At 45.1% G+C, this 57,671-nt stretch carries 40 protein-coding genes and 1 riboswitch (1 of these 41 only partly in view); of the genes, 3 read left to right on the top strand and 37 right to left on the bottom strand.

The genetic code is table 11. The annotated features are described in order from the left end of the window. Positions 1-128, top strand: the 3' end of a protein-coding gene (locus DWX61_RS19365; protein ID WP_244791639.1) for a transposase. The gene continues 190 nt to the left of window position 1, outside the view; 128 of the gene's 318 nt are visible here — the last part of the coding sequence; its start codon lies beyond the left edge, outside the window; its stop codon occupies positions 126-128. 154 nt (positions 129-282) lie between these two features. Here DWX61_RS19365 and DWX61_RS13425 read toward each other — a convergent pair whose 3' ends face one another. Further along, positions 283-1,215, bottom strand: coding sequence for a serine hydrolase domain-containing protein (locus tag DWX61_RS13425; RefSeq protein WP_182434006.1), 933 nt, complete (start codon positions 1,213-1,215; stop codon positions 283-285). Positions 1,216-1,220: 5 nt separating this feature from the next. Continuing rightward, a complete protein-coding gene (locus tag DWX61_RS13420; RefSeq protein ID WP_118515994.1) occupies positions 1,221-2,567 on the bottom strand; it encodes an APC family permease in 1,347 nt (448 codons plus the stop codon). Between the two features lie 261 nt (positions 2,568-2,828). On the opposite strand from DWX61_RS13420, the gene DWX61_RS13415 reads away from it, so the two are divergent. Both DWX61_RS13415 and DWX61_RS13410 read left to right on the top strand, forming a co-directional pair. Continuing rightward, entirely contained in the window at positions 2,829-3,662 is an 834-nt protein-coding gene (locus DWX61_RS13415; protein WP_118625769.1) for a MurR/RpiR family transcriptional regulator, read from the top strand. A gap of 22 nt (positions 3,663-3,684) precedes the next feature. Further along, positions 3,685-4,632 (top strand): serine hydrolase domain-containing protein, encoded by a 948-nt coding sequence (locus tag DWX61_RS13410; RefSeq protein ID WP_118515996.1) that lies wholly within the window; start codon positions 3,685-3,687, stop codon positions 4,630-4,632. A gap of 155 nt (positions 4,633-4,787) precedes the next feature. Here the strand turns inward: DWX61_RS13410 and DWX61_RS13405 are convergent, their stop codons facing one another. The 35 genes from DWX61_RS13405 to DWX61_RS13230 form a co-directional block, all read right to left on the bottom strand. Then, positions 4,788-5,846, bottom strand: a complete 1,059-nt coding sequence (locus DWX61_RS13405; protein WP_118625765.1) for a sulfate/molybdate ABC transporter ATP-binding protein — start codon at positions 5,844-5,846, stop codon at positions 4,788-4,790. Continuing rightward, positions 5,836-6,672 (bottom strand): sulfate ABC transporter permease subunit CysW, encoded by an 837-nt coding sequence (cysW, locus tag DWX61_RS13400; protein WP_118625763.1) that lies wholly within the window; start codon positions 6,670-6,672, stop codon positions 5,836-5,838. Before cysW ends, DWX61_RS13405 begins: the two co-directional genes overlap by 11 nt. Then, positions 6,672-7,511 (bottom strand): sulfate ABC transporter permease subunit CysT, encoded by an 840-nt coding sequence (gene cysT, locus DWX61_RS13395; protein WP_118625761.1) that lies wholly within the window; start codon positions 7,509-7,511, stop codon positions 6,672-6,674. Before cysT ends, cysW begins: the two co-directional genes overlap by 1 nt. A 128-nt stretch (positions 7,512-7,639) precedes the next feature. Continuing rightward, the gene (locus DWX61_RS13390) at positions 7,640-8,665 is read right to left on the bottom strand and encodes a sulfate ABC transporter substrate-binding protein (protein WP_243101221.1); all 1,026 of its coding nucleotides are present in this window, start codon (positions 8,663-8,665) and stop codon (positions 7,640-7,642) included. 258 nt (positions 8,666-8,923) lie between these two features. Then, entirely contained in the window at positions 8,924-10,000 is a 1,077-nt protein-coding gene (locus DWX61_RS13385) for a LacI family DNA-binding transcriptional regulator (RefSeq protein ID WP_118625759.1), read from the bottom strand. A 332-nt stretch (positions 10,001-10,332) separates the two neighbouring features. Beyond that, complete coding sequence (locus DWX61_RS13380) at positions 10,333-13,878, bottom strand: leucine-rich repeat protein (protein WP_118625757.1); 3,546 nt, start codon at positions 13,876-13,878, stop codon at positions 10,333-10,335. Positions 13,879-14,130: 252 nt separating this feature from the next. Continuing rightward, a complete protein-coding gene (locus DWX61_RS13375) occupies positions 14,131-15,429 on the bottom strand; it encodes a leucine-rich repeat protein (RefSeq protein WP_182434005.1) in 1,299 nt (432 codons plus the stop codon). A 95-nt stretch (positions 15,430-15,524) separates the two neighbouring features. Next, positions 15,525-16,847, bottom strand: a complete 1,323-nt coding sequence (locus DWX61_RS13370; protein WP_118368789.1) for an alpha-L-fucosidase — start codon at positions 16,845-16,847, stop codon at positions 15,525-15,527. A gap of 67 nt (positions 16,848-16,914) precedes the next feature. Beyond that, entirely contained in the window at positions 16,915-18,381 is a 1,467-nt protein-coding gene (locus DWX61_RS13365; RefSeq protein ID WP_118625753.1) for an alpha-L-fucosidase, read from the bottom strand. A gap of 193 nt (positions 18,382-18,574) precedes the next feature. Continuing rightward, a complete protein-coding gene (locus tag DWX61_RS13360) occupies positions 18,575-19,285 on the bottom strand; it encodes a lysophospholipid acyltransferase family protein (protein ID WP_118625751.1) in 711 nt (236 codons plus the stop codon). A 23-nt stretch (positions 19,286-19,308) separates the two neighbouring features. Next, a complete protein-coding gene (locus DWX61_RS13355) occupies positions 19,309-19,938 on the bottom strand; it encodes a hypothetical protein (RefSeq protein ID WP_243101222.1) in 630 nt (209 codons plus the stop codon). A gap of 15 nt (positions 19,939-19,953) precedes the next feature. After that, positions 19,954-22,506, bottom strand: a complete 2,553-nt coding sequence (gene gyrA / locus DWX61_RS13350) for a DNA gyrase subunit A (protein ID WP_118625749.1) — start codon at positions 22,504-22,506, stop codon at positions 19,954-19,956. Between the two features lie 14 nt (positions 22,507-22,520). Continuing rightward, positions 22,521-24,446 carry a DNA topoisomerase (ATP-hydrolyzing) subunit B gene (gyrB, locus tag DWX61_RS13345; RefSeq protein ID WP_118625747.1) on the bottom strand — a complete coding sequence of 642 codons (1,926 nt, stop codon included), beginning with the start codon at positions 24,444-24,446 and terminating at the stop codon, positions 22,521-22,523. A 350-nt stretch (positions 24,447-24,796) separates the two neighbouring features. After that, positions 24,797-25,786, bottom strand: coding sequence for a 3-isopropylmalate dehydrogenase (locus DWX61_RS13340; RefSeq protein WP_118625801.1), 990 nt, complete (start codon positions 25,784-25,786; stop codon positions 24,797-24,799). Between the two features lie 440 nt (positions 25,787-26,226). Further along, the gene (rsmI, locus tag DWX61_RS13335) at positions 26,227-27,090 is read right to left on the bottom strand and encodes a 16S rRNA (cytidine(1402)-2'-O)-methyltransferase (protein ID WP_044962018.1); all 864 of its coding nucleotides are present in this window, start codon (positions 27,088-27,090) and stop codon (positions 26,227-26,229) included. An 819-nt stretch (positions 27,091-27,909) separates the two neighbouring features. Next, the gene (locus DWX61_RS13330) at positions 27,910-28,650 is read right to left on the bottom strand and encodes a tRNA1(Val) (adenine(37)-N6)-methyltransferase (RefSeq protein ID WP_118625745.1); all 741 of its coding nucleotides are present in this window, start codon (positions 28,648-28,650) and stop codon (positions 27,910-27,912) included. Further along, positions 28,640-29,539 carry a PSP1 domain-containing protein gene (locus DWX61_RS13325; RefSeq protein WP_118516007.1) on the bottom strand — a complete coding sequence of 300 codons (900 nt, stop codon included), beginning with the start codon at positions 29,537-29,539 and terminating at the stop codon, positions 28,640-28,642. The genes DWX61_RS13330 and DWX61_RS13325 overlap by 11 nt, the downstream gene beginning before the upstream one ends. Position 29,540: 1 nt before the next feature. Then, positions 29,541-30,530, bottom strand: a complete 990-nt coding sequence (holB, locus tag DWX61_RS13320; protein ID WP_118625743.1) for a DNA polymerase III subunit delta' — start codon at positions 30,528-30,530, stop codon at positions 29,541-29,543. A 101-nt stretch (positions 30,531-30,631) separates the two neighbouring features. Next, positions 30,632-31,219 carry a nucleoside/nucleotide kinase family protein gene (locus DWX61_RS13315; RefSeq protein WP_118625741.1) on the bottom strand — a complete coding sequence of 196 codons (588 nt, stop codon included), beginning with the start codon at positions 31,217-31,219 and terminating at the stop codon, positions 30,632-30,634. Between the two features lie 76 nt (positions 31,220-31,295). After that, positions 31,296-32,732 carry an aminotransferase class I/II-fold pyridoxal phosphate-dependent enzyme gene (locus DWX61_RS13310; protein WP_118625739.1) on the bottom strand — a complete coding sequence of 479 codons (1,437 nt, stop codon included), beginning with the start codon at positions 32,730-32,732 and terminating at the stop codon, positions 31,296-31,298. A gap of 77 nt (positions 32,733-32,809) precedes the next feature. Continuing rightward, on the bottom strand, positions 32,810-33,499 hold the full coding sequence (locus DWX61_RS13305) for a response regulator transcription factor (RefSeq protein WP_015526575.1): 690 nt from the start codon (positions 33,497-33,499) through the stop codon (positions 32,810-32,812). Beyond that, entirely contained in the window at positions 33,492-34,649 is a 1,158-nt protein-coding gene (locus tag DWX61_RS13300) for a sensor histidine kinase (protein WP_118625737.1), read from the bottom strand. The genes DWX61_RS13305 and DWX61_RS13300 overlap by 8 nt, the downstream gene beginning before the upstream one ends. 259 nt (positions 34,650-34,908) lie before the next feature. Then, positions 34,909-36,096: a methionine adenosyltransferase gene (metK, locus tag DWX61_RS13295; protein WP_118625735.1), complete on the bottom strand. Its 1,188-nt coding sequence runs from the start codon at positions 36,094-36,096 to the stop codon at positions 34,909-34,911. A gap of 86 nt (positions 36,097-36,182) precedes the next feature. Then, positions 36,183-36,284: riboswitch (SAM riboswitch) on the bottom strand. Positions 36,285-36,472: 188 nt separating this feature from the next. Next, on the bottom strand, positions 36,473-38,053 hold the full coding sequence (locus tag DWX61_RS13290; RefSeq protein ID WP_118625733.1) for a pilin N-terminal domain-containing protein: 1,581 nt from the start codon (positions 38,051-38,053) through the stop codon (positions 36,473-36,475). Beyond that, positions 38,043-38,963 carry a class C sortase gene (locus tag DWX61_RS13285; protein WP_118625731.1) on the bottom strand — a complete coding sequence of 307 codons (921 nt, stop codon included), beginning with the start codon at positions 38,961-38,963 and terminating at the stop codon, positions 38,043-38,045. Before DWX61_RS13285 ends, DWX61_RS13290 begins: the two co-directional genes overlap by 11 nt. Positions 38,964-38,966: 3 nt before the next feature. Further along, a complete protein-coding gene (locus DWX61_RS13280; protein WP_227752307.1) occupies positions 38,967-39,827 on the bottom strand; it encodes a class C sortase in 861 nt (286 codons plus the stop codon). A 158-nt stretch (positions 39,828-39,985) separates the two neighbouring features. Then, positions 39,986-41,386, bottom strand: a complete 1,401-nt coding sequence (locus DWX61_RS13275) for a SpaH/EbpB family LPXTG-anchored major pilin (protein ID WP_182434004.1) — start codon at positions 41,384-41,386, stop codon at positions 39,986-39,988. 68 nt (positions 41,387-41,454) lie between these two features. Then, complete coding sequence (locus DWX61_RS13270; RefSeq protein WP_182434003.1) at positions 41,455-47,496, bottom strand: SpaA isopeptide-forming pilin-related protein; 6,042 nt, start codon at positions 47,494-47,496, stop codon at positions 41,455-41,457. Positions 47,497-47,859: 363 nt separating this feature from the next. Next, entirely contained in the window at positions 47,860-48,777 is a 918-nt protein-coding gene (locus DWX61_RS13265; RefSeq protein ID WP_286188083.1) for a helix-turn-helix domain-containing protein, read from the bottom strand. A gap of 1,446 nt (positions 48,778-50,223) precedes the next feature. Beyond that, positions 50,224-51,087: an Rpn family recombination-promoting nuclease/putative transposase gene (locus tag DWX61_RS13255; RefSeq protein WP_118625721.1), complete on the bottom strand. Its 864-nt coding sequence runs from the start codon at positions 51,085-51,087 to the stop codon at positions 50,224-50,226. Between the two features lie 899 nt (positions 51,088-51,986). Next, positions 51,987-53,279, bottom strand: coding sequence for a UDP-N-acetylglucosamine 1-carboxyvinyltransferase (murA, locus tag DWX61_RS13250; RefSeq protein ID WP_021651440.1), 1,293 nt, complete (start codon positions 53,277-53,279; stop codon positions 51,987-51,989). A gap of 199 nt (positions 53,280-53,478) precedes the next feature. Next, the gene (locus DWX61_RS13245) at positions 53,479-53,991 is read right to left on the bottom strand and encodes a shikimate kinase (RefSeq protein ID WP_044961515.1); all 513 of its coding nucleotides are present in this window, start codon (positions 53,989-53,991) and stop codon (positions 53,479-53,481) included. 65 nt (positions 53,992-54,056) lie between these two features. Next, positions 54,057-54,872, bottom strand: coding sequence for a flavin reductase family protein (locus DWX61_RS13240; protein WP_118625719.1), 816 nt, complete (start codon positions 54,870-54,872; stop codon positions 54,057-54,059). A gap of 13 nt (positions 54,873-54,885) precedes the next feature. Next, positions 54,886-56,556 carry a putative manganese-dependent inorganic diphosphatase gene (locus DWX61_RS13235; protein WP_118625717.1) on the bottom strand — a complete coding sequence of 557 codons (1,671 nt, stop codon included), beginning with the start codon at positions 56,554-56,556 and terminating at the stop codon, positions 54,886-54,888. Positions 56,557-56,585: 29 nt separating this feature from the next. Further along, complete coding sequence (locus DWX61_RS13230) at positions 56,586-57,488, bottom strand: 30S ribosomal protein S1 (RefSeq protein ID WP_118625715.1); 903 nt, start codon at positions 57,486-57,488, stop codon at positions 56,586-56,588. Positions 57,489-57,671 lie beyond the last annotated feature (183 nt).

The following is a 57,671-nucleotide window of genomic DNA, read 5'->3' as shown; positions in this document are numbered from 1 at the left end:
ACCGGTGGTACAAAAGAATGAAAGTAAAAACAGCCGCACAATTTCAAAAACAACCGAATTTATGGGGAGAGGGGAAAGTATGCTCTGAATCTCTCCTCAATTCTACGATTTGTCCTAAAAGAGCATAAAAAGGAGCGTGCTCCAAAATGATTTCTCATTTTTTCACACGCCCTTTTTTCAGTGCCCTTGTAAAATCAAGGGTTTCTGCCACTTTATTTTTATTTAACTGTCGAAGATGGGATTAGCTTATGCTTTCCCCACGGATTTGTCAACCAGAATATATTACAATTCCGGAACCACTGTAGTCCATAGATGATTTCCTATTTTCTGGAAATCCCCCTCCAGAGACATTACAGTTACTACTGCATCCTTGTCAGGAAACGCCAGACAGAACTGACCATAATTTCCATCGGATCGATAGGAACCGGCTTCCGGATTCATTACAAACTGATATCCATATCCAAAACCGGAATATAGATTTCCCGAACTTCCTGCCGCTGAATTGTCTACAAGATTGGAAGTCGCAACTTTCATATATTCTTCCGGCACCAACTGTTTTCCATTATATTTTCCTTTATGAAGAATCATCTGTCCATATCTGGTGAACTCATCAATATTTACATAAAGACCATTCGCCGCATGTACATGACCTTTCGGGCACAAAGTCCAGTCCGGATTTCCAATTCCCAATGGTTCAAAAAATCGATTTCTCAGATATTCCAGAAGATTGACACCCGCACGTTTCTCAATAGCACAGCTGATCATATAGGTATTGAAATTACTGTACAGCCACTGAGTTCCTGGTTTATTTACAACCTTCGCATTTTCAAAGAAATATCTGATCCAGTCCGGCGTTGTATAACGTTCCGGCCAGTCACAGAAAAATAGCGAGCTTTCCAGACCGGTAGTCATTGTCAGCATATTTTCCAGAGTCACATCACCAAGATATCCTTCTGCTTTCTCCGGAGCATATTCCGGAAAAATATCAACGATCTTCTCATCCAGATGAATCAATCCCTCATCCAGTGCAATTCCCACTGCACAGGATACCACGCCTTTGCATGCAGACCAGGTATTCAAACGGGTTTTCACCGGCATTCTCTTATATTCTGCCGTTAACTGTCCTTCACGCCATATCTGCGCATACATAACATTGAGATTTTCTTTTAAAGTTTTGATAGCAAATTCATTGATCAGGTTTTGGTCTTTATTCATAAACATTAATCCTCCCACACACTTGTTTCCATCTTTACATCAGGACTTGCACTTCTAAACCATCCGTAAGCCATGCATACTACAATGGCTATCAGGCTGATGATTACTACCGGAAGTTTCAGGCTTCTGCAGGAATTGATAAAAATGCAGATATATGCGAGCAGGCTCAAACAGCAGAGGAAATAATATTTTCCGTTAGAAATATGCATTGGTGATTTTTCCCAAGCTTCCGCATGTTTCTTTGGGAGCTGAAAATATGCGTAAATCTGTAAAAATGCCAGAGCAGATGCCAGAAGCATAATATTATTTACAACATCACTGATAGAAAAATCCAGTAATACCGGTAAAATTCCCATGAGATAAGTAAATGTCATCAGTTTCCAGTAAGCACCGCGTCCATTTTGTGCTGCCCAAGATTTCGGAAGCCATCCATCTTTACAGGACTGAGCAACCGGAATACAGTTATTGGAAATTGTAGAGTTAATAGAAGATGAAAGTGCAAGCACCGGACCACCGATCATAAATACTGTAAAAAGAGCCGGATTTAAAATATTTTTAGCTACCAGAGTAAGTGGCTGTCCTGCCACCTGATCCAATGGAAGCACACCACTGGCTACAAGTGCAACACCACCATATACAACCATTAGTGTCGGTACGCAGTACAGAAGTGCCTTTGGAATATCCTTATGTGCATCCTTCGCCTGTTTACCATAATTCATGATACAGGAGTAACCGTTTGTTGAATATACATATAGCAGGATTGCTGAGAAAAATCCAGATGGTCCGTTTGAAAAAAAGTCTGGTGCTGTAAAGTCAAATACCGGATTTTTCAGCTGCAGAACACCAAGAATAATAAACAGCCCCAGTGCGACAAACAGTAAAATAACCAGGATTTTCTGAACTTTCGCCATTACATCCACGCCGCAGAGATTAATTACAAAGAATACACTCAATGCCGCGATACCAAACCATTTCGCATTGATTTGCGGCCAAAGGGAATTGGCATACATACCGATGGCAACACCATAAGTCGCAAGGTTAATCGTCTGTGGTAAAAATCCAACCGCATACATACCGGCTACTCGTTTGCCGGCCATATCTCCTACCAGAGAATAAAAGCCCCCTCCAAGTTTCAGTGTGGATGTGATCCACGGGATCGGTGCGATCATCATAAATCCCCAGATACATGCAGCTACATACGCCAGCCACGCTGACTGTCCTGTCAGCAAAATCGCCGGACCGATTAATGTCAGAACTCCCGAACCAATTGCCTGTCCTACACCAATCGTATAAAGATCACTTCGTTTCAGATAACCTGTTTTTTCTTTTACTTCCTTTGCTGTTGATAACATAAAAGCCCCCCTTTTCATATAAGTTCCAATGTCGATAGTGTATTTAATTCTTTTTCTGACGTCATGCGAATTATTTAATGCTATATTATCATTTAAAATTCAGAATTTCTATTGACAATATCATTAAAAATCCGCCTTTTTAATTGTGCATTATTTACATTTTATTTTGTTTTAGAAGAATTTTTTGCTCCATTATATTGTAATTAAACTTCGCACCTGTTATAATTCATTATACAAACTACACAAAACAGGAGGTTTTTCATGAAAGTAGAACAGTTGATCCGTGAAAAAATATCTTCTCTTTCTGCCGGTCAGAAGAAAGTTGCCGAATATATATTACAACACCTTGATTCTTTCAGTTATTCCACCCTTGCGAAACTCAGCAAGGAAATTTCCGTAAGCGAAACCACTATCATACGCCTTGCTTATTCTCTGGGTTTTGAAAGTTTTTCTGAAATGCAGAGAACTGTACAGAATGACATCCTTTCCATTCCCACAACTACATCAGATGACACACTGGATAACGGAAATTTCTATCAGACCATCATTGCAAAAGAGCTCCATTCCATGGAAAACTGGGCTTCCCACCTGAATCGGGAAGATATGGATCAGATCGTTACTCATCTGACCAATGCGAAAAAACGTCTGATTGTCGGTGCCCGTTCCTCTTACAGTGCAGCACTCTGGATGGGAACTCTGCTGAATCAGCTTCTTGGAAATACCAAGGTGGTTCACGAATTTTACGATTCCAATTTCGAATATCTCACAGAAGCATCCGAGGATACAGTTGTTCTTCTGATCTCTTTTGCCCGCTATACCAAATGGTCTCTGAAATATGCACAGGTTGCCAAAAGCCATGGTGCAAAGATACTCGCCGTCACAGACAGCATTTCATCACCGGCATGGGCGCTGGCAGACCACGCTATCATTACAGAGATCAATCTCAATGAAATGGGATTTAACTCCTTCTCATGCCTCTATTGTCTGTTTGACAGTATTGTTGCAAAAATCCGAAAAACCAGGTGCAAATCCATCAGTACACGACTTCATGACCTGGAAGAACTTTATTCAGACTTTGATCTTTTTTACGAATAATAATTTCAGGGGGGGGATTATCATGCATGAAATTTTAGATATTTTCTTGGAAAAATCGAAACAGCATCATTCCAATATTATCTATGCCCAGATATACAAAAATGACGTTTTAAAAGAAGAATTCAGACTTTTTCCGGTAAAAACCCGATTAAATATATGGTCTGTCAGCAAGCCCTTTGTTGCAATGGCTGCAGGTATCGCAGAACGTGAAGGACTGATCACACTTGATGAATATATTTATCCTTGGTTTGAAAAATATTTTCCGTCAAATCCTTCCGAAAATCTTTACAAAATAAAGATCCGTGATCTTCTTACCATGTCATCCGGTCAGAACGATCCTCTCTTTTTCTGCGATGGACCGGAACGATACAGAGAAAAGGACTGGGTAAGATATTTCTTTCAGAATGATTCTTTTCCCTATACACCCGGTACTCATTTTGTGTACAGCAATTTCTGTTCCTATATTTTGTCTGTTCTTCTGGAAGAGAAATCCGGAACGGGTCTGCTGAATTATCTGCGATATCGTTTCTTTGAACCGGTTGGTATTCCGAATCCTGACTGGACCCTTTGCCCTCAAGGACATTGCATGGCAGCTAACGGACTGTATCTAACAATTGATGAACTGGCTCGTTTTGGACATCTGCTTCTGCATGAGGGTTCCCTGAACGGAAAACAGATCGTCCCAAAAAAATTCGTTATTGATGCCTGTCAGAAACACATTGATTCTTACAATCCACTGACGGAACATCCAGATTACCAGAGCTATGGTTATGGATATTTCATATATATGGGACCTATGGAAGATACTCTGATCCTGTCCGGCAATTACGGCCAATACTGCATCATTGACAAAAAACATCAGATGGTATCCTGTGTCATGTCCCTGGATGGCAATGACCACAAAAAAATCCGTGATGACTTGGTAGATTCTCTTGCAGAATATTACGGTGTGAAAATTTCACATATATAAAAAAATGCCGCTCCCGCGGCCATGTCATATGATATTCGCAATCCGCTTCGCTACTTGCTCATAAAAAAATGCCGCTCCCGCGGCCGCATCATATGATATTCGCAATCCGCTAACGCTACTTGCTCATAAAAAAATGCCGCTCCCGCGGCATTTTTTTATATCACAAGCCAATCCTCAACCATAGCTGTATTATGTAGCAGCACTGCCTCATTTCCCTTCGTTACAAAAATCCTCTGCACAAACACATCCACAACTTCACCTTCCAGGACAGGTTCTTCGTCAAGGCTTCTTCTGGCGCTGAGTATGGTGTTTCCTACACGGACTTTCAATTCCAGGCTGCTGCCGCGGAATGATACTCGTTCTACGACGCCCTCTGTTGCGGAGCTTTTATATTTCTGTTCCTCGTTCTTCTTTGTCACTTTTACAAACTCCGGACGGACGATGGCTTTTTCGCCTCCCGGAACTTCCTCGAAATGATTGAACACCTGGTAATCATCGATCACGGAAGTCTGCCCAAAAAATCCCGCCGTAAACGCAGTATCCGGATTCTGGTAAACCTCCAGTGGAGTTCCCTTCTGTTCAATGCGACCACGATTGGTGATGATGATCTCATCTGCCACCTCAATAGCCTCATCCTGATCATGGGTAACAAAAATGCTGGTGATCCCCAGCTTCTCGATCATATCCTTCAGCCAGCTTCGAAGCTCCGTACGGATCTTCGCATCAATAGCCGCAAAAGGCTCATCCAAAAGAAGCAGCTGTGGATTGGGAGCCAGCGCCCGGGCAAAAGCAACTCGCTGTCTCTGACCGCCGGACAGCTGACTTGGATATCTTTTTTCCAGACCTTTCAGCCCGATCAGCTCTACCAGTTCCATAACTCTCTGTCTGATATACTTCTTATCCGCCTTCTGTACCTTCAGGCCAAATGCAATATTATCATACACCGTCATATACCGGAAAAGAGCGTAATTCTGGAAAACAAATCCAATGCCTCGCTCGCTGGCAGGCTCATCATTGACCACTCTTCCATCGATTATGATCTCTCCGCTGTCCGGCTGCTCCAGACCGGCGATCATACGGAGAATCGTAGTCTTTCCGCTTCCACTGGGACCCAGAAGACCGATCAGCTTTCCCTTTTCGATACCAAAGCTTACATTATCAGATGCCTTGTAATCCCCATATGTTTTATTGATATTTTTTAACTCAACGTACATCGCCTTTTTCCCCCTTTCCCTTATGCTCCAGAACATTTCTTGCGATCAGAAGGATCACCGCCAGAATCACCAGGATCGAAGAAACCGCAAATGCCGGAACATACTGGAATTCGTTATAAAGAATTTCCACATGAAGCGGAAGTGTATTTGTTTTTCCACGGAGATGTCCGGACAGTACAGACACGGCTCCAAACTCTCCCATAGCTCTGGCTGTACACAGCACAACGCCATAGAGGAATGCCCACTTGATATGCGGAAATGTCACTCTGGTAAAAATCGTCCAGCCTTTTGCTCCCATCAGTGCTGCCGCCTCTTCCTCATCGGACCCTATGGATTCCAGAACCGGTATGATCTCTCTGGACACAAATGGAAACGTGACAAAAATCGTTGCCAGGATAATTCCCGGAACTGCAAATACAATCTGGATTCCTGCACTTTCAAGAACAGAATAAAGAAGACTCTGCTTTCCAAAAACCAGGATATAGATAAGACCTGCGATAACCGGTGATACTGTAACCGGAACATCGATCAAAGTGGTAAGAAGCTTTTTTCCCCGAAAATGAAATCTGGTCATTGCCCATGCCGCACACAGACCAAAGATCGTGTTGCATACAACAGCCGCAGCCGTCGCCCCAATGGTCAGCTTCAGCGCTTTCAGCGTGTACTCATCTGTCAACGCCTGCACGTAGCACTGCCAGCCCTTGCTCAGCGCCTGGGTTACAACGACCACCAGAGGCAGTACCAGTATCACAAAAAGAAAGATCACGGAAATCCCGATAAGGATCCATTTCACCGGCCCGGAAGCCTGCTTCTTTTTTTCATCCATTATGCATCCCTCCCTCTGATACGTTTCGTATTTCTTGCCTGCACCAGATTCACACCAAACAGGATCAGGAATGATACTGCCAGTGTAACCAGTGCGATAGCTGTTGCGCTTTCATAGTCAAACTCCTGAAGCTTTGACATGATGATCAGCGGCGTGATCTCTGTATAATAAGGCTTGTTTCCTGCGATAAAAACAACGCTTCCGTATTCTCCCAGGCAGCGTCCGAAGGCAAGTCCCGCCCCGGAAAGCATTGCCGGCAGAAGCTCCGGAAGAATAACTCTGCGAAAAACGGTGAATGGCTTTGCACCCATGACACGGGCCGCCTCCTCATAAGAACCGTCCAGCTTCTCCAGAACCGGCTGAATAGCCCTGACTACAAAAGGGATTCCCACAAAGATCAATGCCACCGTGATACCGATCCTGGTATACGCGATCTTAATGCCGAACTTTGCAAAAAAGCTTCCCACCAGACCTTTATCGGAAGTCAGTGAGGTCAGCGAGATACCGGCAACCGCTGTGGGCAGCGCAAAAGGCAGCTCGATCATTCCATCCATGATCCTTTTTCCCGGAAAATCATATCTTACCAGCACCCACGCAAGGACCAGTCCCATAATGGCATTGACCACTGTGGCAGCAAATGCGGTAATAAAGCTTACATAGAATCCCGACAGGACCCTCGGCCGTGTGATCACCTCAATAAATTCCCGAAAACCCAGCCGCGCCGAGTATACTGCCAAAGACGCAAGAGGGATCAGAACTACGATACTCAGCATCGCCAAAGTTACTCCCATTGTCAGTCCAAAGCCCGGTATCACACGTTTACTCTGTTGTTTCTTCATTTCTGTCTCCCCTCTTTTCTAAGTCTCTGATCTGCTGCAAATCTCTGACTCTTCTGCAAATCTCTGATCTGTTACAAAACCTCAGACTCTTCTACAAATCTCTGAGCTGCTGCAAATCTCTGACTCTTCTACTCTTCATAGATCTCATCAAACACTCCGCCGTCTGCGAAATGCTTTTTCTGAACTGCATCCCAGCCGCCGAAATCTTTGATCGTGGTCAGCTTCACTTTCAGGTTAAAAGTATCTGCATGCTTTTTCAGGATCGTCTGATCAACCGGTCTGTAGTAATTCTCAGCGATCAGCTCCTGAGCTTCATCGGAATACAGATATTTCAGATATGCTTTCGCAGCTTCTGCATTATCATGCTTTTTCACATTTTCATCTACAACAGCAACGGATGGCTGTGCCAGGATACTGATGCCCGGCGTTACGATCTCGTAATCATCCGGATTATCCCTTACAGAAAGAAACGCTTCATTTTCCCAGGCGATCAGCACATCACCCTGCCCGTTTTCCACGAAAGAGGTTGTGGCCCCTCTTGCTCCGGAATCCAGAACCAGGACATTTTTGTAAAGCTTCTTGATAAAGGCTTTCATCTCTGTCTCATTGCCGTTATATTTCTCATTGGCATAAGCCCATGCTGCCATGTAATTCCAGCGGGCGCCACCGGATGTTTTCGGATTGGGAGTGATCACCCCCACACCATCCTTTGTCAGATCATCCCAGTCTTGGATATTCTTCGGATTTCCCTTCCGAACAAGAAATACAATGGTGGAAGTATAAGGAGCACTGTCATCCGGATATTCATCAATCCATCCCTTGTCGATCAGACCGGCATTCCGGATCGCATCGATATCATATTCCAGCGCAAGTGTCGCCACATCTGCAGGAAGTCCATTGGAAATCTCTAGAGCCTGCTTTCCGGAACCGCCATGAGACTGGATCACATCCACACTCTGACCTGTTTTCTCTTTCCAATATTTTGAAAAAATCTTATTATATGCTTCATAAAATTCTCTGGTCGGATCATAGGATACATTGATGATCTCCACGTGATTTTTATCCTTTGTATTGTTTCCCGATACTGCAAAAGTTCCTGCCAGTACCACTGCTGCCAGTGTGATGCAGACACCTGCGATGCGTTTTCTTTTCATGATCTGTGTACTCCTTTACAACCACATTTTTATTTAGAAATCTTTTTCCCAACAATGTAAATGCTTCATTTCACTGTCAAATCATACCTGTTCTTTCCGTTTACTGTGGTTCTGTAATTTTTTTATTTGAATTGAATACATTAAACCATATTATTCCCATTAATTAAATATGAATATTTGAAAACGTTTTCACAGAAAATATTCTGGCCATAGCGCAACCGCATCCTGTCTGTCATTATATCTGCGTATCCGCAATCCTCATATACAATAATCGCTCCACATACTGTCCTCCACACTGCTGCAGCTGTTCCGTATCATCAGTCTGCCTTCCAGCTCCATTCGCACAATACCGGAATGCCCGCCCTTCAGCCGGTCCAGCAGCAGGTATAATGCAAATTTTCCCATATCTTTCTTAGGCAGGCTCATCGTTGTCAGCATCGGCCTGGTAAACTGTGCCTCCTGGATATCATCACTGGATATGATCGAAGGCATATAATACCGGTTCCGAAATTTATTCAGGCACTTCAGCATTCCGATCGCCGAAATATCATTGGCACAGTAAATTCCGGTCGGCATGTCGTCCGACTGAAAAAACTTTTCCATAGCTTCATAACCCTCGGCCTCAGTCTGCTTTGTTTCGATAACATATTCAGGTATCACATCCAGATCATGCTTTTTCAGTGTTTCCAGATATCCGTTATACCGGTCTTCGCTGTGGCACTGGCCAACATATCCGATATTTTTGTGACCCAGGGAGATCAGATATTCCACCGCCGCTGCTGCGATCTTTTTCCCATCACAAAGGACCTCATCCACTTCATAATTGGTAGAATTCCGGTTCACCGATACCACACTCTTATACTTCTTATTCAGCTTCTTCAAAGCCTCTTTATTACATCTGCCGATAATGATCAGACCATCCCTTTTCTCGTCCACCTCGTCATACATTCCGTCGATCAACCGGTCCAGATTCTCTCTTCGGCACTTCCGGTCATCGGAAAACACAGACATATACCATACTTTGGAAAGAATGCAGTTTTTATCATGGATCTCACTTTCGATCACCCGAAGCAGCTCTGCAAAAAACGGATCGGTCGTGGAAGAATCGGTTCTTGTCATCAGGATATTGATGTACCAGGTTTTCTCCTGCTTTGCGGAAACGCCTTTTTTCAGATTCCGGGCCGCCTCGTTGGGCACATAATTCATCTCGATAGCTGTTTTCCATATCTTATCCCTGAGTCCGGAAACAGAACATTTATAATTGGGATTATTCAAAACTCTGGAAACCGTCGCCGGTGAAACCCCTGCCTTTTCTGCGATCTTCTTGATGGACATGTACCCGTCCCCTCCCTCTGAAAAAAAATTTGCCCGCTGCCAGTCCTGTAAGCTGCTCAACGTCATCTGTGTAACTCAGCATCATCAGTGTAACAGAACTTTTTATCATTCCTTATTTCATAGTAATTAAATATGCTTTATATGATAATGAGAGTTTTGAAAAAAGTCAATCTTATTTTGTGAAAACGTGTTCTTTTTTTGCCTGCAATATATAAAAACAGACTGAGAACCTGATATATATTCTTATCAAGTTCCAGTCTGTTTTGCGTGCTCAAACATATAAGATGTAACTATGAGTAAATAACAAATGCTGATTACTAATATCCTTTGAATTATTTAACCGTTACCTTACAGGTCAGTTTTTTGGAACCACTCTGAACGGTAATGGTTGCAGTTCCTTTTTTGATGCCTTTTACAACACCTTTGGATGTGACCGTTGCGATCTTTCTGTTAGATGATCTGTAAGTGACCTTCTCATCGGTATTTCTTGGTGTTGCAACGGCTTTGATGGTGAAGGTTTTTCCTCTGTTCACGGTCTTTGTTTTTGGTACACCGGTGAGTTTTGTTGTTTTGACTTTTGGCATTACCTTGATGGTAACAACTGATTTTTTGCTTCCGGCTTTTACTGTGATCTTGGCAGTGCCTACCTGTTTTCCTGTGACAACACCTTTGGAATTTACAGTTGCGATGTTCTTGTTGGAAGTGCTGTATGTAACCTTATCCTGACTTGTGATCGGGTCAAGAACTGGTTTCAGAGTTACTGTTTTTCCTTTGTAGATGCGGGTGGATTTCAGGTTGGTGATGTAGCGGGTAGATACCTTGCCTTTCTGAACGGTTATCATTACAGCAACTGATACTCCACTTTTTAAATTAATATCCACATACGTTTTTCCGGATTTGTTTTTTGCAGTAAGTTTGAATGTACCATTTTTGCTGACATTGGACACTGTTACAAGATTCTTATTTCTTGCTGTTACACTCTTTACATAATCTCCTTTTGTAAAACCGGAAGCACGGACTGCAGTTGTGGACTGGCCATATTTCAGGGTAATCTGATCTACATTAACATGGACCGTATAAGTCAGAATTTCTCCAAATTCTATCTGTCCGCACCGCTTACAAGTTCTCTCATTCTGATAAGCCTCTGATGCATCTATCGGGTAGCTTTTTCCAATCTGGTATCCATGAGCACCTGTTGCAATCTCCCGCAATTTCCATTCTGACCATTCATGCCCCAGTATAGGAGTAATCAACTCATCATTCGGATCAAAAATCTCCTTTTTTGCCTCTTTGTCCAGAAAACACTTTCCGCATTTCATGCACTGATAGTATTCACGTCTGCCTGAGTTCCAGCAATTGGCAGCTAATCCCGGAACTAATTCCAGTTCATGGCCTGTTGCAGGATATACTACAGATTCTAATTCATTACCATCGTATGGATCATCATAATTTTTTCCACAAGATTCACAGTGCCAGTACTCCCTGTTTCCATCTTCGGTACAGGTTGCTTCTTTCCAGTCAACCCAGGTAAATTTATGTTCAAGCTTCTCGATTTTGGTCTCACCGGAAACTACAGTTCCTGCCTCATTACTGAAATCTTTTCCACATACATTACAATGCCAGTATTCGATATTTCCCTCGTTTATACAGGTTGGCTCAACACTTGCATAATGTGTTAACGGATCTGCAACATTATGGAAGGCAAAGCTTTCTCCTGCTGCATAGGTTTCGGCTGTGGAACCTTTATGGCCTATGATCACAAGTGTACTGTTCTTCTCAGTATCTGAATTGTAGCCGATCGCACGTTTCTCGATTTTTACAGAATTTCCTGGAATGTAAACACTTCTGAGCGCCTGGCAGCCTTTAAATGCATCGGTGTCAATCTTGGTTACATTTTCTGGGATGGTGATGTCTTTAAGTTTACTGCAGTCTACAAATGTACCATATACAACACTTGTCAGTCCTTTTGATAAATGAATTGCTTCGAGACCATAACAGATTGAAAATGCATATTCCCCAATTTCTGTTACACTATCTGGAAGTTCTAGACTCTTAATGCTACGACACCAGGTAAATGCATGCTCTCCAATTGTTTTCAGATTCTTCGGGAATTTTATGCTTTCAAGATTGTCATCATCATCAAATGTACCGTCTTTGATTTCGGTGATACTGTCCGGAAGTTCAACTGTTTTTAAATTGTCATTACTTGCAAATGCATATTTTCCTATATCTGTTACGGATCCCGGAACTATCATCGTACTGTATTGACCACTTGAAAATGCACTGTCTCCGATTGTTTTCAGACCATTTGGTAATTTGAACTCTGTTACCCCAGTGTTCCTAAATGCGCCAGCTTCAATCGTTGTCATTCCAGCTGGCAGATTAATTTCCGTCAGTCTTCCACAGCCTGAAAAAGCCGCTTCTCCAATTTCTGTGACACCGTCTGGAATTACAATACTGTTCAATCTTCCGCACCCTGAAAACATAGAATTATTTATACGTTTAAGTCCGTATGGAAGTTTAACACTTCTCAAATCTGAACAACCGGAAAATACTCCTGTTCCTATATCTGTCAGATTATCCGGAATTTCAATAGCTGTTAGGCTACTGCAATTATAAAAAGTATTCGCTTCTATACTTTTCAGATTTTTGGAAAGTGTTACATTGCTGAGCTTCTCACAATTTCCAAATGCGTTCTCTCCTAAAGTTGTCAGGCTATCCGGCAAAACAATATTGCTTAAGCTGCTGCAGTTCTCAAACGCAGCCTTTCCAATTGATGTCACACTGTTGGGAATATTAATACTGCTCAGACTATTGCAATTATAGAACATACTTTCTTCAATAGTTGTAAGTCCCTCCGGTAATACAATATTATTCAGCTTTCCACATTGGCTAAATGCTCTCTGTTTTATTGATGTTACACTTTTAGGAATATTAATATTGCTCAGACTGCTGCAATACTGAAATGCACCTTCACCTATAGTCGTTACTCCATCCTTTAATACAACATCTTTCAGATTGCTGCATCCATAAAATGTCTCTCTTTCTATTGTTGACACACTCTTAGGAATATTAATACTGCTTAAACTATCGCAATTGCTGAATGCGCATTCTCCAATACTTGTCAGGTTTTCCGACAATATAATTGTACTTAAATTACTACAACCTGAAAATGTATAATTTCCCAAACTTGTTAAACTTTTTGGTAATGTAACACTGGTTAAATTCTTACAATCCTGAAATATACCATCCCATGACCCACAATTAAGAGAAGTAATTCCTTCTCCAATTTCTATGCTTTTAATCCTTTCATCATTTCTAAACTGCCAGGAAAATGCCACACCACTACCTTCAATCACAAGCCGTCCATCCCCATACAGCTTATAAGTAGCATTACTTCCACAGCTTCCACTGTCAACAACTTCCGAACTGTCGCCCGCACCAGCTATCACAGCTTCTCCATCTGAAAAACCATTTTCCACTTCTGCTTCCAGTTCTACATTCTCAGAGCTGTCTGCTTCTGTCTCTACATTCAGTTCCTCTGCACTGTCGTCAAACATCTCCAGATTACTGGTATCGTCAGCCTGCGCATTCTCATCGGATACTTCACTTTCAATTTCTTCCTCGCCTTCTGCGTCTGACGCTGCAGCGACAGTTTCCTCACTTTCATCCGCTCCTGCAGTTTCATTTTCCGCTGCATCTACTGCAATTTCCGCTGTTGTCTCTGTCGCTGTATCTCCGTTTTCTGTTCCTGCTACTTCTGTTTCATCTGCCTGAAATTCCTCAGCCGCATACACAGACACTGTCTCCACCGGAGCCGCCGCTGTTGTCAGGATCATAGCCGCAGACAGCAGCCATGCAATATTCTTTTTCTTCATAGATTTCCCCCATTTTCAAATTCACATTTATAATAAAATTATAAATTTCCCATCACATTTAATCAAGCTTTGTTTAGAATATTTTTGTCATATTTTGTCTGTTTACAGACATTTTTTAACATTTTTTCTACTATAAAAACCCGGCAGCTGCACATGTGAAAAATCTCCATGTTTCATCTGCCGGGCTTCTGTTTTTATTTTCTTTTGTATTCTTTCACTGTTATGGCGATTTTACGTACGCCTGCTTCATCGTTACTTCACCGTTACCTTACAGTTCAGTTTTTTCGCTCCGCTCTGCACGGTGATCACGGCCGTCCCTTTTCGGATTCCCTTTACAACACCTTTGGAATTTACCGTAGCGATCCTGCGATCCGAGGAACGGAAAAGAATCTTCTCGTCGCTGTAATACGGCACGGTCACTGCCTGGATCGTGTATGTTTTTCCACGAAGTATGGTTTTTGTTTTGGGCACGCCGGTCATCTTTGCGGTCCTTACTGCGGCAGTATTGTTCAAAAAACGGAACCCATTTTTCTTTGCATAAGTCTGAGCAGTAGAACTCTTTTTTCCGGCAATGACAAAAGTTTTATTTTTTCCACTATTGAAATTATAGCCGATCGCTTCTTTTTCTATCACTGTTTTACTGTTGAGGATCGTAATCTTTTTCATAGCCAGGCAATCATAAAAAGCATGGCTTCTGATCTTTTTCACACTGGCAGGTACTGTAATATTCCCCAGTTTTCGACAATTATTAAATGCACCGTTCCCGATCTCTGTAAGCTTCTTCGGCAACGACACCTTTCTGAGATCTGCACAAAAAGAAAACGCACCTTCACCAATAACCGTGACACTGTCCGGAAAACTTACTCCTGTCAAACCGCAATGCCGAAAGGCCGCTCTTTCTATCCTGGAAACACCCGGTCCAAGCGTAACCTTTTTCAGCTTCATATCCGCCTCAAATAACGATTCCGGTAATATTTTCACACTTCCCGGAATGCTGACAGATTCCAGACTGTTACAGTAACTGAAAGCATATTCATCAATTTTTGTTACAGTTTTCGGTACATCCAGACTCGTAAGCTTACTCTGGTAAAAAGCATATGCACCAATGCTTTTCAGTCCATCAGGAAGCTTGATCCTGGTGATCGCAGTATCTCCAAATGCTCTTACCCCAATACTCCGCAAAGTTCCCGGCAACGAAATCCTCTTCATATTTCTGCAGCCTGAAAAGGTTCTGTCACCGATTCCCGTGATCCCAGATGCAACGGTTACTGTTTTTATCATTGCTGATCTGTATGAAAAATTATCGGTAACCTTAACCTCCCCTTTTCCCTGTATCTGCAGGTTTCCATTGGAGTACAACCGGTAAACAGCTTTACTTCCGCAGGAGCCCTTCGCAACAAGCTTTGCAGTGCTCTGCACGCCTGCTGCCGATGCTTCCTGTGCATATTCAGCCGCATAACCGGTCTGTGCATGTACAGCCACAGAAGATACACAGGACCCTGTCAGGATCATTGCCGTTGATAACAGTATTGCGATTTTTTTCCCAAACATAAAAGCTCCCTCCCTGAGAATCGATCGGATATCCACGATCTTCTCCCATGCAGCAACAAAAGGACCAGCATACATCCGGTCCTCATGTTCATCATTTAGAATCTGTTGGTTAATCCAACCACATACATATCTTCTTTATATTCCGGGATTTTCACAAGAAGTCCCTCTGCAGTATCTTCAGTTTCTACCTTCACTGCCGGATCAAATGGTCTCAGCGCTCCGTGGTAGCCTTTGATCAGGAATTCATTTGCGCCTTCCTTAAGATGATCTGCAAACACATTCAGATTTCCGTCTTTCTGTGTATAATGAAGCTCGATTCCATTCTCAAGCAGCTCAGATTCACGGTCACTGCAGCGTGTTCCGTAAATACCGTCATGGTTTACCTTCAGCCATGCACCCAGGATCTTCAGTCTTCTTACCTGCTCCTCCGGGATAGTTCCGTCTGCCTTCGGTCCGATGTTCAGGAGAAGATTTCCGTTATTTGCCACTGTTCCGACAAGAAGTGAGATCAGATCCGGAACAGAGATCAGCTTGTCATCGCCTTCGTTGGCATTATAACCGAAGGATAAGCCCATTCCACGGCACATCTCCCATTTCTCATTTCTGTTTACAGAACCGGATTTATATTCCTTAGTAAGGAAATCGTGATAACGTCCGTTGAAACGGTCATTTACCACACCTTCCGGAACCTTATTGTAATAATGTGCTAAGAAATACGGCATCATCTCTTCACTCTGTGTCGGCCATCCGATATCATTCCAGAACACACTCGGTGCATAATCATCTACAAGCTCTTTCATCTGATTATAGGAATAATCTGCATATGCAAATGTCGGGCTGGCTGTTCCAAACAGATCATCATCCTCAAAAATAGGATCGTTTGCATACTGCCAGTCGATCAGTCCGGAATAATACAGGCCCATACGGATTCCTGCGTCACGGACAGCTTCTGTCAGCTCACCGGTGATATTTCTCTTCGGTCCCATTTCTACGGAATTGAAATGTGTATATTTACTTGGGAACAGGCAGAATCCGTCATGATGCTTGGTTGTCAGAACAACATACTCCGCACCTGCTTCTTTGAAGATCTCTGCCCACTGCTTTGGATCCCAGTTTTCAGCTTTCCACATAGGAATAAAATCTTCATATTTGAAATCTTTTCCGTATTTTTCTATATGATGCTTATATGTAGGGCCTTTTCCAATGTTCAGAGAATTGTAATACCATTCTGCATACGGATTATCCGCAAACCATTCCTTGGAATCAACCTCTCCCAGTTCCCATGTATGCGGTGCAAAAGCCGGCACGGAATAAATTCCCCAGTGGATAAAAATTCCAAATTTACAATCATCATACCATTTTGGAACTGTGTGTGCATTTACAGAGTTCCAGTTTCCTGTGAATCTTACATCTCCCATAATTTAAATACCTTATCCTTTCTGTCCTTTAAAAAGGACATTATAATTTACTTGCTTCCCCCAACAGCTATTCTACTGTGATCTTCAATACCACTGGCATATCACCCGCCTCAATAACCCCTCTTCCGCAGGAAATATCCAGTTCTTTATTTCTCGCAAATGCCGGATGCAGATCTGTTCCGAGGATCTCAATATCCCGGATCGTGGATTTCAAAAGCTTCATATCATTGCCAAGAGCTTTGATATGGATTTCTCCATCCTCCGGCCAGTGCAGAACAGTCGCATAAATATGATTGCTCTTACTTGTAAAACGGATATCCTCAGAAGTAAAGTTCTTATCATAGGTATCCGTGAAATGTCCCTCCGGAACTACCGTCGGTCCCTCTCCGAATATCTTCCAGTATCTGGTTCCGTATATTGCCTCTCCGTTTACCTTCAGCCATTTTCCCATTTCTCTCAGGATATATGCATCCTCTTCCGGAATTGTTCCATCCGGCTTCGGTCCGATATTAAGAAGAAGTGCACCATTTTTGCTGACTACATCGATCAGATCCAGCACTACATCGGAAGGCTTCTTATAATCATTTCCAATGGTATAACCCCAGGAATTCTTGGCTACAGAAGTATCATTCTGCCACAGATCCGGTGTGATATGGTCTAACTGCCCTCTTTCCAGATCATTGACTGCGCTGCCGTAAACATATGCGTCAAATTTGGCATCAATGGCTGTTTCTTTTCCCCACTGTGCAGAACGGTTGTAATAATATGCTGCAAATTTACGAAGATACGGTTTCCATGCATACTGCTGTATCCACCAGTCAAAATATACGATGGATGGCTGATATTTATCTACGATCTCGCAGGTGCGGACAAGCCAATCCTGCATATGCTCCTCCGTCGGGGGATTGTCATAAATATCAGTCATATCTCTGGTAATTCCTGCTGCCGGCCCATAAAGATCCGCATATTCCGGATCATTGACATCAGCCTCCGGAATCTGACGACCTCCGTTAAAGAACCAGTAATGCTCTGCTCTGTGAGAAGAAGCACCGAGAACCATTCCCTCTTTCTCAACCTCTGTCTTCAGTTCTCCGAGAATATCTCTCTTTGGTCCCATCTCAGCGGCGTTCCAGCGACAAAGGTCACTGGCATACATCTGAAATCCATCGTGATGCTCCGCTACCGGAACTACGAACTTCGCCCCCGCCTCTTTAAATAATGCCGCCCATTCCTTCGGATCAAACTTCTCAGCCTTAAACTGAGGAATAAAATCCTTGTAGCCGAATTTATCCAGAGTTCCGTATTTCTCTGTATGATGCAGGTTCTCCTTAGAGCCTTTCACATACATATTTCTGGGATACCATTCGTTTCCGAATGCCGGAACACTGTAAACACCCCAGTGGATAAAAATTCCGAATTTATCTCTTGCATACCACTTCGGTACAGGATGCTCACAAAGAGAATCCCAGGTATCCGTGTATGGTCCCTGTGCGATCACCTCATCGATCAGAGAAAGGTATTCTTCTTTTTTCATTTTGTAGTCCTCTTTTATATTTTTTGGTCATTTTCAACAGATGCTTATATGTTACCATCAAACTTTTCGGTTGTATACGTTTGACAATTCACAAATAAAGCGTTTCGTTTTTGTGCAATATATACATTTCAAAAGTAAAAAATACTCCGATGATGTTTTTATTTGAACATCATCGGAGTATTTTCTGTTTTTATCAGATATTCTCTTCGATCACCTTTTCGATCCGTCTCTTCACTTCTTCTGCGATCTCTGTGGTATGCATATCTTTGTATTCCTCATAATACATCGGAGGAAGGATATGCACCTGTACGGTGATCCTCTCTGTAGAACCTGTATCAAAAGCCTTAAAGGAATCGATCAGTGCAACCGGAACGATCGGGCATTTCGTCTTGGTAGCAGTCTTGAAGCTGCCGCCCTTAAACGGTCCCGGATGATTTCCGTTTTTACTTCTGGTTCCCTCCGGAAAGATCAGATAATTACGACCAGCCTTCACTTCCCGTATTACATTGACAATAACCTGCATGGACTGCTTCAGGTCTTCCCTGTCAATGATAAAGGCCTTCATACAGGCAAAAACCTGCTTCAGAAAAGGAATCTCTCCAACTTCCTTCTTTGCAACTACCGAAAAAGGAACCGGGCAGGCCCGGATGATCGCCAGCACATCAAACAGACCCTGGTGATTCGGAAAAAACATAAACCCCTTTTCTCTTGGGATATTTTCAGCTCCATGCACATCAATATGGATATTTCCGCCTTCAATGGCACGCTCATCTACCTGTCTCAGGAATGCGTATTTCTTCTCTTCCGGATAATCATCTGTATGCGCTGCATACCAGCAAAGTTTGATCCACCAGTAAGGAACAAAGACTATATTTCTGAGCACCATCAGTAAAATCCGCTTCATTCTTACATCCTCCCGCCTCTGCTTTATCCGTTCAGTTTCCCTGCGATCTTATCCTCGTATCCCGGATTCTTTTTCAGAAAAACCTCATAAGCTTTTGTATAATCTGTATAGGTTTTCGTAGTCATAAATTTCTGATAGTCTTGGGCAGCCTGTTGGCTGATCTTATCTGAAATCTCAGAAGGCGCATACAGATAATACTTTTTGTCCTGGACCTTTACAAGATAGGTACTGATACATGGATATTCCTGCTCGTTCTCCAGAACAAGATTATAGCGGATATAAACATAAGAATAATTTTTGTTTTCAGAAATGGAGCCACAGCTGTCGATATTTACATCCTTTACTCCATGGGCCTGGAAATATTTTATCGTGGAGGAAATCTCTGTTTTCGCCTCATCCGATAGCTTATCCGCACTGTAACAGCTCTGCATCTTTTTATTCTTGCCTGCTGCTGCCGCTTTGATGTAGCCTTCCACAACTCCCTCCGGAGTTCTGTGGCTGATCTTTCCGCAGCCCCTGGCCGCCAGAACGATCACCAGCAGGATCAAAATGATCCCCGCCAGTGTCGCAATGTGGACAAAATTCAGTTTTTTATTAGAGTATTTCAGCTTCTTTACAGATTTTTTTCTGCGTTTTTTCTTTGTCGTCGTCATGACTTATCCTCGACCTTATTCTTCTTCACTGCCTGTGACAGCTTCCTCTGCAGAGCCTTCTTCGTTATCGCCGGTTTCTCCGTCAGCTTTTTCGGCATTTGTATCTGCTTCCGGATCTTTATCTCTTACCTTGGCGATACTTGCAACGGTTACACCCTCTGTAAGATTGATCATCTTCACACCGGAGGTGATCCTTCCAAGGACAGAGATATCCGCACACTGCAGACGGATAATGATACCCTCTGTAGTGATCATCATAATCTCGTTCTCTTCGTTGACAGCCTTGGCGCCGACAACATTTCCGGTCTTCTCGGTGATCTTGTAGCACTTCACACCCTTACCGCCACGGTTCTGGACAGCAAACTCACTCATGGCTGTACGTTTGCCCATTCCGTTCTCAGAAGCTACAAGCAGATAATCTCCCTGGGTGTTCAGCTGCATGGCAACAACTTCATCACCGTCAGTAAGATTCATACCTCTTACTCCCATGGACGCACGGCCTGTGCTGCGGACATCCGTTTCCTTAAAGCGGATACACTGTCCGTCCCTGGTCACAAGAATAATATCCTTGTTATTATCAGTAGCCTTAACCTCTATCAGCTCGTCATCATCACGGAGAACGATTGCTGTAAGACCTGTCTTACGGACATTCTCGTAATCCTTGATCGGAGTTTTCTTCACAAGACCTTTCTTGGTGGCCATCATCAGATAGTGACCCTCTTCATATTTACGAAGCGGGATCACAGCTGTGATCTTTTCTCCCGGTGCAAGCTGCAGAAGATTGATGATTGCAGTTCCTCTGGCTGTACGACCGGCCTCCGGGATCTCATATGCCTTCAGTCTGTATACACGTCCTGTATTAGTAAAGAACATGAGGTAATGGTGCGTTGTCGTCATCAGAAGCTCTTCGATATAGTCATCCTCAATAGTCTGCATACCCTTGATTCCTCTGCCGCCACGGTTCTGGCTGCGGAAGTTGTCAACGGTCATACGCTTGATATAACCAAGCTTTGTCATTGCGATCACTGTATTTTCTCTCGGAATCAGATCCTCTGTAGAGATATCATATACATCGTATCCGATGGAAGTCTTTCTGTCATCGCCGTATTTCTCTGCAATGGCAAGAATCTCCTCACGAATCACCCTGAGAAGGAGCTTGCGGTCAGCAAGGATTGCCTGGAACTTGCGGATCTTCTCCATAAGCTCTGCATACTCAGCCTCCAGCTTCTCTCTTTCCAGACCTGTCAGTGCACGGAGACGCATATCCACGATTGCCTGTGCCTGCACATCTGTCAGCTCAAAACGGTCGATCAGCTCCTGCTTGGCGATCTGTACGTTGCGGGAACCGCGGATGATGCGGATCACTTCGTCAATATTATCAAGTGCCTTCAGAAGACCCTCCAAAATATGGGCTCTCTCCTGTGCCTTATTAAGATCATACTGTGTTCTTCTGCGAACTACATTCTCCTGATGCTCCAGATAGTACTCCAGCATCTCTTTCAGATTCAGAACCTTCGGTTCCATGCTTCCATGATTCGGAACAAGAGAAAGCATGATCACACCAAAAGTATCCTGCAGCTGTGTATGCTTGTAGAGCAGATTCAGGATCACGTTGGCATTGGCATCCTTGCGAAGATCAATACAGATTCGCATACCCTCACGGCTGGAATGGTCGTTCAGGTCTGTGATCCCATCGATCTTTTTATCACGGACAAGCTCTGCGATCTTCTCGATCAGACGTGCCTTGTTTACAAGGTACGGAAGCTCGGTAACTACGATACGAGATTTACCGTTTGGCAAAGTTTCGATATTTGTCACCGCACGGACACGGATCTTGCCACGTCCGGTACGGTAAGCTTCCTCGATGCCTCTCGTTCCGAGGATGGTCGCTCCTGTAGGGAAGTCTGGTCCCTTTACGATCTCAAGAAGCTCCTCCATAGCTGTTTCTCTGTCTTCTTCCACAATGTTGTCAATGATCTTAACAACTGCATTGATAGTTTCACGAAGGTTATGCGGCGGAATATTGGTTGCCATACCTACCGCAATACCTGTAGTACCGTTTACCAAAAGGTTCGGAAAACGTGCCGGAAGCACAACCGGTTCACGCTCTGTCTCATCAAAGTTCGGCTGAAAATCAACCGTATCCTTGTTGATGTCAGCAAGCATCTCCATGGATATCTTGCTGAGACGTGCCTCTGTATATCGCATGGCAGCCGCACCGTCACCATCCACAGAACCAAAGTTTCCATGTCCATCAACCAGCGGATATCTTGTGGACCATTCCTGAGCCATATTAACCAGCGCACCATAGATGGAACTGTCACCATGCGGATGATATTTACCCATGGTATCACCGACAATACGCGCACATTTTCTGTGTGGCTTGTCAGGACCATTATTCAGCTCGATCATAGAGTACAGAACTCGGCGCTGTACCGGCTTCAGACCGTCTCTTACATCAGGCAAGGCTCGTGAGGCGATAACACTCATGGCATAGTCGATGTAAGATTCCTTCATCGTTTTTTCCAGATCCACTTCGTGGACTTTGTCAAAAATATTATCTTCCATTCTTCTTTATTCTCCTAGATATCAAGATTCTTAACGAATCTTGCATTTTCTTCGATAAATTCACGTCTTGGCTCTACCTTGTCTCCCATAAGAGTGGTAAATGTCAGATCGATCTCAGATGTGGCAGCTTCATCCATGGTCACACGGAGAAGGATTCTCTTCTCAGGGTCCATAGTAGTCTCCCAAAGCTGCTCGGCATCCATCTCACCCAGACCTTTATAACGCTGGATCTTATTGTTTCCGTCACGTCCGATCTCGGTAAGGATATTGTTCAGCTCATTATCGTCATATGCATACCATACCTTTTTGTTCTTCTCCACTTTATAGAGAGGAGGCTGCGCCAGGTATACATATCCCTGCTTGATCAGCTCCGGCATGAACCGATACAGGAAGGTCAGAAGCAGTGTTGCGATATGTGCACCGTCAACATCGGCATCGGTCATAATGATGATCTTGTGATAACGAAGTTTGGAAATATCAAAATCCTCATGGATTCCGGTTCCGAAGGCAGTGATCATTGCCTTGATCTCTTTGTTTCCGTAAATTTTATCCAGACGTGCCTTCTCAACATTCAGGATCTTACCACGAAGTGGAAGGATCGCCTGTGTGGCACGGTTTCTCGCTGTCTTGGCAGAACCACCCGCGGAATCTCCCTCTACGATATAAATCTCACAGTTCTCCGGATTCTTGTCAGAACAGTCTGCAAGCTTTCCCGGAAGTGACATACTGTCCAGTGCGGATTTTCTTCTTGTAAGGTCACGTGCCTTTCTGGCTGCCTCTCTGGCTCTCTGTGCAAGAACAGATTTCTCAACTGTAGCCTTGGCAACTGCAGGATTCTGCTCCAGGAAAATCTCCAGCTGTTTACTTACAACACTGTCTACCGCACCTCTGGCCTCACTGTTTCCAAGCTTCTGCTTAGTCTGACCCTCAAACTGCGGATTCTCGATCTTAACACTGACGATCGCAGTCAGGCCCTCACGGATATCATCACCGCTTAAGTTCGGCTCACTGTCCTTAAGAAGCTTGTTCTTACGTGCATAATCATTAAATGTATTGGTGATTGCATTACGGAAACCGGTAATGTGTGTACCACCCTCCGGTGTATTGATATTGTTTACAAAGCCATAGGTGTTCTCTGTATAGGAGTCATTATGCTGCAGCGCAACCTCTACAGACACGCCGTCCTTCTCACCCTCACAGTAAATGATCTCCGGGTAAAGAGCCTCCTTGCTTCTGTTCAGGTAACTTACAAACTCACGGATACCACCCTCATAGTGGAATACCTTCTCGCGCTCCTGTCCCTCTCTCTTATCCTCCAGTACGATACGAAGACCCTTAGTCAGGAAAGCCATCTCTCGAAGTCTCTGTTTCAGGATATCATAATCATAAACAGTCTCCTCAAAGATCTCCTTGTCCGGAAGGAAATAAACCTTCGTACCGGAAAGCCCCGGATCACAGTCACCTACCACCTTCAGCGGGTACATAGTCTTGCCACGCTCATATCTCTGTCTGTATTCCTTACCCTCTCGGTAGATGGTAACCTCCAGCCATTCGGAAAGTGCATTTACAACAGATGCACCAACACCATGAAGACCACCGGAAACCTTGTATCCTCCACCGCCGAACTTACCGCCTGCGTGAAGAATGGTAAATACAACCTCAACTGCCGGAATACCAGCCTTATGATTGATGCCAACCGGAATACCACGACCATTATCTGTAACTGTAATGGAATTATCCGGATTGATATCTACATGGATCTCCGTACAAAAACCAGCCAGTGCTTCATCGACTGCGTTATCCACGATCTCATATACGAGATGATGAAGTCCACGGCTGGAGGTACTTCCGATATACATTCCAGGCCTCTTACGTACGGCTTCCAGTCCTTCCAGGATCTGGATCTGATCCGCGCCGTATTCTGTATTCTCTGCGCCCATGTCATTCCTCCTGTTCTTGTCATCCGGACGTATTTGAAAATTCATTTCTGCAGAACCATAGCAGCTTCAGAAATTATTACATCAAATCCTGAGCAAGAAAAACTGATCTGTTAATTTCAGAAAATACTGTATTTTCATTTTGCAGAAAGCAATTCTCAAACCCGCTCCGGAAGTGTCATTTATACCTGTAAAATAAATATTTTTTACATACGAATACAGAGTTTATTATAGCACAAAAAAGCCTGTATTTCCACGCAAAATCATAGGAAATACAGGCAAAAAAGTATCTTATTAAATGCAATTTCAAATCATATAGCACAATATGCGCTTAAAATATATGGAATATTCAGCTACTCCAGTAAAAGCCCAAATTCTTTTAACAATTTCTTCTGGTATTCCGGATCTGATGCCGATTTTATAATATCAGACGTTCTGCCCAGCTCAGCAAGGCAGAGGATCAAACTGTTAATACTATGTTCTCCCTGTTGCATTCCCTGCTGTATCCCCTGCTGTATCCCCTGCTGCATTCCCTGCTGCATCCCCTGCTGCATCCCATCCTTTATTCCATCCTGCATTCCAATTCCATAACCTTCATCATAGCCATCCTGTAAACTTTTTCTTATCTTTTCCTCGATCTGATCCTGTATGATCCGATTTAATGCTTCACACATACAATCCGCCTCCCTGAATTTTTCCTCATTAGCCCTTACGATCATCTGCATGACTGATTCGTACAAAGGATTTTTCTGCTTTTCTCTGTATTCATTGAGAAGTCGTTTCATATCTTTCTTATCTTTTATTCTATCAGTCAGACTTCTCAGCCACAGATTTTTCTTCTTCGACAACTGTTCCGTTACAATAACCTGGATTGGGATCTTAGACCCTGTTACGTAATAAATTCCCTCTTCTATCTTTTTTATCCGGCATTTCCAAAACTCCCTCAAATGCCGGAGCATCTTCCGGGGATATGCCCTGCTTACCAAAGAGATCGTAATCTCCTCAATTGGGATTTCATCCTCAGTTACCGTATCTGCTTTATAAAAAAATGCATATCCGCACACCTTATAAAAATCATTGATGCTTATATAATCCGTCGGACTCTTATACTCAATGATATTATATTTCCGGAAGATCCTTCCGATGTTTTTATTAATGGGGATATCGGTCTTCTTTTTGATCACAAGCGCATCGATCTCCATTGGTTTCGTCCCAAGCTGATGCTCATTCTCAAAAATCAGATTCTCCTTTTCTGACTCCAGTTCTATCTGGATATCAGCAAAAAATGCAGGATGCCACTGCCGCAGATTAGAGCTGTTTGTTCTGTTTTTGTTTACGATCATACACGACTCCTCTATTTTGATCTCAAGGAGCCTCATCTGAAAACTCCTGCTGAAAAATGGAAAAAGCATGAATTTTCTGAGATGACAGGCAATCTGCCTGATATATGAAATGTAATAGAAAAATAAGATTATTTTTAGAAAATATGCTTTTACAGCATTTCCATAGAATCCCGGAACTGCTTTTTATTTTTGATAAGATCAGCTTACCACAATATGGTCTGTACTGCAAGCAAATCATTTCGACAAAATCCGTACAGTACTTTTTATATTACTGTTCACTCCGTTCTCAGTAACACGCTTCGCGATGCCAGTGAACAGTAATCTTTTTATTACTATAAAAAAAGCCACATACGCTCCCAAAAAATCCTTGGTCACAGTATGCAGCTTATTCAATCATCCACGATCACGTTATTACGATCCATACCGCAATTTACACCTGATCATTCAGCAGAACCTTCTCCATCCAGAAGCGCCTTATAAATATCCCGCTTGGAAACACCACGATCCTTGGCAGCAAGCTTCATGGCATCCTTCCTGGAATTCCCCTGCTGCTCATACATCGCCACATGCTCCGCAATGGAAATCTCCTCCCAGGAAGCACGCTTCTCCGCCTCCATCTCACTGCGGCTCCTGCCCTCGATCACGAGAACACACTCACCCAACGGCTTCTCATCTTTATAAAAATCCATCAGATCATCGATCGTAGTCCGGAATGCCGTTTCATGCTTCTTGGTCAGCTCTCTGCAAAGAGTCATCCGGCGGTTGCCAAGCGCCTCTCTGAGCTCACCAAGGGTCCTTACAAGCCTGTGAGGCGCCTCATACAGGATAATAGTCCTGGTTTCACAGGAAAGCTCCTCCAGGATTGTTTTTCGTTCTTTCTTATCCGCCGGAAGAAAAGCCTCGAAAGCAAAACGCCTGGTATGCAGGCCTGACAAAGTCAGAGCAGTGATGCAGGCAGCAGGACCCGGAAGTGAAGTCACTTCAATTCCGGCTTCATAGCACATGGCGGCAAGCTCCTCCCCGGGATCCGAGATACCCGGAGTACCTGCATCTGTGATCAACGCAATGTTTGTACCTGCCAGCAGCTTTTCCACAAGGACATGGCCCTTATCTATCTTATTGTATTCGTGGTAGCTGGTCATGGGGGTTTTTATATCAAAATGATTCAGCAGTTTTATGCTGTTGCGGGTATCCTCCGCAGCGATTAAATCCACTTCCCGAAGGGTTCTTAGTACTCGAAGGGTGATGTCTTCGAGGTTTCCTATGGGGGTGGCACATAAGTATAGTTTTCCGTTTTGTTTCATATTTGCCTCTTTTCTCGCTTGACCGCGGGGAGTTTTTTTCCACTTGGCCGTGGGGGTTTCCGCTTGACCGCGGGGATTTGTTTAAGTTTGGAAGCTTTGAAAACCGCAAAGGGGCCGCAAAGCCGCGCCCCCTCTGCACACCCCTTGGGCTTTTTTTAAGTAGTGCAAGGGATTCGTTGTTCTTATTTGTTGACTTGTGTCTGTATTCTTCGATACTCAACGCACTACGCTATGCCGATATTATTTTATTTCTTCACTTTCTCAGTGATTCACTTCTGGCAAGGTGTCTGTATTCTTCGATACTCAGCGCGCTGCTCTATGCCGATATTATTTCATTTCTTCACTTTCTCCGTGATTCACTTCTGGCAAGGTCTCTGTATTCTTCGATACTCAGCGCGCTACTCTATGCCGATATTATTTCATTTCTTCACTTTCTCTATGATTCACTTCCGGCAAGGTGTCTGTATTCTTCGATACTCAGCGCACTACGCGCTGCGATCTCTCGCTTTGAATCTCAGGTGAGGGGAGGCAGGCTGCTGGTGGTGACGTTAGCGGAGCCCCCGTCAGCGAGGTGAGGATAGCTGCTGCCACCGAGCGCACTGTTTGAGCGAAGCGAGTTTGCGCGAATGGCAGCAAACCGGCGCCGCAGCCGAGCAGGGGGCGCAGCGTGTCACCACCAGCAGCCTGCCTCCCCTCGCCGTCCCTTCACCAACCGAAGTACCACAGCCACCCAATCTCTCACAACCAACCAAACAACCAAACAAACAACCAAACAAACAACCAACCAGGCAGCCTCCCTAAGCCACAACATCACAACATTCACACCATCCGATACAACTCCAAAACATCCTCCGTATAAACCCCCGGCCGCTCATAAACCACCAGCGGCCGCTCAACCCGAATTCTGGAATTCCCGCCCTTACAAGCCTCGATCAACACCATATTCGGCTCCTTATCAATAAAAGGATACACCAGCTGCATCCTCTTAGGCTCCAGCTTATACTTCGTCAAAGTCGCCATCAGCTCCACAAACCGAAACGGCCTGTGCACCAGAAAAAACCGCCCCCTGTCCTTCAGGACCCGGGCAGCCTGACAAGCCACATCATCAAACGAACACAAAATCTCATGCCTCGCGATCGCCTTCGGAAGATGCGGATTCGTCAACCCATGCTGCCCGATCATATACGGCGGATTACACGTCACCACATCAAAAGAAGCCGCCCCAAAAATCCCGGCAGCCTCCCTGATATCACCCTCAACGATCCGAACCTTGTCCTCAAGACCATTATACCTCACACTACGGTCAGCCATCTCCGCACACTCATGCTGAATCTCCAGCCCCGTGAAATGCTCCCCATCCGTACGATCAGAAAGCAAGATCGGAATGATCCCCGTACCGGTCCCCATATCCAGAGCAACCTCACCCCTCTTCACCCGGGCAAAGCCAGACAACAGAACCGCATCCATCCCAAAGCAAAACTTCTTCGGATCCTGGATCACAAACAACCCATTCTGAAGATCATCCACACGCTCACCGCAATAAACCAGATCACTTCTCATTCGGCTTCGAATCTCCCTTTTTAACCTCTTTCTCCTCGTGGTCAGCAGAACCGGCACCACCCTTACCCTTTTTTCTCTTAGGGCGGAACCTCAGATCACGGACCGGAAACTCCTGAATCTCCTTCTCGTCATTCACCTCAACCACGATCTTAACCATCTGCCGGAGAACATTCACACTCTGGACCGTACCCGAAACACCCTGCGGCGTCGTCACAATATCACCGATACCCGGAAGATTCCGGTTCAGCTCCTCATAAGTCTCCTGCTCATTCTTCAGACAGCACATCAGACGACCACAAACACCTGAAATCTTCGTCTGGTTCAGAGAAAGATTCTGCTCCTTCGCCATCTTAATGGAAACCGGCGCAAACTCCGAAAGATACGTATGACAGCAAAGCGTCCTTCCACAAATACCAATACCGCCAAGGATCTTCGTCTCATCACGGACACCGATCTGACGAAGCTCGATCCTAGTCTTAAACACAGACGCCAGATCCTTAACCAGCTGCCGGAAATCAATACGGCCATCCGCTGTAAAATAAAACAGCACCTTGTTATTATCAAAGGTATACTCCGCATCGATCAGCTTCATCTCAAGCCCATGCTCACGGATCTTCTTCTTGCAGATCTTAAAAGCCTCTTTCTCCTTCCGGCGGTTCTCAGCCTCATGGTCCTCGTCCTCCTTCGTTGCAACACGGAGAACCTCCTTCAGCGGATGGACCACCTCGTCCTCCTTCACGCTGCGCGGCTCCAGGACAACACGGCCATACTCCACACCACGGGCAGTCTCCACGATCACATGATCGCCAACCTTCACCTTGTAATTCTTAGGATTAAAATAATAAATCTTACCAACGTTACGAAATCTGACTCCAACTACCTTTTCCATTCTATTTCTCCCTAATTGTCAGGAACAGGAGCTCCAGGGCAAGTTCGAGATTAACATTGGCACGGAGACGCACCTTCGTCTTCTCCAGTGCCTCAAGGATTTTTTCGATATTCTCATAAGAACGCTCGCTGGCCTGCTCTCTGATAAAATTAATCTCCTGTTTAAAAACCAGGTTGTCAATTTCCCTTGTTGCCTTAAACATCAGAACATCGCGGAACCAGAACTGGAAAATATCCAGATAATCATTGATATTATTCTTATCAGCAGTCAAAGTCTTGATCGCCTCTGTCAGCTCATAAACCTCCATGGAATTGGCATATTTCAAAATCTTCAGGGCATTGGCAGTCATATCCGCAAACTCCTGAGAAGTAGCAGCCTCCTTCGCCTTGCCGATACTGCCCTGCGCATAAGACGCATCGATCTCAGCCTGATAATCCGGCACCTGAAGATGCTCCATCAGATATTCCTTCACAAGACTGTCATCCACCACCTTCAGATCCAGACGCACACATCTGGAACGGATCGTAGGAAGAAGACTGTCGATATTGCTTGTCAGCAGCATGATCACCGCATATTCCGGCGGTTCCTCGATAGTTTTCAAAATGGCATTCTGCGCCTGCACCGTCATCATCTCCGCATCCGGAATGATATATATCTTATACGGACTGCAGTACGGCTTGATATCCACATCACGCACAACCTGGTCACGCACCTCGTCAATGCTGATGCTTCCTGGCTTCTCATGAGTTACTGTAATGATATCCGGATGATTCTTGCCGATCACCTTCTTACAGGAATCACAAGTCATACACGGTTCAGACTCTCCCGATTCACACTGCAGTGCTGCCGCAAAAGTCCCCGCAAGAAGCTTCTTGCCGGCTCCCGGTTCCCCTGTAAAAATATAAGAGTGGGATACCTTCCCTGTCTCTATCGCATTCTTCAAATGCCTGATTATATCGTCATGGCCGATGATGTCATGAAATCCTGCCATAAGAATCACCTCTTTCTGCCTTTTGTGCCCTCCGTTATACCCGGCGGACATCTTTCAACTAATTATAACATAATCTTCTGTATAAAAAAAACTATTTTTCCTTATTGTACAGATTTTATATAATTTACGATCTCCTTCACACATTCATCCAGATTATGATTCTCAAAACGCTTCCATATACCTGCTTTAAGAATATTTTCCTCGGAAAAATCATTCTGGTCTGCCAGAAAACGCCTGCACATCTCCTCGTACTTCGGCACCTCCTGAGTCTTCTCCCTGGCAAGCGCACGCTCCAGACGCTCTCCGTCTTCCACCTCTATATAAATAGGCCACATCACTTCATTGCCGTAATACTCCCGGAGCCTCACAAAAGACTCCAGTGTACCGATCCCCAGATAGCTGTCATTACCCACAGACACCTGCCCGTCATCCGCAGTAAAATATGTCCACGGCCCGTAAACCGTCTGATAAGTACGCGCCTCGATCAGCTTCCCGTTTCTTCGGAACTCCTTCAGTTTATTCTCATCTGCAAAAAAATATTCTCTCCCATTCACCTCTCCATCCCGAATCGGACGGGTAGTATAGATCACAAGCCGCTTAAGCCCCAGCTCCTGATCCCCCTCTAGCTGTCTGTAAATACTGTCCTTACCGGAAGAGCTTTTTCCCATAATGTAAAAAATCTTTCCCATATGTCTCCTCTGCTGCATATGCGTTACTATACACGCTCTGCTCCGTAATACACAGAGCAGTCTGCTGCCACGCACCTCACTCATTTCTCACAACACATACCGTCTCACTGGTCTGGTCGCTCAGGCCCTGGACCTCAAAGCCCTGTTCCAGGTATCTTCTCACATTTTTTACGAAATGTCCAGAAATCTGTTCCCCCGGAACGATCAGCGGGATCCCCGGCGGATAAAGATACGCAAACTCCCCGGACGTCCGTCCGATACACTCATCCAGCGGACACCGCTCACTCTCCGCATCCATAGCCTGGGAGATCCGCATGACCTGCTTCATTTTTCCGTTTTTCAAGGGCGCTCTCTCCACAGCCTCTTCTCTGTATTTTAACGATTCACGACGGTCGATCTCTTCAATAGCATCACAAAGCCGCTCAAAGCCCTCCGCAGTATCACCCACAGCCGCCAGCGCCAGCACATAATTCTCCGCCTCCATCTCCATTTCCAGATGAAACTCACTCCGGAGGATCTGATGCAGCTCCCGGCCGTTCAGCGAACTGTTCACAGTAGAAAGCAATATCTTGGATCTGTCAAAATCAAAAACTCTCTGGCACTCACAGGCCTGCGGCGTCACCAGCCGGATATACTTACACTCGGAAAGACGCCTGCGTGCTTTTTCCAGATTCTCCGTAAACACACGGAACATCTCATCCCCCTCACGCTCCAGCTTATCCATGCACGCATCAATGCTGCTCATAAGAATATAAGAAGGACTGCTGCTCTGATAGATTCCCAGGAAACGCTTCAGTTTTTCCCGGCTCACCCGCTCACTGCACAGATGGATCACCCCCGTCTGAGTCAGACAGGGCAGCGTCTTATGCACACTGTTGATCACCACATCCGCACCAAGCTGCGCCGCAGACACCGGAAAATAATCCGAAAACCGAAAATGCGCCCCGTGAGCCTCATCAACGATCAACGGCACACCATAGTGATGCGCGATCTCCGCGATCCTCGCCACATCCGACACGATCCCGTCATAAGTCGGCGAAGTGATCAGCACCGCCTGGATCTCCGGATTTTCCGCCAGATACATTTCCACACGGCCGGGTGAAATCCCTCCGTTTATCCCCAATTTCGGATCTTCATGTGGATAAATATACGTAGCACTCAGATCCCGCAGATAAATCGCATGGTAAACCGCCTTATGACAGTTCCTTGCCACCAGAATCTGTCCACCCTTATCCACAGCCGCAGACACCGCCGCCAGAATCGCCCCGGAGCTTCCATTAATACTGTAAAAACTCTCCGGCACACCATAAAGCCGTGCAGCATCCTCCTGGGCCCTTTTCAAAATATCCTCAGCATGATGCAGGTTATCAAACCCGTCAATCTCCGTAATATCTCTCTCCACCGGAAAATCCCCCTCCACAGCCAGCGGATTCCTCTTATGCCCTGGCATATGAAATGGATAAAAATCACTCTTACCATACGCTTCCAGTTTCTTGTATAATCTGTCTTCCATAGTTCGTCCTTTTCATCTTAAAAACAAGGAGGGGCTATCACCAGACGATATTCCCCTCCATTTTTATCATATTTCTATCACACCTTAAACCGGTACCCCACACCCCAGATCGTCTCAATATACTGCGGCTTGGCCGTATTAAACTCGATCTTCTCACGGATCTTCTTGATATGCACCGTAACTGTAGCGATATCACCCACAGACTCCATATCCCAGATCTCCCGGAAAAGCTCCTCCTTGGTAAAAACCCTGTTCGGATTCTCAGCCAGAAAAGTCAAAAGATCAAACTCCTTGGTAGTAAACGTAGTTTCCTCACCATTGACCCACACACGCCTGGCCGTCTTATCGATCTTAATACCACGGATCTCGATCACATCATTCTTATGCACATTGGAACCAACCAGCCGGTTATAACGCTCCATATGCGCCTTCACACGTGCAACCAGCTCACTTGGGCTGAACGGCTTGGTCATATAATCATCCGCACCAAGACCCAGTCCGCGGATCTTATCGATATCATCCTTCTTGGCAGAAACCATAATGATCGGCGTATTCTTCTCCTCACGGACCTGCCGGCAGATATCGAAGCCATCCACCTCCGGAAGCATCAGATCCAGGATGATCAGATCAAACTCCTCCTTCATGGCACGTACAAGCCCCGTATCACCACGGTTCTCGATCTCCACCTCAAAACCCGAAAGCTCCAGGTAATCCTTCTCCAGATCCGCGATCGCTTCCTCATCCTCTATGATCAAAATCCTACTCATTCATCGGTACCTCCTGATATTTTCTGAGAACAAAATACATGATCGTTCCGATTCCCAGCCGGCTTGTGGCCCAGACCTTTCCACCATGATCCTCCATGATCTTCTTTACGATGGAAAGTCCGATACCGCTTCCTCCCTTGGAAGAATTCCTGGAAACATCGGTACGGTAAAAACGGTCAAAAATATACGGCAGATCCTTGGCGGCAATACCCTTGCCGTTATCCTCGATCTCCACCTGGATAAAATCACCCACATCCTTCACCCGGAGCTGGATGATCCCCCTTGGCTTCTCCATATACTTAATGGCATTACTCACAATATTATGGATCACACGGCGGATCTGCTCACCATCCGCAATAACCTGCACACCCTTCTCCACATAATTGGCATACACAAGCTCGATCCCCCTGGTCTCCATCTCAAGCCCAAGCTCCTCCGCACAATCCGAAAAATAATCCTCCACATTCAGCTTGCTGAACGTATACGGAATACGGTTGGTATCGATCTTGGAATAAAAGGTCAGCTCATTGATCAGATGATCCATCTCATTGGTCTTATTATAAATGGTACGCACATACCGGTCCATCTTCTCCGGCGTATCCGCCACACCATCCATGATTCCCTCCACATAACCCTTCACCGCAGTGATCGGCGTCTTCAGGTCATGGGAAATATTGCTGATCAGCTCCTTATTCTCCTTATCCATCAGGATCTTCTCTTCCGTGGACTCCTTCAGACGCTTACGCATCTCCTCAAAATCCTGGCAAAGCTGGGAAAATTCATCATTCCCCTCAACCTCCAGCACAAAATCCAGATTCCCCTCCTTGATGTTCTTGGTAGCCTTCTTAAGCTTCACCAGCGGAACCGCAATACTCCTGTAGATCCACAGCCCTACTGACAAAGCAGTAAAAACAAGAATGATCGTTGCCGTCAGGATCATATCCTTGGCCATCAGCTTCACCTGGTTACTGGAAGACTGCGCCAGAGAAATATCATAGACCATCTGGCTGGAATCCGAAGCCTGGCTGCTGCTCTCCTGCACATGCCTCGCCTGCGTCTGGCTGAACCCGTACAGACTTGCGGAAAAAAGAAGCAGCGGCAGCAGGATGATCGCAACGAAGCCCACAATAATACGCGTCTTTAACTTCATCTGTATCTCCGTCCTTTATAAATTCACACATTCGCATACACGTATTATAACATAAACTATATTCCCTATCTCTAAATTTTCTATAAAAAAGCCCCATCTCACCATGCAAGAAGCCCCCGGTATTGGCACTACCGGGGGCTTCACTCTTTGTTCTTTTGGAACTATTACTATCTCTTTTGCCTAATGGCATTATATCATATGCATTTCTTAAAATCAATATTCCTGCCAAAAGGATATATAAATATTTTTTTTGACTCTCTTACAGATACTTCTTCAAAGTCTCAACCTTGTCCAGATGCTCCCATGGAAGATCAACATCTGTACGGCCGAAATGACCATAAGCAGCAGTCTGCTTGTAGATCGGACGGCGAAGGTCAAGCATCTTGATGATACCAGCCGGACGAAGATCAAAATTCTCACGAACGATCTCAACAAGCTTAGTCTCAGAAAGCTTACCTGTTCCGAAGGTATTCACACTGACAGAAGTCGGATGAGCAACACCGATCGCATAGGAAAGCTGGATCTCACACTTGTCAGCAAGACCAGCTGCAACAATGTTCTTTGCAACATAACGTGCAGCATAAGCAGCAGAACGGTCAACCTTTGTGCAGTCCTTACCGGAGAAAGCACCGCCGCCGTGACGTCCTGTTCCGCCGTAGGTATCAACGATGATCTTACGTCCTGTCAGACCACTGTCACCGTGAGGTCCGCCGATAACAAAACGACCTGTCGGATTGATGAAATACTTGGTATCAGCATCAACCATATCAGCCGGAATGATCGCATCAAAAACATACTTCTTAATGTCCTCATGGATCTGCTCCTGAGTAACATCCGGATCATGCTGTGTAGAGCATACGACAGCATCGATTCTCTTCGGCTTGCCGGCCTCATCATACTCAACAGTAACCTGAGTCTTTCCATCCGGTCTTAAATATTTCAGAGTGCCGTCCTTACGAACCTTTGTCAGCTGCTGAGCAAGCTTGTGAGCCATGTTGATGGCATATGGCATATACTCCTCAGTCTCATTGGAAGCATAACCAAACTGAAGACCCTGGTCACCGGCACCGATGGAATCCAGTTCGTCCTCATTCATATCGTCCTCTTTCTGCTCAAGAGCCTTATCAACACCCATAGCGATATCTGTGGACTGCTTGTCAAGTGATGTGATAACCGCACAGGTATTTGCGTCAAAGCCATAATCCGCATTGTCATATCCGATCTCACGGATAGTATCACGAACGATCTTCTGGATATCAACATTAGCCTTGGTTGTGATCTCACCCATAACAAGTACAAGACCTGTTGTAGTAGCAGTCTCGCAGGCAACACGGCTCATCGGATCCTGTGCCATCATAGCATCAAGGATCGCATCAGAAATAGAGTCGCAGACCTTGTCAGGATGACCCTCAGTTACAGATTCAGACGTAAATAAAATTTTCTCCATAATCTTCTCCTTTTGTAATAAAACAACGGTTATACACATAAAAAACAGCCCGTACAATCCGGACTGTTTAAGTTCTGTAAACAATCCTCTTATTGTTCGATTGCTCGCTCAGGTTGGCACCTTCCTGGATTCTCCGGGGTTGCCGTGGCTTCACAGATCCTTTGTATCTCCACCACTCTGAATAAAAGGCTATCTTTTATGAAATTTACTGCAACACATACAATATACTTATCATACCAAAATGTCAAGAGCAATTTTCGATAAAAAATATCACCCGTTACTTTTTCATCCCCAATACGTAAATATTCCAAAAAAAGAACCGGGCATCCACATCGCCCGGTTCTTCCATCGATCATCCTTCAGAATGATCCGTTATTTATTTTTTCTTCTTTCTCCTAACTCCATAAGCTGCACCACCGCCAACAATGATCGCTGCTGCAAGGATTCCAACCCATACGCCGATCGGTGTATCATCGCCGGTCTTTACAGAACGTCTTGCTGTACCGCTGGTATCGTTCGGAGCTGTTCCGCCCGCTGTGCCGTTATTCGGGATCGGAGTGATCCGATCATTTCCACCATGATTTCCACCAGGTGTAACAGTCGGAATCGGTGTCGGCTCGGAAGAAAGACTGTTGGTGATCTCTTTTGTTACAGTATATCGGTTATCATTATTCAGTGTAACCTCACCCTGACCGGTAACTGTATACTTAAAGGTATCATCATCAACCGGATTTCCATCCTTATCCGTCTCCAGAACAGTATAAGTAACACTGTTGATCTCCTGATCCTTTGGAAGATCCAACATTACCTCAACACTACCATTCTGTTTCAGAGTCACTACCTTCTCAAGCGTCAGCTCACCGTTACTCTCAGTGGAGAACACACCTGCATAGAACGTATCATCCACAGTAGAAGCAACACCATCGATCATCACATTCTTCTTAATGTTGATAAATCCGTTACGGCTGAATATATCGGAAATCTTTGTATAATAGTTATTTACATAAGCCGCAGCCTCAGCAGCACCACTATCTCCACCGATCACAACCTGGTTGGACTTCTCTTCACTCTCACCATTCGGCTTCGTTACATTGTAATAGTAAAGATTCTCCTCATCCACCTCGATCTTCGTATTCTGCTGAAGAAGCTTTCCGTCCTCATCCAGCTCAAATACATAATAGGTGCCATCCGGAACATCCGTCCATGTAGCTGTACCACTGGAAGCATTCTGGATATGGATATCCTGTAAATAATCATCACGGAACGGGATATTACCTTCCTGATCCGAAAAAACGCCAACCTTATAAGTTACATCCTCCTTCGTTTCCAGAGGAATCACATTGTCGTTCTCATCAACATTATAGATTCTCTTCGTAACCTGGATCTGTCCCCGCTGTTTCGTCGAAGTCTTCGGATATGCCTGCACATCATACATCCAGCCCTGCTCCTGATCTGCAAAAGGAACGGAGATCAGCATCGGTGAAACCGCAACACTGCTGTTCGCATCTGTCTGCACCACCAGATACATGCCCTCAGCCAGATCGGTAACAGTAATATTACCCTCTGCATCAGAGGTTCTGGACAGACCCCACACATCCACGCTTCCGCTGCTGATCATATCTGCCAGCTGCCCTGCTGCTTCATACCAGCCGTCAGCCGTCGTGATGGAATCAAAATCGATTGCTGCGGCAGCCAGTGCCTCATCCAGCACGAAATGCACATTACCATCAAAATTCACACTGCCAACCTTGTAGATCGTCAGCTCTACATCCTGCAGCGGAGTCTGGTTTCCCTCCTCATCCGCCTGCTGAACCGTCAACGTCAGATTACCTGTTTTTCCAGCTTCATAATCCCCGGCGAAAACCGGCTGCAAAACACTCGTGACCAGCATAGCCGTCAGCATCAGAACAGCCAGAAGGCTCCGGAATATTTTCCCTTGCTTTCTTCTATTTTTCATCGCTCTCTGCCTCCTCTTTCCTTTCTGAAAGCTGTTTCATTCTGCGTTTTTTATCCTTGCGGCGGACAATCAGGTAAATCAGCAGAATCAGAATAACAAGCGCTGCCGCACCGCCGGCAAGAACCCTCTTCGGATCCACAACCGCAAGCTTCTGCGGAATCGTTTCGTCATTCTTAGTAACTTCTTCCTCCACATACTTCGTCCGAATACCACGAACAAGAAGTCTGTGGGTATTCACCGCATAAGGCGTACACGTAACCAGTGTCACATGATCCTCGCCCTCAACAATATCCAGGTCACTGGTCTCATCCGGAAGCACCGTCTTGATCTGATCCACCTTGTAGGCCAGATGCTTGCCAAGAATGTTCAGGATAAAAATATCTCCCTTTTCCATCTGATCCAGATCTGTAAAAAGCTTCGCATTCGGAAGACCTCGATGCGCCGCCAGAACCGCATGGGTGCTCTTGCCTCCGATTGGAAGACTGGTGCCCTCCACGTGGCCCACACCCTTTTCCAGCACGGTCTTGCTCAGTCCGTGATAGATAGCCAGCTTCGCTTTGATCTTTGGAATCTCGATACTGCCCATCAGTCCGTCACCGTTAGGATCCAGGACTCCGTCATAGGGATGACTCAGCTCATAAGTATCCTCTTCCTCAAAAGCATCTACAATGGCATTCACCGGATGCTCGGCATTGTACTCCTTCGCCTCTTTCCACAGCCTGTCATAGTCATTGTCCGAAAGCTCCGTTACCGCTTCCTCGTACTTACTGACCAGCTGGGCGTTACGGTACTGGTTCCACATATCACTGATCGTAGGATAAAGGAACACCCCCGCCCCCGCCAGAAACACCAGGGCGATAAAAATGTTCAGGACAACATTACTCTTTTTCTTTTTTTTCTTTTTAGCCATAAATCATTTCCTGCGTCGTTTTTTGTTCTGAACAGAATTGATACCGGCAACCAGGATCACCGCGATCACAATTCCGATCACAACACAGAGAGCAAGCATCGGAAGCGTCGGATTGGTGATTCCGGTAACCTTCTTCTCTGTTTTCTGAACCGCCTTCGCAGCCTTCATCGGAACTCTGTGTCCCCTCACCAGAAGCCTGTGCGTATTCACCGCATAAGGCGTACACGTAACCAACGTTACATAATCATCCCCATCCGTGATACCCAGAGACTCTGTCTGCTCCGGAAGAACGGTAAGAATCTGATCCACCTCGTAGGCAAGAGTCTTACCCAGCACATGCAGGTAAAAAACATCTCCCTCTTCCACAAGATTCAGATCTGTAAAAAGTTTCGCACTTGGAAGTCCTCTGTGTGCCGACAAAATACAATGAGTACTCTTGCCGCCAACCGGAAGACTGCTGCCGAACAAATGACCGGCACCCTTCTCCAGAGACTCATCTGTCGTGTAATGATAGATTGGAATGCTCACATCGATCACAGGAATCTCCACATACCCCATCATTCCATCACCATTCAGGTTCAGAAGAGACTCATATGTACTGTCCGTCTGGCCATCCCTCACGGAAAAAGCATCCGGCACACTTTCCTGCTTGATCTGTTCGTTATACTCCTGCGCTGCCTTCCACATGCTGTCAATCTTCTCCGAATTATCATCCGAAGAAACACTGCTGCTATAATTACTGATCAGCAGGCTGTCCCTGTACCGGTTCCAGGCATCACTGACCATTGGATACAGCAGTATGGACAACCCTATCAGAAACAGCAAACCAAGTCCAATATAATTTTTCTTCTTATTCTTTCTCATAGGTTTCTCCATACTGTTGTATTACCATCCCGGCCCCCGAAAGGGCCGGGCGGTAATGATTTCTTCAACAGAATAATCAGAAACTATTCTGTTTTAATACTTGCTTTGTCGTTGCTTATAAATAATTTTTGAATTGAATCAATCCGGCAATCAAACGATTACTCCTCAGATCCTTTTCTGCGGCTGATGAAGAAAGCACCAGCAGCGCCAGCCATAACTACAACACCGATGATAGTGAAGAGGTATGTTCCCATGCCACCTGTGGATGGAAGGGAGGAAAGTTTAGTATTGACAAATTCACCTGCATTAATAGTTACTTCATCATTCTCATTTGCTTCAATTGTAAATGCTTTATTATCAGAATTTACTTTATAACCTGTCGGTGCTTTTGTCTCTTTGAATTCATAGTTGCCTTCATCAAGACCTGTAACTTTTAATGTACCGCTTGTTGCTACTAATGTAGTTGTAGCATCAGTTTCTCCCTCCAGAGCAACCTTGTACTCACCATCTTTTACTTTCACAACATTAATTAGTGTTTTTGTTGCCTCAGCACCTTCTTCTTTAGCAGGAGTTACCTTTAATAACTGGAACTCTGCGCCATTCAGTATATTTTTATTTGTGTCAACTTTCCTTAAAGTAACATTTCCCATAAAACCATTTACTTTACTCGGAGTATACACAACAGTATCTGCACTTGCTGTAGCACTGTTGTTATATGTGTGATCATCTTCTACAACTGCACTATATTGTACTACAACCGTTGCACCAGCCGCTGTACCTTCAATAAATTCACTTAAATCTACAGTATATTCAATCTTACCTTCGCTATTCTTAGTAGCAATTGCTTTATTAGCTGCAATGTTTTTCGTAGCACCAGCAATTGTAATGTTTTCAATTTTAAAACTGTCTTTAGCTAATCCTGTAGAAGTATCTGTAATTTTAAATTCTTTTAAATCCTCATTTTTTTCATTTTTCTTTGGTGCCATCTGTGTAGTTACTTTAAAGTTTACACGCTGTCCTCTGTGAACAAACTTATCATCTGTCTCTTTTGTAACCTTATATTCTGACATTTTAGCAACTACATCAGCTGATTTACTAGCCATATAAGTATTACCGTTTTTATCATAGGTATTAGCTACCATAAGACTATAAGTACCTTTGGAATCAAATGCACGAATAACATATGCACCGATTGGAAGATTCTTAAATGTATAGCTTGTTCCGGATTCTGTTGCAGTAAAATCTATATTTTGCTGTTTATCTGCTGCATTTTTTAATCCATCAGAATCAATAATCGTGAATGCACCGCTCTTAGAATCTTCTGAAACATAATTTTTAGCCCAATCAACGACCTTCCATGTCTGATTGCCATTTTCCACATCAAGATAAATAATATTATACACATTCAATGTAGTCTCTACATCAGCTGCTAAATTTGTAACAGTAATATTAGCTTTGTATTCACCTTCTACCTTATCTGCAAATACCGCTGTGCACATAGACAGTACCATAACCGCTGCCACTAATAATGCACCAATCTTTTTAAATAAATTTTTCATAAGGTTTGCTCCTTTCTTTCTCTGCATTTTTCTTTTTCGCCCTTCATCGGCCATTTACAATTAATGTGTTACGATCTCTTTGCTTCTTCCTCCCTTCGTTTATTATTTATAAACAACAGGAGTGCAGTTGCAAGAATCGCTACACCACTGATTGTAAATCCATAGGTTCCCGGTCCACCGGATTCTGGTAAGGAATAAAGTTTCGTGTTTTTAATTGTCAAAACATTCTTATCTTCATCCAAAGTCCACATTGACTGAGATTGAACTTCGATTGGGGTTCCATCTTCTTTAACAAGCGTAACTTTTCCAAGTCTTACCTGGAAATAGATACTAGTTCCTAATAATGAATATCCTTTTGGCGCTTTAATTTCTGTCAGTTTATACAATCCAGGTTTCAGATCCTTCAACTCAACAGTATCTTTCTCAATCTCGAATGACTTATAAGCATTACCGTCAAATTGCCCTGTAGTACCATCTTTTACTTCCAGTGTAAACTCTGCTCCACTCAATTCATTATTACCACTAGAATCAACTTTCTTCAGGTCAAGATTTACGGAATACTCGTTGGTGTAGGAAACCTTTCCCAATACACCTCCGTCAGCTGGATCATATTTGTAATCTGTTGAAATAACATCACTCTTAGTGCTAATACCATTTCCAAGAATAAATGTTGTTTTATTATCTTTTACTGAATTCTGACAATTTGTTTCCTCTACATCTGTAGCTGTAATCCTATATCCAGCCGGAACACCCTCTGATACAACATAGGTTCCTCTTGAAAGGTTGCTCAGTTTTTCTTTATCTGCAGCGGAAACCGTTCCTGTATCGGAGTTTGCTGGAACAGTAACAGTAAATGGACTGCCCTCAATTGCTTCAGCTTTACCCTTCTCAGTTTTTGTTACCTTAAACTGGAATGTTCGAGATTCAGAGGATTTTTCATTTACCTTCTTGATAATATCAATCTGACCGGAAATCACATGGATTTTGTAGATTCCATAAGGATTGTTATTATTTATTGCTTCCTGAATATTATCCTCTCCACCAGCAACATTATTACCTGTATTTTCCTTACTTTGCTTCGATGGAGCTCCGGCATCATACGTTACTTTAAGGTAGTAGTTTGTGTCCGCTGTTGGCTGTTTATCTGAATCACTTAATCGACTCAAATCATATACAGGATTTCCCTTTGTATCTGTTGCAACCGGCTGCGTACACTCCGAATTCTTATACCACTTCAACTGAATCTTACCAATGTCTGCTTTTCCAACCTTACCATCTTTATACGATGTTACCTCACTCGCATTAAATAACTCATTCCGAATTGCTTCATTTGTCGGAATCTCATCACCCTTGTAAATGGTAATTTCTTTATCGTTGATAAAAATCTTGGCATTTACATTAACCTTCGGCTGTGGCAAATAAATCTTCTCATTACCAAACGTAATATTGGATCCATCCCTCACATTGGTTGTAACATCATTTCCACCAATATAAGTATCTTTCGCTTTAATATTAAGAGATTTAGTCCATGGCTCCTTTTTATTCTTGTTTGGGATTGTAACATTCGTCCACTGTACCTGCCAGTTTCCATGAACCAGACTTACCACTCCGCCATTTTCAAGTGTAAGAGTTCCATTTGTAAGCGATTTTTCAGTAATGATATTTCCTTTATCATCAAGAAGATCAAATCTTGGATCAATCGTATCGGTAATGGTCGCATTTGTAATATCAATATCATTAAAGATTGTCTGCTCAAATGTTCTGAACAGTTCACTCAGACCGGCGGCATCATACGCTTCCTTAGCACATTCCGCACTGGATGCGATTCCCGGATAACCATTTGGTTTATCGCCCGCTAGGAATTTCTCAGCCCTCGATGAAAGTGCAAAGCCTATGGTATATATGCTAACTCCATTATCTTTTAACTTCTTTGCTGTAGCTTCTGCTCTATTTTGTGCAGCAGTGCTCCAAGTAGTTCCTTGTGAAATATCGTCAGAATTTCCCGTTGGCTCTCCATCTGTAAATAAAATAACATATTTAGGAAGTGTATCACCCTTTTCAGTTGCCTCAGTTAATTTATCATATGCATTGCTAAGGCCAAAATCAGGATCAGTTCCTCCATCTGCATTTAATCCATTTACTTTCTCAATTAATGTACCCTTATTATTCTCAAGTTCCAATAAATCAGTTGTTGTTCCATGCTCATTCCAACTAAATGTGGCAATTCCAATCTTACTATTTGATGATTTGTCAGCAGTCGAATTTATAAACTGTTTAACGGATTCTTTTAATGCATCGAGTCTTGTCATCTTTGTTGTAAAAATTTCACAATTTTCATACCGACTATCTGATATATCACGCCTTTTTAAACCTACGGAAATATAATATCTATTCTTATATTTCCATATCTGATAATACTCGTTATTATATTTTAAATAATATGTATTACCAGATTCTAAGCTACTTCTTCCTTCTTCTGTATTATCTGCTACTTTTTCATAAATAGCATTACTCATTGAACCAGATACATCCAATACAAGCATTATATCTGCTGCTCCAGTAACTACAGTTGATGAACTTCTACTCTTGGACGCTGCAGAGATATCAATCTGATACGTTCTGTTCTCCCAGTCTGTAACATGTGCTGTCTTTGAGTATTCCACATCAGATTCGATCAGTTCCTGATGCGTATAGTTTACAATGTGATAATAGCTATCCTTCGAATCTTCCTTAACTACTGTTTTACCATCAGCCTCATAAAGTGTGGCAACAACAGTACCTGCTTCATCCTTTTTAACTTTTACGATCCAGGTATTTCGATTCTCATAATTATCCGGAACCTTCGTTTCTGTTAAAGTATAAGTTCCTAAAGGAAGATTCTCAAATTTTATGATTCCATCGTTACCTGACTCTGCTGTATAAGTTTTAGAATTGTCATCCTGAGAAGTAAGAGTAAATCCTGCTCCGGATAAAGCCTCGCCTTTTGTATTGACTTTTTTGAAATCAAGTTCTGCAACACTGGCGAGTACATTGGTAACCGTTACCCATGGTCTACTGTCAACTGTAGCTTCACTAGAAATAACATTTCCCTTCTTATTTGTTGCTTTTTCCCCATTGATTAAAACCTGATCATATTTGTCATCTGATACATCAAGTTCTTGAACCCTATAATTCTTATTTTCCTCAAGTCCAGAGAAAGTTGCATGCTGACCAGGTTTCAACGTAAACACATTAGCGTAGGAAACGTCATTTATTGTTTCACTCTTGAACTTAACTTCGCTACCATCGCTTAAAATACCTGCAGTACTTGATGGAACATACTTCCTGTCGTCATTCTGAACAAGTAACTGAAATTTAAACTCTACATCTGCATACTTCTCTTTATCCGTATTACTCAACTGTTTTTCAACCGTAACCGACTTCTTCGGAACTGTTGGAAGATTGAACTTAAGCTTACAGTTGGAATCACCCTCACCTCTTTCGAGATAATAGAAATTAATTGTATGCATTGTATAATCTGCGAAACGATTCTCTCCGCTAACAAAATCTCCTGTTGTATTTGCATCAGCAAATAATTTTCTTAAATTTAGATTATTATTGTTACCAACTCTAACGTTGCCATTAGCAAAATTAATAGAACCAGACGCTGCATTGTGAATACCACCAATATCCAACACCAAAACGCCATCGATGTAAACCCATACATCATCATCTCCAGAAAACTCAAATACCATATCATTACCATTAATTTTTCCGTCTTTTGGCTGAATAAATTTAGCTGACATTGTCATACCAAAATGGAAATCTGGGTTTCCTGAAATTTCATAAATCCCCTTGTAAGTAGAATTACCTAATGTATTGAATGGAAAGAAACTTCCATGTTTCGAATCTTTTTGTAAATCTACTGCATTCTTACAAGATCCTGGTACATTATATACAGTAAATTTTCTTGTCTCTGTATCAAACTGTGCAAAATTTGTAGCACTATCATATTCATAGTAACCATTTGCATCTTTTTTAAATAAGTAATTTGCACCAGAATAAACCTCCTTGCCCTTGCCTGAATCTGTTTCTGTTGAGAATAAATACGAACTACTCTCGTTATCCCCCTTATTTAATGTCGGATATGAATCTGATCCCAATTTATTTCTCATAATGCCAGAATAGGGATCAGCTGACTCTGTCCACTTATTATAATCGCTTACTCCATTCTGTCCATCACTAAACTTCAAAGAATGACCTTCATTTATTTGATCGGTATTGTAATTAAACATATTGATAGTAATACCACTGGCAGCACTATCAACAGTGCTCTCCTCACCATAACTACCCGTTGTCTGTACAGAAGTGAAATCATCTGCCAACCATACAACTGAGAAAGTAGAAAAACTCTCTGTTTCAAAGTTTGCACTTTCAATCTCTCCATTGTCGGTTGTACTTACTTCAGCCTGTCCATCGTTGCTCATATTAACAACTTCTGTGACATTACCATTTGCATCCTCCACAAAATGTACCAGAGATACATTCATGTTTTCCTGTGCTGTATCTGTTTCAGCTACATCTTCTGGGATTTCTGCTTCTTTGTAGGCTATAGATACCCTGACACTTCCGTTCTGCGGTTCGATCTTAGTTCCATCGTCATTCAGAAAACTGATATCGTATGCAAGAAAACCTGCTACTGTATAACTCTCATTTTCTGCACCCTCGTGAAGCTGTTTCTCGATATCTGCATACTGGTCAGAACCTTTCTCGATCGGAGTCACAACAAACTGTGCACCTTCCGGAATAACGCCCTTCACTGCTGTTGCAGTTACAACTACATTACCAACTTCCTGAGAATAAGAAACTTCTTCGCTTTCCTGCACATCCTCAGGCTCTTCTGCCTCATCACTGCTGTCAACAACCTGTGCCATATCACTTCTTATGTAAGCCTCGGTTCCTTCCCAGGAAACCTTGTACCAGGTTGCTCCGTCCTCTGCTGTTACGGTATCCAGAAGTGTGAGCTGTGTTCCTGCGTTTACAGTTGCCAGAACCTCTGCCTCGACAGATGGACTGATACGAAGATTCGTATCGTCTCCCAGAACCTCGATCAGGCTTGTCTCACCATTCTCATCTGCTGCCGGAACATCCTCCGGGCTCTCAATATCCTCTGCCGGTTCTTCCACCACATCCGGATCCTCTGTCGGCGCTTCGGTAGGTTCAGCATCCGGATTCTCCGCCGGAGCCTCAGAAGGCTCTGCCTCAGGAGTTACCTCCGGATTCTCTGCTGCCGGTGTCTCAGCTGCATCCTGCTCAGGCTCGTCCGAAATATCCACTCCGTCCGTAAGCTCCTCTGATGCGATAGACACCTCGTCCCCATTACCGGAAACAGCTTCCGCCTCGACATCTGCTGTCTCAGGAGAATCCCACATAACGGCAAAAACAGCTGCGTTGCCAGTCTCAACCTGAAGTGTCTGGATCTGTTTGCCCTCGTTGACATTCAGAACCTTCAGATCCTCGTTGGCCTGTAAGGTGTTAACATCAGTATCACCGGTACTGCTGTTATAATGAAGCTTCTCAACGGTTACACTCGTGCTGGCTGCATCGGTAAGCTCCGGTGCTGCCGGTGTCTTGTACTCAAATGTTACTCTGACTCTGCCGTTCGGCTCGACTCTGTTTCCGTCGCCATCAGCAAAATACACATCATACGCAAAAAAACCTCTCAGGCTGCTGCCCTTGTCTGTAGCTGCTGCTGAAAGCTTCTGAGAAACTGTATCATAAGATACGGATGAATTCTCGTTTACGCCGTCAGCCTTCAATGCTGTATTCTGCGGAAGAGCTCCGTCCTCCAGTGCCTCTGCTGTTACTTTAACAGAATCATTTTCATATGTAAGCGTCGATTGCTGCGCCTGTTCCGTTTCCTCCTGGTCAGCGCTGCTTACATCCGGTGTCGATTCTTCGGCCGCTGGTTCAGATGTAAATTCGCCATCTGTAAATATATCCTCCGTTCCATCTCCGAACGCCTCACTCGCGGAGATCGTATATGCACTCGGCATACAGGATACCATCAACGCCAAAGCCACCATAAATGCCAGGAGTTTTCTGATCTTATTATTCCTTAATTTCTTCATACCTTTCCCGCTTTCCTGTGTGTGCATTAACGTGTACTGTATTTCTTATTACTTTACTTCTGTTTATATTCCTTTCTCTTAAAAAAGCTTCATGTTTTTAGCCGGTGAGTAAACAGGTTACACCTTTACAATATTTTACCCTTATGTGATTGTAGTGTCAATATACCAGACATTTTTGGTAAGGATACTGACATTATCAGATGCTATCGAAAATCAGCCTTCAACTCCTCCTTCTTAACTTACTCGTTCACTGGTTCTTTTCGCCTGATTTTTCAATAAAATCTGACTATTCGTGGTATTTATTATACAACACTAATAGTTGTTTTGTAAGGCACTTTTTTTCATAAAAAAGTGCCTCTGTCACTATTTTAACATGAATTTCTTCAGCTCATCCCGCTTCTTGACATTCAGCTTGCAAAAGATATCCGTAAGGTAATGCTTGACAGTATTAATGGAAATCCCCAAATGCTCTCCTATCTCCTTATTGCTCCATCCCCCACTTGCCAGCATGGCAATAGAAAACTCCATCGTCGACAGCTCCCCCGTAACCTTTCTCCGGTTTTCCGGATTATGAAGCGCCATCCAGCCCCTGCTGAAAGAAATCACCCCTTTCGTGATACGCTGATACGCCTCCGGATCCCGATTCCGGATACAAGCCTCGACCAGCCCCCGCAAAAGCCCATGATGCTCAATAAAAGGCTCCAGAAAACCATCCATCTTCGCCAGCTCCCAGCTCCGGAGCATCTCCTCCTGCGCCTCCTGCTTATGCTTTCGGTTTATCGCACACACCGCCATCATACAGTGGATATACGTCATACTGATCGGATACGGCCTCTCCGCCATAAACAAAGCAGCCTTCCCCATCCCATAAGCACTCCATATCTCCCCGTTAAGATAAGTATGGTGCGCCATCACATACGTGGCAAAAAGCCTCAGCCGCTCAGGAAGCATCCTGCTGTACTCCCCAAAAGCAGGCATCTCATCCGTAGGCAGATGAAGCAAAACCGCCCCCACATACCCCGCCAGAAGACAGGACGCATAAACATCCGCAGGAACCTTTTTCTTCATAGCCAGCTTCAAACAGGACTGGATTCCCTCCATCCCCCGCTTAGCCGCCGCCACATTCCCCAGCGTCAGATTAGAATACCCATACAAAATACACGCCGAAAGCCGCAGCTCAATAACCCTGCTGGACAGATACCCCCTCGTGATCTCACAACACTCCTCAGCCCGCCCCGTAAAATAAAAAAGCTCAGCCCGCGCAATATTCCTCAAATCCACATCCACAAACCCCTCAACAACCTCCCGAGCCCTCCCAGGCTCAAAAGACGAATTCAAAAGCGGCAAAACCATATAATCACACAAACAACCCACTCCCCTTCCAAAACCCAGGCAGCCCCCCAAAAGACCACCCTCAAAACCAGACCAACACAAACATCCGAAGCCATCACACAGCCCGCAGCAACACACATCCGAAGTTCACACAGCCCCCGCAGCAACACACAGCCGCAGCTCTTCTCTCAAGCCACTCATCTGCACACATCCAAAGCTCACACAGCCCCTGCAGCAACACACATCCGTAGACCTTCTCTCAAGCCTCTCATCTGCACACATCTAAAGCTCACACAGACCCTGCATCAACACACATCCGTAGACCTTCTCTCAAGCCTCTCATCTGCACACATCTAAAGCTCACACAGGCCCTGCATCAACACACATTCGCAGCTCTTCTCTCAAGCCTCTCATCTGCACACATCCGCAGACCTTCTCTCAAGCCTCTCATCTGCATACATCCGCAGCTCTTCTCTCAAGCCTCTTATCTGCACACATCCAAAGACCTTCTCTCAAGCCTCTCATCTGCACACATCCAAAGACCTTCTCTCAAGCCTCTCAAAAAAGTCACCATAACTCCAGATATCAATCAACCAATCAGGCCAACCATCTTTTTCCATAATTATAATCCAAAATCCCCCAAAAATAAATTTAAATATTACACAAAAACTCCACAAAAAACACCACAACACATCCACCCCAGCGCCGATGCCACCCCCTTCGTCAAACCACAAGGAAACTCAGCCTTTGCAGCCATCCAGCGCAGCGCTGATGGCCCATCACCTCCCGGCAAACCACCACCCCTCACACCCCCAAAAAACAGAACGGACAGACTGCCAGCGGGACGGCTGCATGGTCGGGACCCGGTGCGTCGGAGTAAGCCGCTGGTCATACTTGGCGCCTGGGGCTTCTGACGGGAAGGTACTCTGCGGCCACAAGCCGCAGAGTAAGCCCCATCTGTCTGAGCCAGGTACGCATCAGCGTACATGGCGAGTTATGGGGCGCCCTGCACGACAGGCGCCTCAGACGCCTAGAATGACCCGGCGAAACGACCGCACCAAGCACGACCATGCAGCCGCCCCGCTGGCAGTCTGACCGTTCGTCCCTCCCTCCATTCATCCCACAAAAAAAGAGCCCCCAGGCCCAAACACCCAGGAACTCTCCCAAAACCAAACAACATCATCTACCCCTCCGCAGCTTCCTCAACTCCCTCTCCAACCGATCCGCACGCGCCTTCTCCCTCAACGTATTCACCCTCTCTTCACTCCGACCCTGTTCAATCCCTTGACTGATTCCTTGACTGATCCCCTGACTGATCCCCTGTTCAATCCCCTTATTAATCCACATCTGCTCAATCTCAAAACTCTTCATATACGCTACCGTAACCTTTCCGCCTCAAACATCTCTTCTACCTCTTCGCAACTTCCGCAGCTTCCTCAGCTCCCTCTCCAACCGATCTGCACGCGCCTTCTCCCTCAACGTATTCGCCCTCTCTTCACTCCGACCCTGTTCAATCCCTTGACTGATTCCTTGACTGATCCCCTGTTCAATCCCCTTATTAATCCACATCTGCTCAATCTCAAAACTCTTCATATACGCCACCGTAACCTTTCCATCCTCTTTAACAACCCTGACCATCTCCAGCAACTCCCTCAAAACATCATTTACCGCATTCACCTCCCTGGTATCCTCCATAAACCGAAGCAGCGCCGCCAGCTCCTCCGGCACACCCGCACCATCCCCCTTCGTATTCAGAAAAACCGTCCTCAGCCCATCATCATACTCCATCTCCGGAACCTCCTCACACATATTCCGGATCGTATACACCATCCTACCCCGATCAAACGGATCATACGAACAGACAAAGATCACAAAAACCCTCTTAAGCTTCCCAAAACCCTCACCCTTTTTCAAACACCGGCTGTCAATGATCGCATGATAAAACCTCACCCGCTTCGGCAGATCCTTCAGACTCACAACATCATCATTATTATCCGGCTCAATATCAAAAACAGAAGGATCCGCCAAAACATCCATCAGCTCCTCCTCAGCCAGAACATCAAGCCGCGCCCCGCGAAAACCCTCATCCCGGCCACCAAAAGCCCTCTGCGCAACAACCCGCAGCCTCCCGATCTCACGCCCCAGCACCACCTGCAGCAGCAACCTGCAAAACCTCTCACCAATACCAGGAAACGTCATCACCGCGTTAAACAAAAAATCATCCAGAAGATTCATATCCTCAAGCCGCTTCCTCTGCATAAGACTCCTCCTTTCACTATGATGGCAAAAGAAAAAACCTCACACAACCAACCGGCTCCTCCCCGCCATATTTATACAACCAACCATATGGGGATCAGATAGCCGAACGGCCCAGAATGTTCCCAGATATGTATCTTCAGTATAACCACCCCACCATCAAAAGTCAACAAAAACCCTTCGACAAAAACCGCCAAAACCTCATTCCACTGCATCCACCACAGCGCCGATGCCCACACCCTCCCGGGACACCACAAGGAAACTCAGCCCCTGCAACCATCCAACGCAGCGCTGATAGCCCACACCCTCCCAGCACACCACAAGGAAACTCAGCCCCTGCAGCCATCCAGCGCAGCGCTGATGGCCCACCACCCTCCCAGCACACCACAAGGAAACTCAGCCCCTGCAGCCATCCAGCGCAGCGCTGATGGCCCACCACCCTCCCGTCAGACCACCACACCTCACACTCCCAAAAACCAGAACGGACAGACTGCCAGCGGGACGGCTGCATGGTCGGGACCCGGTGCGTCGGAGTAAGCCGCTGGTCATACTTGGCGCCTGGGGCTTCTGACGGGAAGGTACTCTGCGGCCACAAGCCGCAGAGTAAGCCCCATCTGTCTGAGCCAGGTACGCATCAGCGTACATGGCGAGTTATGGGGCGCCCTGCACGGCAGAAGACTCAGACGCCTAGTATGACCCGGCGAAACGACCGCACCAGGCACGACCATGCAGCCGCCCCGCTGGCAGACTGACCGTTCGTGCCTCCATTCGTCCCTCCCTCCCCACCCACACAAAAAAAAGAGCCCCCAGGCACAAACACCCAGGAACTCTCCCAAAAACGCAAAACTCAAATTTCCAATCATCATCAATCGTTACCAGTCATTACCAGTTGTCACCAACCATCACCCAACACGCAGCCGAAACTTCTGAATCTCCTTCTCACTGGAAACCCTCTCAATCTCAGCCCCAAGACTCCTGAGCTTCTCCTCAAAATTCTCATACCCACGCTGGATATAAACAATATCATCAACAACCGTAACACCCTCAGCAGCCAGCCCCGCAATAACAAGCGCAGCCCCCGCACGAAGATCCGGCGCACTCACACGCGCCCCCGTAAGCTTCCTCACACCATCAATAATAGCAGAGTTCCCCTCCACCTTAATATTGGCACCCATCCGTGAAAGCTCATCCGCATACTTAAACCGGTTCTCAAAAATACTCTCAGTAACAATACTCGTACCCTCAGCCAAAGCTAAAGTAACCGCGATCTGCGGCTGCATATCCGTAGGATAACCAGGATAAGGCAACGTCTTCACATGCGTACGATGAAGCACATGCGGCGCACGGACACGAACCGCATCATCAAACTCCTCAACCTCACACCCGATCTCCTCAAGCTTAGCCGTAGTAGCTTCAAGATGCTTTGGAATAACATTACGAACAGTAACATCACCACGAGTAGCCGCAGCAGCAAACATAAACGTACCAGCCTCGATCTGGTCCGGAATGATCGAATACTCCGTACGATGAAGCGTCTCAACACCACGGATACGGATCACATCCGTACCGGCACCCTTGATATTCGCCCCCATACTGTTCAGGAAATTCGCCACATCAACAACATGCGGCTCCCTCGCAGCATTCTCAATGATCGTACGACCAGCCGCCATAGAAGCAGCCATCATGATATTAATAGTAGCACCAACAGAAACCACATCCAGGAAAATATGGCTACCATGCAGATTCTCCGCCTTGGCAACAATAGCACCATGACAGATATCAACATCCGCACCAAGAGCACGGAAACCCTTCAGATGCTGGTCGATCGGCCTGCTGCCGATATTACATCCACCCGGAAGCGGAACCTCCGCATGCTTATACTTACCAAGCAAAGCACCCAGAAGATAATAAGAAGCACGGATCTTCTTGATAAACTCATAATCCACGCTGAGATTGCCGATAGTAGAACCGTTGATCTTTACAGTAGACTTATCAATACGCTCAACCTGAGCCCCGATCTCGGAGATCGCCTCAAGCAGAACATTGATGTCCCTTACATCTGGCAGATTCTCGATCAATATAGTTTCATCAGTCATAATGGCTGCTGACAATATCGCAAGCGCCGCATTCTTCGCACCAGCAATATCCACTTCTCCAACCAGAGGATTGCCGCCTTTAATCACATACTGTTCCATAACACACCTCTATTATTTACTCCTCTATGAGCAGAAACTTTCTCTGAATTTACTGCAGGAACAAACGTTCCGCAATACCGTTTTTTAGGTCAGTTGTATATTATAACACATATTTCAGATTTGTAAACAATTTATGACGAAAACCTGTCACAACCCATGACCCGAAACACTCCAGCAAACCGTTTCCACAAGCCAACAGTTACGCCTTATCTCCCCTGTTCTTCAATGCCTCAAGCACAACCTGGAGACTCCCCTCCAGATCCTTATCCTCTTCATCCACCACAATATCCGCATATTTCTCATACAAAGGAACACGCTCATCATAAAGACTCGCCAGCGTCTGTCCCTCCTTGAGCACGACTCCACGTCCCTTAAGATTACCAAGACGCCTGGAAAGAAGCTCCAGCGAGATCTTAAGATACACCACAACACCCTCAGACTTCAGATGCTGCATAGCCTCATCGCAGTAAACCACACTTCCACCGGTAGCGATCACCGTATTCTCCACCTGGATCGAAGCATTCACACGATTCTCGATCGCCTTGAAGCCTTCCGTCCCCTCATCCGCGATGATCTCACTCAGAGTCCTTTTCTCCGCCTTCTGGATCAGAAGATCTGAGTCAATAAACTGGTAACCAAGTACCTTCGCAAGTACGACACCGATGCTGCTCTTCCCCGCACCAGGCATCCCTATCAGTGTAATATTATTCATACTGTACCCTTTCATTTTAGCATAACAGCTGCCAAATCTCAACAAACGTTACGGCTCCGCAGAACCTACCGTTTCTCTCTCCCGGCCTTTCCCGACATCTTTAACTTCCCTGACATTCCTGGCTTTCCTGACGTCTTTAACTTCCCTGACGTCCCTGACTTTCCCGACGTCTTTAACTTCCCTGACGTCCCTGCCTTTCCCGACATCTTTAACTTCCCTGACGTCCCTGACTTTCCCGATGTCTTGAACTTCTCTGACATCCCTGGCTTTCCTGACGTCTTTAACTTTCCGGCCATCTCTGCCTTCTCCGATTTCTGCTGCTTCTTCTTTACGCTATAGCCAAAGGTTCCCACTTTCCGGCCACCCGCCAGATACTCCCCATGGGAATAGACCAGAAGACCTGCATCATTGAGACAAAACCTGTTATTTTTATCCATATAAGCTTCATCCGCATGGACCGCAAGCACATCAGCAAGAAACATGTCATGAGACCCCAGCTCCTTCACCTCACGCACCCTGCACTCGATTGAAACCGGAGCCTCCCCGATCATCGGTGCAGAAACAAACTGCGCTTTCTCTTTCGTAAGGTTCAGCTTCCGGAACTTGTCCACATCACGTCCAGAACGGACCCCGCAGAAATCCGTTGCAAACGCCAGCTCCTCCGTTGTCAGATTGATCACAAATTCACCCGTTTTCCGGATCATATCATAGGAATAACGGGAAGGTCGGACAGAAATATAAGCCATCGCCGGATTGGTACACACCGTACCCGTCCACGCAACCGTTATGATATTATCGTTCCCCTCACCATCGGTAACACTCACCATTACAGCCGGCAACGGATAGATCATGTTCCCCGGCTTCCATAACTGTTTCGCCATTTTCCGTCACCTCTTATGCATAATCGCTGTTCATCATCTGAGCAGCCTCCATCATAGCCGGGATCAGCTGCTTCTTTCTGGAAACCACACCCGGCAGACTGAAGGTATCTCCATCCGGTTTCCGCTCAAAAGCGATCTCCGCCATCTGCTGGCTGCCCTCCCCGTAAAACAGAAGCTCTGTAGACTCCTCCAGGATATTCGTCAGCATAAAATAAACTCTCGTGATATCATGACGACCACACTCACTCACCATAAACGGCATCAGCTTCTCTTTGATCTCCTTAAGCTCCTCGCTGTCCATGGAACTGATCTGACCAACACCAAAGGAAACATTACCCTCACCGATAAACTTCTTGTAATCCTGATAAAAAATCTCCTCCGGAGACTTATCCTTCAGATTACTTCCCGCAGAAAACATCTCCCGGGCAAACTCCTCGATCTTGATCCCCGCGATCAGCGCAAGAGCACTGGCAGCGATCTTATCCGTCTGCGTACAGGTCGGTGAACGAAACATCAATGTATCGGAAATGATAGCCGCACAGAGAAGCCCCGCGATCTTTTCCGGGATCTCCAGTCTCTGCTCTCCGTAGATCTCATAAAGGATCGTGCCCGTACATCCCACCGGCTCATTACGAAAAGCAACCGGCGTCATGGTCTGCAAGGTACCCAGCTTATGATGATCAATGATCTCAAGGATCTCCGCCTTCTCGATATTATCAACAGCCTGATCCACCTCATTATGATCCACAAGAACCACTTTCTTTTTATGCATATCCAGAAAATTACGTCTGGAGATCGTACCGATACACTTACCATGAGGATTGATCACCGGAAACGCTCTGTGACGGTTTTTGATCATAACATCCTGGATATCATCCGTAAAATCCTCGGTATTAAACGTAACCATGTTATCCCGCTTCATAACAAAGCTGACCGGAATACTCTGGTTGATCAGACGCGCAATATTAAACGTATCATACGGAGACCGGATGATCACGATATTCTTCTCATGAGCAAGCTTCACAACCTTCTCGGAAACCACGATATTCAGCCCCACGATGATACAGCTTACATTCTGGCTGATCGCCTGAAGATGATCCTCCTCACGGTCACCCATGATGATCATATCATTCTCCTCAACGTAGCCCTCCAGCATCTTCGGGTTGGCAGTACCGACAAGCACACGCCCCTTCACAAAATATCCGTGCCCGTTACCTTCCACCACTTCACCGCCAACAGTCTCGGCAATTCTCCGATACTGCGTCCTCGCGTTGGAAAGAAGATAACTGTCTGTAGTATCCATATAGGTCTTTGCGATATCACCAATAGTCACAAGCCCCTCCAGACACCCATCCTTATCCCGGATTGGAAGAGAAACGATCCCGTTCTCCTGCATCAGATCCCAGGTATTCTTCAGCGACATACTCTTATCCGCCTGCGGACTGGTCCGAATATCCATATCCTTGACCTGAGTACCGATATTTCCCAGATAAGCCGGCGGCTGTACGCCAAAACGGTTCAGCACATACCTGGTCTCCTCATTGATCTGCCCCGCTCTCTTCGGGATATATTTTTTATTCTGCGTAGTTCTGTTTTTAATATCCGCATAAGCAATAGCCGAACAGATGGAATCCGTATCCGGATTCTTATGTCCGATTACAAATATTCTCTCCGGTTTTTTCATACACATCCATCCTTTTTCATCCAAAATAATTATAATTTAATATTTGCAAACAAAGCACCCAGGGAAGTAGTAGCCTCTTCCCCCGACTCCGGAAGCTCAAAAGACTCCTCCTCAACCTCCTTAGCCATCAGATCCGATGCCTCTTTAATACTCAGGCTCAACTTACCATCCTTGATCGCGATAACCTTCACCTTAACCTTATCCCCAACATTCAAAACCTCAGAAGGCTTCCGGATCCTCTTCTCACAGATCTGAGAAATATGCACCAGCCCGGAAACCCCGTTCCCAAGATCCACAAAAGCACCATACGGCTGCAAACTCTCAACCGTACCCTCAGTCACAAAACCAACCTGGATATTGGAAATCTTATTCCGTCTCTCCACCTCAGCCCTCTCACGAAGAATCTCCCTGGCCGAAAGCACCAGCCTCTTCTTCGCCTTATCAGCCTCGATAACCCGCACCTGGATCGGCTTATTCAGAAACACCTCAGTATCCTCAACAAACTCCAGATCAAGCCTGGATGCCGGAATAAACCCACGGATTCCCTCAACATAAGCAATGGCACCCCCGTTAACGATCCCCTTCACAACAACATCCAGCACCTCACCCGAATCCTGAAGCTCCTTCAGCCTGTCCCAGGCAAGCACATCCGCAGCATCCGCTCTGGAAAGAAGAATATTCCCCTGACCATCATCCCTGCGAAGAACCATCGCCTGAACCTCATCCCCCGGCTGAACAGCCTCTTTAATATTAAACCCCGGCACCCGGGAAAACTCCTCCACCGGAATAAAACCCTCAGCATAAAACTTAAGGTCAAGAACAACCCCCGACTCATCCACACTCACAACAGTCCCTGAGATAATATCACCCTCATCGATCCTCTTAAAAGAAGCCTCCAGCTCCCTCTCAAAATCCTTCATAGACTCCGCCATATCCAGACCTCCCATTCAAACAAAAAACAAACCACCGCCGCCCCCAAAAACAGCCGACAGCACTATAATCCTAATCATTATAGCATGCACACCCCACCCGCGCTATATTTTTTTCCACAAGCCCCAGAGTAAGCCCCATCTGTCTGAGCCAGGTACGCATCAGCGTACATGGCGAGTTATGGG

Source organism: Ruminococcus sp. AF20-12LB (assembly GCF_003478985.1).
Taxonomy (GTDB): domain Bacteria; phylum Bacillota; class Clostridia; order Lachnospirales; family Lachnospiraceae; genus Blautia_A.
The sequence above is the reverse complement of the archived record's forward strand: the minus strand, read 5'-3'. Positions and strand labels throughout refer to the sequence as shown.

Bases quoted from the DNA above. Each gene is read 5' to 3' on its own strand.
- DWX61_RS13425 (WP_182434006.1), bottom strand. From the start codon at position 1,215: ATGAATAAAGACCAAAACCTGATCAATGAATTTGCTATCAAAACTTTA.
- DWX61_RS13420 (WP_118515994.1), bottom strand. From the start codon at position 2,567: ATGTTATCAACAGCAAAGGAAGTAAAAGAAAAAACAGGTTATCTGAAA.
- DWX61_RS13415 (WP_118625769.1), top strand. From the start codon at position 2,829: ATGAAAGTAGAACAGTTGATCCGTGAAAAAATATCTTCTCTTTCTGCC.
- DWX61_RS13410 (WP_118515996.1), top strand. From the start codon at position 3,685: ATGCATGAAATTTTAGATATTTTCTTGGAAAAATCGAAACAGCATCAT.
- DWX61_RS13405 (WP_118625765.1), bottom strand. From the start codon at position 5,846: ATGTACGTTGAGTTAAAAAATATCAATAAAACATATGGGGATTACAAG.
- cysW (WP_118625763.1), bottom strand. From the start codon at position 6,672: ATGGATGAAAAAAAGAAGCAGGCTTCCGGGCCGGTGAAATGGATCCTT.
- cysT (WP_118625761.1), bottom strand. From the start codon at position 7,511: ATGAAGAAACAACAGAGTAAACGTGTGATACCGGGCTTTGGACTGACA.
- DWX61_RS13390 (WP_243101221.1), bottom strand. From the start codon at position 8,665: ATGAAAAGAAAACGCATCGCAGGTGTCTGCATCACACTGGCAGCAGTG.
- DWX61_RS13385 (WP_118625759.1), bottom strand. From the start codon at position 10,000: ATGTCCATCAAGAAGATCGCAGAAAAGGCAGGGGTTTCACCGGCGACG.
- DWX61_RS13380 (WP_118625757.1), bottom strand. From the start codon at position 13,878: ATGAAGAAAAAGAATATTGCATGGCTGCTGTCTGCGGCTATGATCCTG.
- DWX61_RS13375 (WP_182434005.1), bottom strand. From the start codon at position 15,429: ATGTTTGGGAAAAAAATCGCAATACTGTTATCAACGGCAATGATCCTG.
- DWX61_RS13370 (WP_118368789.1), bottom strand. From the start codon at position 16,847: ATGGGAGATGTAAGATTCACAGGAAACTGGAACTCTGTAAATGCACAC.
- DWX61_RS13365 (WP_118625753.1), bottom strand. From the start codon at position 18,381: ATGAAAAAAGAAGAATACCTTTCTCTGATCGATGAGGTGATCGCACAG.
- DWX61_RS13360 (WP_118625751.1), bottom strand. From the start codon at position 19,285: ATGAAGCGGATTTTACTGATGGTGCTCAGAAATATAGTCTTTGTTCCT.
- DWX61_RS13355 (WP_243101222.1), bottom strand. From the start codon at position 19,938: ATGACGACGACAAAGAAAAAACGCAGAAAAAAATCTGTAAAGAAGCTG.
- gyrA (WP_118625749.1), bottom strand. From the start codon at position 22,506: ATGGAAGATAATATTTTTGACAAAGTCCACGAAGTGGATCTGGAAAAA.
- gyrB (WP_118625747.1), bottom strand. From the start codon at position 24,446: ATGGGCGCAGAGAATACAGAATACGGCGCGGATCAGATCCAGATCCTG.
- DWX61_RS13340 (WP_118625801.1), bottom strand. From the start codon at position 25,786: ATGATCGTAAACAAAAACAGAACAAACAGCTCTAATCTGCGGCAGTGG.
- rsmI (WP_044962018.1), bottom strand. From the start codon at position 27,090: ATGAAACAAAACGGAAAACTATACTTATGTGCCACCCCCATAGGAAAC.
- DWX61_RS13330 (WP_118625745.1), bottom strand. From the start codon at position 28,650: ATGAGAAGTGATCTGGTTTATTGCGGTGAGCGTGTGGATGATCTTCAG.
- DWX61_RS13325 (WP_118516007.1), bottom strand. From the start codon at position 29,539: ATGGAAAAGGTAGTTGGAGTCAGATTTCGTAACGTTGGTAAGATTTAT.
- holB (WP_118625743.1), bottom strand. From the start codon at position 30,530: ATGGCAGGATTTCATGACATCATCGGCCATGACGATATAATCAGGCAT.
- DWX61_RS13315 (WP_118625741.1), bottom strand. From the start codon at position 31,219: ATGGGAAAGATTTTTTACATTATGGGAAAAAGCTCTTCCGGTAAGGAC.
- DWX61_RS13310 (WP_118625739.1), bottom strand. From the start codon at position 32,732: ATGGAAGACAGATTATACAAGAAACTGGAAGCGTATGGTAAGAGTGAT.
- DWX61_RS13305 (WP_015526575.1), bottom strand. From the start codon at position 33,499: ATGAGTAGGATTTTGATCATAGAGGATGAGGAAGCGATCGCGGATCTG.
- DWX61_RS13300 (WP_118625737.1), bottom strand. From the start codon at position 34,649: ATGAAGTTAAAGACGCGTATTATTGTGGGCTTCGTTGCGATCATCCTG.
- metK (WP_118625735.1), bottom strand. From the start codon at position 36,096: ATGGAGAAAATTTTATTTACGTCTGAATCTGTAACTGAGGGTCATCCT.
- DWX61_RS13290 (WP_118625733.1), bottom strand. From the start codon at position 38,053: ATGAAAAATAGAAGAAAGCAAGGGAAAATATTCCGGAGCCTTCTGGCT.
- DWX61_RS13285 (WP_118625731.1), bottom strand. From the start codon at position 38,963: ATGGCTAAAAAGAAAAAAAAGAAAAAGAGTAATGTTGTCCTGAACATT.
- DWX61_RS13280 (WP_227752307.1), bottom strand. From the start codon at position 39,827: ATGAGAAAGAATAAGAAGAAAAATTATATTGGACTTGGTTTGCTGTTT.
- DWX61_RS13275 (WP_182434004.1), bottom strand. From the start codon at position 41,386: ATGAAAAATTTATTTAAAAAGATTGGTGCATTATTAGTGGCAGCGGTT.
- DWX61_RS13270 (WP_182434003.1), bottom strand. From the start codon at position 47,496: ATGAAGAAATTAAGGAATAATAAGATCAGAAAACTCCTGGCATTTATG.
- DWX61_RS13255 (WP_118625721.1), bottom strand. From the start codon at position 51,087: ATGCAGAGGAAGCGGCTTGAGGATATGAATCTTCTGGATGATTTTTTG.
- murA (WP_021651440.1), bottom strand. From the start codon at position 53,279: ATGGAACAGTATGTGATTAAAGGCGGCAATCCTCTGGTTGGAGAAGTG.
- DWX61_RS13245 (WP_044961515.1), bottom strand. From the start codon at position 53,991: ATGAATAATATTACACTGATAGGGATGCCTGGTGCGGGGAAGAGCAGC.
- DWX61_RS13240 (WP_118625719.1), bottom strand. From the start codon at position 54,872: ATGGCGAAACAGTTATGGAAGCCGGGGAACATGATCTATCCGTTGCCG.
- DWX61_RS13235 (WP_118625717.1), bottom strand. From the start codon at position 56,556: ATGAAAAAACCGGAGAGAATATTTGTAATCGGACATAAGAATCCGGAT.
- DWX61_RS13230 (WP_118625715.1), bottom strand. From the start codon at position 57,488: ATGGCGGAGTCTATGAAGGATTTTGAGAGGGAGCTGGAGGCTTCTTTT.